Source organism: Clostridium sp. HGF2 (assembly GCF_964240115.1).
Taxonomy (GTDB): Bacteria; Bacillota_I; Bacilli_A; order Erysipelotrichales; family Erysipelotrichaceae; genus Clostridium_AQ; species Clostridium_AQ innocuum.
This window is the reverse complement of sequence record NZ_CAXSSO010000004.1, coordinates 57672-114878: the sequence shown is the minus strand read 5'-3', so window position 1 is coordinate 114878 and position 57207 is coordinate 57672. Positions and strand designations below refer to the sequence as shown.

Here is a 57207-nt window from a genome sequence, read left to right as displayed (position 1 = left end):
CAACGATTGTCTTTATATAATCATGATTCGCTGAAAATGCTTTAATCCGTTTTCTTGTTTAAAAAACTGTATTTTTTACTGCATGATAAATACCATTTGCCGAATCATGCCAGACTACTTCATAGATTTGTTTTATCATAAATGCAACATCTAGATTTGAATATGATAAATACAGGACATCAAATTCTTTAGCGGACAAGATTATTTTATGGTTGCATAGCTTTACTTGGTGTTTCCTAATATCTATAAAAAATCGGAAGCAAGCTGTTTTATTCCCCAGTATTTCTGTACGATCAAACAATCTTTTCTGATCTGCTCTATAAGAAAGGATAATTCGTCGGATTTTTGTGGAATCCGGATTTTGGAAAACAACTGTACTTTCATTTTGAGTCCGTATATTTCTTATAATAAATTCAAAATGTGTTTCAAAAGATATTTCTTGACTATCGTCAACTGTTGATCGCGCTCCTATATGCGTGATTCCATAGAGCGTTTTCTCTTTGAGAAAAACCTTTGATATATACACAGCCGGCTCCGGCAAATCCGTGTCCATTTCAACTTTCAGATTTGCCGTTGGCAAACCTATCAGTTTTCCAATTCTCCGCCCATGGACTACAATTCCACTCGTTTCGTAAAACGGAAATACCATTTTTAATTGGCAATAAAATGAGAATATTTCGGAAACAATTCGGAAATCTAACATAAAAACTGCTGGAATTGTTCGCTAGTTTCCTTTTCCAGCAGCATGACCTTTTCTATCTGCTCTGTAATCAACGCTGTCACATCATCAACGGTATGTAATTCCTGTTTCTGCTTCTGTACGGCGTTCTGGGTATTTTAAAACATGGTGTCAATGACAGTTTCCCCCGGCTGTTCGCCGCTGTCTATCTCTTTCTTAATGTCCCGTAGGATAGACATAAACACATTCTTGATTTCTCTCAAACTTCGCTTCATGCCCACCTCCGACTGTATGCCGAAATCAGATGGAATTGTTAAATTTTTTGATATAGTTGCGACACAACTATGGTGGCAACGTTGCCAGTATGAACTGTGCATGTATGTCCCTTCGAAAATGTTATATGACGGTATCCGAATGCCTTCGTCTTAGCATATATAGCAGTAAAATACGCTCCTCTGATACATCCGATGAGCTTGACCTAGATTTCAGGACAGATGACTCGGTAAAGATGAGTGCCTCTTTGGCATAGTCCTGAAACGGTGAAGCGGCTTTGCTGCGTGATCCAGCATCGTTGCTTATAGCTATATTTCTTATTGATGAAACCACTGTATCGCTGCAAGGATTAATCTGCCCTTATCCCCAACCGGCAGATCGTTTTCCTATTTTCATGAGACAACCGGTACCATCTGCAAAATTGCTTAGTAAGACCCCCTGATGCATCTTATAGTGTTAGGATGTCATGATATTTGTTCTAGGTTGATGATATAATCGTGCTGAGGCATTGGACGGATCCAGATATCTTCCTTCTTATTATCCCATGGGTACCAGTACATTTCATAGCTGCTCAAGGCAGAGCGTGTTGCACAGGGAGACAGACCCAGTAAAGTCCGAGATGCGAACGCTTTTCCAGCATCCGAAAGGCCTCTTCTATAATCAGTCGTTGCATTGTGCTGTGCTTCAAAGTCCTGATGAAAACTCCTATTATTTAATACTGGTCTCTAAAATCCAACAGGATATCAATAAAAGACCACTATCTTTTCTCCGGAAAAGGAGATATAGATATTTTCAAATTCCTGAAAGATAAAATGAAGACGTTCTAGCAACGCTTCATAGACATTTTTATCTAGATTGATCTTTTTCATGCTTCGTTCATTCACACCTTTCTGTCAGATTATGTTAATTTTATATAGTATAAGCTCCCAATGATCAGAGAGCACAAAACTATCTTTATATAGGGTGTGATTTTCGCATTTACACATCAGCTATCTTTTATGTTCAAGATAAAAAGACTCCCACCTTATGGCAGGAGTCAATAGTAGGATAATTCATTTACAAGTATTCTCATATTTTACTGATGAAATCGCAAATACACAGTTAAAAGCTAAATGAGGGTGAACGAATAGTTAATAATAAATTAGTTACCAATTAGATCCGCATCGAGCATTCCTCATGCAGCGTACAAATTGACGTGCGCAGCGATTTTCTCTACAGTCACGACGCATTGCAAAACGAGCTACTCGCTCCGCTTCATTCAATGCATTTCTGCCATAGTCATTATAGCAACTATAGCCTCTGTTCCAGTCGAATCTGTCGAAATCATAATCGCTAAAGCCATAAAAGTCATAATCATTACATTCACATCTGTTACACATATATATTTCCTCCTTACGTGTTATTGAGATACATCTGCGCATCTCAATATATGATATGGAGGAATTAGATGCCTATTTAGGCTTATTATAATACTTATTGATAAAAGATTAAACGTTTGATAACGGTTAATTAAAAGACCACCATTAAGGTGGTCAAGTGCCGCGAAATACTGCCTAGGTATCCCTTTCTTTTCAATGAGCGGCAACGTAATCATTATATAGCTTATATGAACATTTGTAAACATATTATGAACATTTTTGTGTCATAAGCAATAAAAAATCCGGTTTTACCCGGACTTTGCCAAATGGCTATGCATTGTACGATACCTAGGCAGTAGCATATCAATGCCTATGCTATTTTATCATATTAATAATATTTTGCAATCATTTTGAAACAACAAATAAAAAGCCGGAATATACCTACCTGACTCTCTGTAGGGATATATTCCGAAAGGAGTAGAGAACAAAAAAAAGTATATTACATATCCATATGTATATAAATTCTAGATTATTAAAAAATGCGTACGTTGTTTGATAGGATGACTACGAGATCATGATGAAGCCATCACTATTCTCTAACGATCCGTACCGTCCGTCAGACCCGACAGGATATCTGCTTCCAGATTTCTCCTATGACCTATCCTGCACCTTCAGATGAACTTCGTCTCGATTTGTAAATCACAATAGATAGGCTTTTGAACTCCCACCAGTGCGGCTCCACGATAAGCAGGCCGACGCCATAATGCTGAAGATCCTTTGTATAAGGGTCAATATCTTAGGAGAAATAAGAGCTATTTCAACATGATTGCTTTTTCCGGAACTGCTTCCGGGTTCTCATATATCTTCTGCAGGTCCTTATTCCAGTCAGAACCAAGGGATGGAAGATCATCGATGACATTCTGTATCCTATGAAATGGTCGGACGAATGCTTTGAACTCTTCCGCAGCAGCTCTGCCTGCTTTATCGTTATCCGATGCAAGTATGACAGTATCGATATTCTGATTCAAGACAGGTCGGGTAAGATAATTTACGCGGAACGTCTCATTCATGACATTACAGCTGTCGCATGCGAGCACATTGAAGTCTATCTTCTCACCGGCTTGCTTCTTGGCCGTGATATAAGACAACCCATCGATATAGGCTTCTGTCAGGACAAGCTTCGTAGCCTTTGGATCCATTTCGATGAAGAATCCGGTAAACTTATTTCCTCCACCGACATCTCCCCGAAAGCCTGAATAGGTCGAACGTACGAAGGCGGAATCTACCTTTCCTTTGTAGTTCTCACATGCGAAGACGCAATTTCCTTTTGCATCCAGATAGATCTTACCGTCATCGACGAATCGCTTGATGAGGTCACGGTCGATCTTTCGCTTGTCACATAGATACTCATAGATCTTCGAGATATTCTGTTGTGAATCCGGAAGCTTGAATTCTATCTGCTCATATTTCGGTGCGATATACTGCTTCTTGTCAGGCGCAAGTCCGTTATGATATTCGATCAGGATATTCATCGCCTCTGGAAACGTCTTGCCTTCTGCCTTTCTCAAATATTCCAATGCGGATCCATTGATATGCTCGGTGTTCCAGAACATAGCGTTGTTCCTCGTATCGATGACGAGAGAACTATGCTGATCACAGCGATAATAATGTTGTCCCTGTCTTTGGAAGCTGAAGCCTGCACGATCCTGTAGGAAATCCATCACGGATATGTTCTTCTTCAGATATTCTACTTCTTCATTCGTGAATCTCTTCCTGCTGTTGTCTTTGTATTCTCCATAGAAGCTTTTGTACAATTCCTTCGGCATGACTCTGATCTTCTCATAGACATCCTCTCCGTTCGGCGTCCGGTGATGCTGCGACAGCTGGATCTCTCGATCTGCATAAAAATGCAGGACGTTGTTGTCTATATTGTCGATATCCTCTTGTACGAAGTCCTCACTGATCAATAGTACATGATATTTATAAGCTCCTGCTTCCTTCGGAAGGATGACGCGATGGCTGTACTTCGTACCATTCGCCTGTTTGATCTTCTGTTTGAAGCGTGATTTTGGAATACTGATGTTGATGATCTCTTTCATGTGTCCTTACCTCCTAAAAAAATACCTGGCAACTTGCCAGGTATCATCAGTCAAAATTTAAAACGTATCCTTTATGGATTCCATTCTCGTCATCATAGACGGTACAGGATGCCGTATTTGCCTGGCCTGCGCTTACTGCTGCATTACCGGCTGCCATACATTCCTGATACGTCTGATCGAAGGTCTTGCCTTCTATGAAAGGAAACGATCTGCCCTGTGCCGTAACAGGTATATCTTTTTCTATTGGTGAATCCCCCTGCTCCTGTTGCTGTGGAGTGTCTGGTTGTGGTCCTTCTGTCTTTGGAACGCTCTCTGTCTCATTACTTTTTGGCTTTTCTATATGGATATCCAAGGTCTTCCGTGCTTCGTTCCCATGTGCGTCGCTCACTTTATAAACGATCTGGTCTTCTGTCATTTCGAACGTCGTCTTCCTGCGAAGATCGCCATCGACGATATCGATGACAGAATCTATATATTCCTCCGCCTTCAGCTCGGAACGATCAGACACAGTTATGCTGGATCTGTTCAAGCTGATCACCGGTGATTTGGTGTCCTTCACTTCCACGAGCAGCTTCATATCCTTTTCCTTCTTGCCGTTGCTGATATGGTAGACTGCCCAATAGGTGCCGGGCTTTTTCGTATCGATCTCATCACGATTCGGAAAGGTGATCACTGCTTCGGGATCATAAGAACGGATGTAGGAGGCTGGCTCGAACGGTTCTCCTGCCTCAAGTTGTACGGTCTCACGATCGAAGGACAGGTACAGTTCTTCAAAGTATTTCAGCCATTCATCCTTCGTGACATAGAGCAGAGAAACGATGATCGTGAGGACAGAGCCGATGAGAAGCATCCAGGTGATGTTCCGGAGCCACTTCCTCCTGACCTTTTCATAATGCTCATCATAGAGTCCCATCTCATTTGCTATCTTTTCCAATATCTGTTTGAGCTGTTCTTCCTTGATATCCGGATCTGTCAATCCGGATAAGTCGATACCGGATCTCCTTGCGTCTATGAGTAGCGTCAGCTGTTCGACGCTGAATCTTGGATCTGCGATATCCTTGACTTCGATATCTTCATCGATCGCCTTTTTTATGATGTACCATTGTTGGCTTGTGAAGGCAGTGTTCTGATAGCGTTGGTATCTGTCTTCCATCAGACGGCCGTATTTCCTTTCCTCGATAAGACGCTGCGATTGACAGAGATATTCATGGGGCCGGTCTGGTCCGTATTCACAGCGATGCCGGCATTTTCGAATAGCTGCAGGTTCTTCTGATCGATCTTGATGTCCTCCAGCTTTGCGCCATCGAAGGTATTCTGCGCAAGGATCGCATTCAAAAATATGGCACCGGTGAGATTACAGCCGGTGAAATCGACTCCGGTGAGGTTACAGGCTGTAAAGTCACAGTTCTTCATGAGGGAACCGGTGAAGTCGATACCGGACAGATTCCGGTTCTTCAGGTTCATCCTGCTGTAATTGCTCTTCGTCCAGTCGATGACAGGCATCTCCTCTGTCTTGCGGCAGATCTGATTCGCCCATGCTTCATGCACGTCGAGATCGTTCAATATCTCCGTTTCCTCACGTTCCCGGATTCCTTCTGATTCCATCGCCTTTCGCGTCATCTGTATATAGGCATTCAGGTCGTGAGCGATCGGATCGAGTGTCATCTGCGCATCACTGTCGAGATGGATCGCATCACGGAGCAGTTTCAGGGAACACTCCAGCATATCGAGGAAGATATCCATTCTGATCGGATCGCCGGTCTGCTTCCTCTCTTCTTCCGATACCTGCGGCTGCAGCAGAGTATCCTCTACTTTGCAGGTCTCATATGCGATATACAGCTTTGCATGATCGGCGAGGGAGAAATTCGCCATCCGGAAATCGCAGTCTCCTGCGCTCGTATCTACAAACCTGCAGCGGACGAATGAGGTATGCCTGAGATCACAGGCATTGAAATTACAGTCGATGAACGTACATGCATTCATAGATGCGATGTTTCTACAGTTCGTGAAGGTGCAGCCTTTGAAGATATTTCCCTCCAATATCCTTTGGTCATATCCGGCCGTATCCATTAGCTCCAGGTTCATGAATTCACAGTTCTCGAAATAAGAAGTGAATATCTTACAGGAGCTCTTTCCTTCCAGTTCGATGATCTGGCGCTGCGGAAAGATCAGACTGGTCTTTTGCATACTATATCCGGCTTCTCGCTGCTGTCTTTCCAAGCTTTTGTAAAAATCCATCAATGATATCTCACTATTCGTTTGTACGAATCTCTTTATCTGTTCTTCCTCCATTTTCTTCTCCTTTCCATTACCTGGCAAGTTGCCAGGTAATATCGTGTTCATGGTCATTACACACATGGCAGATCACCATGTTGTTAGAAAACATCTCCATAATTCGATAATAGAGCCTTCATATCGATCCATCTGACAGCCGGCTTTGGTGATCTCTCTTCGTTTGGATCCATATTCTTGCCTCTATAGAACTTACATCTGTCATAAGGGATCATCCTTGCGATGAAAGGGGATTTCCTCTGTCTGTGGATGACGACTTCACCAAGATTCAATTTTTGTAGACGATCGATGCTTATGACAGGACGCGTCTCATACCAGCTTTTCGATGGCAGCCATATCTGTCTGGAACCACACATCTCACTGAACCTTTTCAGTGTATCCATTTGAGAGCCTAAGATATACACGGTATTGGAGCAGTTGTTCTGGATCGTCGTCGCTACTTTGTCTCCATAGACTTCTCCTAGCTGAGAGAGATCCTGCACGACCAGTGAGAAACGTACACCGCGGGAACGGGATGCGGTCAGCATGCTCTGGATATCCTTTAATGGAGGACAGTTACCGAATTCATCCAATATGACATTCACAGGGATGGGGAGTCTTCCTTTATTCCCTCTGGCTTCGTTGATGATCACCTCATAGAGCTGCTTTAGGAAGATCGTGACGAGTGGATAGTAGGTCTTCTTCTCATCATGCACGATCAGATAGATCACCATCTTCTTCTGTCCGAGAGCCTTCATATCGAAATCAGAATAGGAGGTCATCCGCATGATCTGTTCGTTCATCGTCAGGATATCGATCTTCGTCGCAAGGACCTTCTTGATGCTCTGCCGCGTCTGTTCCGGCGCATTACAATAATCCATCAGATACATATGACTGGTATCGTCCAGCCTTCTTGATTTTTCCAACACTGCGCCCAGGATGTTGTCGGAGCGCACCTGCAGTGCCTTCTGTTGTTCCTTCGTGAGCTTCACATCTGCATAGTTCAATCCCAGCTTGATCGCTTTGAAGTTGATGATCCCATCTGTCATATCTCCGTTCCGGACGGCTTCCTCCATCAGGAAAGCAGCCATCCCGATGATGCAGTCCCTTGCGGAATCGTTCCAGAACGGATCCTTGACATTCGGATCATAGGTGAGACTGTTTGCAAGATCCTTGAGGAATTCGATCGCCTGAGAGTAGTCAGGCTCCGGTATCCTGGCCAGCCACTCTGCTTTCTCGGCAGGTGTGAAGGTAGTCTCTTCTGCTTTCCATTTCTTCAGTGCCTCCTGATGATCCATATAGGCCTTCTTCCATGTATCCCATGCCAGTTCTAAGGGAGCCCAGGCATCGGAAGCCTTCGCATTGACGAGATTCAGCTTGATGATCTCATACCCGGCCTCTTCGAATTGCTTTGCCGTATATTCGTAGAGCTCTCCTTTGGGATCGTTGATGACGGCACATTCACCGGACATACAGACGAGCTCGATCATCTGCAGGATGACAGAGAAGGTCTTACCGGAATTCGTCGTACCGATCAGAATAGAATGATTGTCGTTTGCATCGACGAAGATCGTCTGCTTCCGGAATCTCGGCATATAGATGGGGAGGCCGGCACGCTGTGTGACAGGCTTACCATCTATCTCCCAATGTCTTACGGTATTGAGCTTGTGCCAGTCATCGATCCGGAAGAATGTCAGGAGTGCATTATAAGGAAGCTTCGGATAGTTCAGGATACGATCGGCTTTCGTCAGAAAGGATGTTTCGTTCAATACCCATCGTATATCTTCTTTGGTTGACTTTCCTTTATCTGCTTCATGAAATTGCACTCTGGTCAGACTGCGCTTCGCTTCATGGATAGAGGAGAGATGTGTAAAATTCTTCTTGTCATCGTCCAGCTTCTTCTTGGTACTTTTCGAAAACATCCCCAGAAGGATGAAGACTGCGATGAGTACCGTCAGTATATCGATGACCGCCCTTGTCTGCGGGATCTGATCCAGTAGACTGAGATCGAAGGATGGCTCCAGTCTGTCGAATACGAGCATATTGGTCAGGTTGATGGCCGCAAGGATGAAGAGTATCCTTGCGAGAGCTATTCCGAGCAGAGAGATCATGAGTTTTCGTATCATATATATTCTTTTCCCCTTTCTTCACTCCGGATCTGTTGTTCTTCATATTCTCTTATGAATCTTTCCAGATCTCTTTCTTTTTCCTGCGCGTCCTGATGTAGGATCCGCTTGGAGCCTTTTTTCAGGACTGCACTCAGTTTTTGCTTATGGATCACTTTCGATTTCTTCCTCATCCCCATACGGGCAGGGGGACCTTCTGATCGAGCGTGCAAGGATTTTTGTGGATCAGGAGGTATCTCTTTTGGATCGTCCGTAAGAAGCGGCACAGCGGTCTCATCTGTCCCATCCATGAGCGATATACGGCTATCTTGACCTACAAAGATCTTAGGCTCACCTTCGGATAACGATATGTCCTTCGCATGCATATAGCGGAAGAGGGTGTCTCTATCGATCTGCAATGTATCTGTTTCAGAGATATCTTTCCAGGCATCGAGATTTTTTGCATACCGATGGAGCGTGTAGCTTTTGTCTTGTTCGATCTCGACATGATAAAAGCCCCGTTCATCCAGGAACAGGGCTGCATCGGATGGCAGGTCGATACAAGCAGCACGATCCTGGAGCTTGATACGATATATCTGTTCATCCTGATAACGGATATTCTGTTTTGAGAACCATAGCTCATGTTCTTGTCTATGCTCCGTCTCTTTATATTTCGCATGTCCCAGGATCATATTCCCGATCCTGGTATAGAGCTTGTCCAGCTCTGTTTTTTTGAAGTGGGAGATCTTCTCGTTCGCAAGCGTGTTCTGAAGATCATCCAGCATCTCGACCTTACCGAGCCACTCTTCGTACGCCGGTCGTATCTCTTCATCCTGCAGTAAGGAGCGGATGATCAGGTTGAGCTGTCTTCTGTATGGCTTCATGTTCTTGGAGTTATAGGAGAGTCTTCCTTTCTTCGGAAGCGTCGTGTAGAAGCTATGGAGCAGCTGGTCATGGAATCTCATGTCGATCCCGGAGATCAGCGTTTTACGTAAAGCATCCTTTTCCCTGAAGACATCCTTTGGAGCTCTTTCGTATCTCTTGGTGAATTCCTGACGGAGACCTAATTCCTTCAACCAGGTGCTTTTATATTTGTCCAGGTATTTCTGCGCCAGCTTACCACGCGTTCTGGTATGGACCTTTTCCATGAACACGATATGCATATGGGGATTCTTCTTATTGTTGTGATAGTTCATCCACCAGATCATGTTGTCCGGGTCGAGACCGATGCTATTGAAATATCCGGGCAGGGATTTGGAGACGATCGCAGCATAATCGTTGACATCATACATATTGCTTTGGAAGGAGTCCTGATAGTCCTTGAGAGAGATGACAGTATCCCAACAGATATCGCCGTCTTTATGGAATGCCTTGGCTATCTTCTTCTTGAATCCCGGCATCTTGTCTTTCGTCAGCCAGCCATCGCTGGAGAAGGTACGCGTCGTATCATCCTGGCTCGTATAGCCTAAGAGTCCACCTTCATGCATACTGTGTTCCTTCTTATCGTCCGCTGCTTTTTCTCTGCCGGTATACTCGTACCAATCCAATAGTGATGCAGTAGAGATCGTACCTTTGAATCGAGAGCCTTTCGGTGGAGCTTTCCCACATTCCAGGAAGCGGAATTTGCTGATGACGTGAGCCTTACTCATGTCGGATATCTCCTACCTGGCAAGTTGCCATGTGATCAAAGACCGATATCAGCATGTGAACGCAGCACCTCCAGCTTCTGTTGCATATAAGGCTCCAGAGTCATTGCCAGATCTTCACTTGTGACAGCGTATTCAAATATATGGTTCAAGGAATTGATGAGCTCAGGATCATCATATTCGACTCTGCTTCCTTTCCAGGATCCGTGTCTGTCGTTTATATCATTCACGAATTTGATCGCATATCCACCGGCATCTCTCCAGCATACAAGATTTTGGTTATAGTCATCTATGAGGAAATCATTCTCTTTGACTCTTAGCGGAACATGGTCTGTCTTGTTTTCTCCGTAAGGGACCAGGATCACGTTGTGTGGATCCAGAGAGGGGAAGAGTTCCTGCAATACCTCTCGCTTCTCACGTTCAGCGAAGGGAGAGTCGATATAGTGAGATAGGATATAGATCTGATCAGGGGCTTCTGTCAATAATTCCTGCAGGCAGTGGACAGCGAGACGATGAGGAGGAAGGTTCCTGAAGTAGCCTTCCTCATATAGTGGCTCAAGCGTAGTCAGAGTGTTATCGAACTTGAACAGGACGCCATCCATATCGAAAAAATATCGTTGCTTCGCAAATCGTTCCTCCATATAGGCTTCCATGAGATCATTCAAGAAGTCAGCACTGAATACCTGTTGGCCTTTTTTCTGACACTGTCGTTCGATACGTTCCAACAGGGTGTGATCGAAATGAACTTCGAGGCAATCCATATAAGCTCGTCTGGTGACGTCCAGAGAATTCTCGAGCATGTCATAATTGAAGCCGTTCGGATCGGAACCACGCATCCTTCGATAACAGGAGAATCCCTTTTCCAGCAGATCACTCAATCTATCAAAAGCATCAAGGAGAAGCATAGATCAATCGACCTCCTCGCCAAGCTCTTTCGCAACTTTTTCAAAGATGCTGTCTTCAAAGATACTGTCCAGATTTTGAACGAGATTCTTGGCATCTTCAAAATCCTTTGGACGTTCCTCATCGGAGAGCCTGAAATTTTTGAGCATGGTGACAGCAGCTTCATAAGACATCATGGCATAGCGGAGGATATGATTGAGGGTCATATCTCTTTGGTGGTTTTGTTGTTTCAGAGCATCCTGAATCATCAGATTCATTCTGGTGAGATAGTCTGTCCCGGTATCTTTATCCAGCTTCAAAACATAATACTCTGCAATCGCATCTTCAACTATTGCGGTAATCGATTTAGGCGTAATATTGAATTTTTCTGCTTGCTGTTTTTCTAATTCTTGTAAAGTATCCAGCTTTTGAAATGTATCCAAGCTAAAGCGGAATGATTTTCTTTCTTTCACTTTCTTACCTCCAATTTTATAACCTGGCAAGTTGCCAGGTATCTATTTGATGAAGAAAAAGATCTTATAAAAATGTGTAGGACGATTGTAGGACAACCCTATTTTATCGTAGGACGTATGTCCTACAGTTTTTTCCAAACTCCTTTATTTATCGTGTTTTTACATGTCGGACAATCGTCCTACAAAGTCCGACAAATGTCTGACAGATGTCCTACAATAATTTTACGATTTGAAAATACGAAAATAGCTGATAAATAAAGCATTTTCCCATCTTTTTTGTTTTTAGAAAACGGTCGTTGACCGTTTGTCCCGCCGGATTTTGTCGGACAAAATCCCTTATCCTGCTTCACTAAAAACAGCGTTTTTAGTGAAGTGGCGGCTCCCGGGAGGGAGCCAGCCATCTCTGATACTCCTTCAAGTGTTTTTTACCATGATCGAAGTCTTGATACATATTGTTCTTCCTCATCTTTTTACCCTCCTTATCATCATTTCGATTCCTGTATATCACTTCTTGAATCTATGACCTGGCAACTTGCCAGGTCATAGAGAAGTGTCTTTCTCTTTTTCCCGCCGGCGTAGATCAGACCGGCGCTGCTGCCGCTGGCACTGCCATCGGCAGCTATGGAATCATGAAGAAAGTAAAAAAGCCATCTTTCCGATGACTTCATTTCAAACATATCTTTTCTGTTTTCTTTCTCGCTCTATCATACTGCGATCGTTTTGAATTCTGCGAATTTGTAGAGGAATTCACACAGATGAGAGATGCTATGCACTCTATATGTGCAACTGGTATTCTCGTCCTGTTGCCTGATCTCCAGTGCTCCGCAGTGGTCTGGATCGAGCAAATACAGACCATCAAAAATTCTTGTCACCTCTGCTTTGCTTTGCATGAGTCCTTTCGCAGTCGCCATCCATTCCCGTGCTACCTCTTCAAAGATTCCATATTCATATTCGATAAATAGCATCGTGTTACCTCCCTGCAGGATCTCTCCGGTAATGTCATCTCTATCGATCTCTTCATATGCAGGGCGTAAGATCTTTTCTATTCGATGTCTATCGATATGAGGATTATGGATCGTGATTTTTGCGGCTGTGTCATATCGGGATGAACGGACAGAGACTTTTATATCTTTTTGTGTGTATCCTGCTTCTTTCAGCGATTTTCTTATCTTCATACTCAATTCTTTATTCGTCATGCTTTTATTCCTCCTCGTGGGGTCACCACTCACTTCATGTAAGGTAGCTGCCTTACACTTTCTTCACACCGCTGAAGGCGGAGCAGTCAAGGAGCCATAAGGCAGGGTGGAGATTTTCCGCTAGGAAAATACAACCCGGTCCTTGAGTGAGGAAGCAGAAGCGGTATTCCATACCTACATGGCAACTTGCCATGTAGCCTGCCGGCAGATATGCCGGCTTTGCTTTATGCAGAGAGAACTCATAACCCGGCAGCTTGCCGGGTTATATAGAATTCGATTTATCTTTCTCCTGTCGGTATGGATCACATGGGCGCTGCTGCCGCCGGCATTGCCATCGGCAGCTATGGAATAATGAAGAAAGTGAATATGTCAGGAGTCTAACTGATCATGCATACCAGCTCTCATATAATTCGCTTCCGTTATATTTATGGGCATATGCATACTCAGTCATTTTGATAGTTCCGTTTTTCGTGCTTTTCCGGTCTCCATGCAACTGGTCTTTGATGAATGTCGGCTTATGGATTGGCGCAAGCATTCCTCCGTCTGTCCTGAAGGAGACTGTCCGAGAACCCCACGCTGCATCACTTTCTTCTTTGATTTCTGGAGCGACTTCGATGAACCATGCATTATGTGCTGATATCTTCACGACTTGGAAGAAGCTAAGGTTCGTCTGTTCATATCCCCAGGAAGCAACGTATAGGTCTCCGACCTTCACACCGTCAAGATTTTCTTTTTCTGATCCTACATCCGTTGCTTTTGGCCCATCGTCTATTATTGTTCCAGAGGAACCTTCTTTCAGTTCGGCAATGACTTGTAGTGTCGTTTCTGATCTTTTCGCATACCATACTTTTTTGACCCGATGCCAGCGGAAGCCGGCATCCTTCAATGTGGTCAGGATCCTGGTATCCGGTTTCTGTGAGAATGTCAGTTCGACTCCATTCAATTCTTCGTTCATATTGATTTTGAAAGTTTCCATTTGAATTTCCTCCTATGCGGTCTTTCCGCTCTCTCGGTAAGCTCTGTTTACCTTACACTTTCTCCACACCGCAGGAGGTGGAGCAGTCAGGGAGCCGTAAGGCAGGGTGGAGATCTTCCGTCAAGAAGATACGACCCGGTCCTTGACTGAGGAGCCGGATGCGGTATTCTATAGCTACATGGCAACTTGCCATGTAGAAAGCCGGCTCATGTGCCGGCTGCTTTTTATAGAGGATCCGATCACCTGGCAACTTGCCAGGTGATTCGCTCTCTTTTGGAATCACAGTTCTACTGTGTCCATTTCAGATGTTTGATATGAACTCTCAGATTGGTTATCTTATCACTGATGATAGCGAAATCAAGGCTGGAGTATACCAATTCTGAATAGCCGTAACTGTCCGGTCGGCCTTTTAACTTTTTCGCCTCATCATCGCTCAGCCCTTCATATCCGATCATCGTTTTGTTTTTTATGTAATATGCATTTCTCTTCCTCATTTCTGCCTGCTCCTCCAGCAGACTTTCCAATTCGTCATTCAGCTTGTCGATCGTTATCGGCTCATCGCCCTTTGCTTGTCTCATCATTTCCTCATCGTTCCTATGATAGTTCATTCCGTCCTCCTTTGCGGGGTTACCACTTTCTTCTGTAAGCGCAGCTGTCATAGATCATCATGCAGTGCTATATCGTGATCGGATGCATGATATGGTAGGGATACAACGATTATGTTTCTAAAGCTGTTTGTGATCCCTATATCTCCACTTCCTGTAACAGATCGTTCAGTAGATCGACATAGCACTGTAATATGAATCTTCCGACTTCCATATCATGATCACGCTGTCTTTTTCTTTCCTCACAAACTGTCATTTTATATTCCTTGAAATCAAGGACATAAGTATCATCTTCATGTTCTAAGTAAGCAACTATAGAATCTTTTTTATCTAAATGATTATTGTTCATGGTATAGATGGTATAAACTAGGCAAAATGATGATTCACCATAAAGACGGGTGTTGACGATCCACATATCATAAGTACATACCATTTTTTTAAAATAAAGATCACACCGATTCATTAAAGAGTATACAAGATAAAGTAGATCACGTTCCTTACGTGTTTTTAAATAATCGTCTAACTGATTCTTTGAATGACCAGACCATAAGAATCCTTGTTTCATCGTTTCTGAACAGAAACCTTGTTTTAGCTCTTCGATCGAGATCACTTCTTGCTTTTCCATTTACATTTCCTCCTATGCGGTCCTTCCGCTCTCTTGGTAAGCTCTGTCTACCATACACTTTCTTCGCACCGCTGGAGGTGGAACAGTCAGGGAGCCGTAAGGCAGGGTGGAGATCTTCCGTCAGGAAGATACGACCCGATCCTTGACTGAGGAGCCGCAAGCGGTATTCCATAGCTACATGGCAACTTGCCATGTAGAAAGCCAGCCCGCATGCAGGCTGCTTGACGGCTTCAGGCGGATTCTAAAAGATACCTGGCAATCTGCCATGTTATAGAAGATATCCTCAGTGTGCTCTATATCGCATAAGAAAAGCAGAAGCTCGTGCCTCTGCTTTTATCGCTTGTATGCTATGCCTTTTTCAATATCTCTAAGACGTTTGCTCGCAGTTCTTCTTCTACCTTGAGGATATCCATCGCCTCTGTAGCTGTCATATCTGGGAATCTCTCTAACATGGCCTGGACATGCATGATCGTGCTTGTTAGCTTTTCTTCAGCACGTCCTTCGATTCTACCTTCTTCTTTGATACCTTGGCTCAGGTTACACATGATCTCGACCTCCTCTTCGATTTCCTTCGTCATGTTTATGCGGTAATCATTCTTTAATTTCTTCTTTTTCTCTTCTGCCGATAGCTTGGCTATGAACAACAGGTTCAACAATTCCAGGAATCCATGCTCATCATCGTCATAGTCATATTCTTTGGCAGGGTAGACCATGATGGCTTCCAATAGATCATAATCTTCCTTCGGTGCTCTATACTCGTTCATCATGCTGCTTTCCTGCATGCTGTATCGGTTGATCACGTTGTCCATGTCCTTTGGATGATGGAAACACAACCATATCGAGTATACTTTTTTCATATCTCCGAAATTAGAATGCTGGAATCCATCCGCTGCGTTCTTTTGTTTTCCTAAGATCCTGCTGCAGTAATAGATCGCTCTGCTCAATAACGGATATGACAGACGCGCTGTTTCATTCTGTGCCTCGAGATTTATGATGACACCGATCTCTTCTTTCTTCGTGTTTCCTGTATTTGGCAGTGTTGCCTCAAACAGGATGTCATACCGTATGACTGCAGAGGGGATAGACGCGTCTTCTACATTCTTTCCAACGATCCGATCATCCATCACTTCATCGATCCGTGGCTGTTTTTCTATGAAGCTTGGTATCTCATCTAAGGGGATATTTTGAAATTCTTTGATACAGTTCTTCAAGATATATGCTAATATCGACTTATTGCTCAACATATTCTTACAATAACTGTCGTATGCCTGCTGTTTGTTCTTTTCGTTTTGATCCAGCGTATTGGCAAGTGCTGTCTGCTCTTCCATTTCTTTACTCCTCTCTTTATTGTATACCATCTAAGAAAATTATACATTCGTAAGGCGTTTTCCGCAACCCTTTCAAAAGCACTCCTTCCTTTTTGATAACTACCTTACACTTTCTTCACACCGCACAAAGTGGAACAGTCAAGGAGCCATAGGCAGGGTGGAGATCTTCCGTCAGGAAGATACGACCCGCTCCTTGATTGAGTAACCATGTGCGGTATTCCATACCTACATGGCAACTTGCCATGTAGTCGTGTAACAGAAAGAGTGATCTTCCTGCTTGGAGTATCACCCTACAATATGGTGACCTAAACATATCAGGGAAGCTGCTGATAACATCATCATCGGCAGCTATCGATCAGCAAGGATCCTGATATCCGGTTTCTGTGAGTATGACAGCTCTACTCTATTCGCTCTTTCGGTCGTGTTGATTTTGGTAGTTTACATTTCTCTGCCTCCACATACTCCTGTAGATCATTTTCACAAGGCAGATATAGCTTTCCGTTTTCCATACAGCGGAACAGGTCACACTCCTTTTCCGGTGACACAGCATAGAAGTCCTCAGGAGAATAAGGATACTTGCTCTCATAACCATTGCCTGACTTACAAAAGCCGAGTTCTTTATCTCTCCGCTGCCTGCGTGAAATAACAAAGAAATCATCTTCTTCTCTGGTGAACTGCCTTTCCGGAATAAAATGATGACCGCCATATTCAAAAATCTCCTTATTCATCGTCACACCTCCAAGATTTGTTATGTTTGACATCTTGAACTATCACCTGTAGATGATATCCTTATATCCTTCTTTTTGATAGCTTTGCTTCTCTGTCACTGAATATCACTTCGATGTTCAATAGCTCATCATGCAATGCAAAGCAATAGTTGGCCGTGTGTCGTAGATATGCAAATTCAACGAGCATGCTTGCGTTGTATTTCCTACAGATATCTGCGTAATGATCATCTAACTCATAGAATGAGTATCCGGCTTCTCTCTTCATCTGTATCCTTGTTATACCGTACTGCACTTTATCGCAAAGGATCGCATATAGATCTCCGGCTTCATCGTTCAGAAACTCACGTAATGCCAAGGTCTGTAATCTCTTAGTCTGCATATTTGTCGTCTTACCTCGCTGGATGAGATCCTGTAAGAAATAATAGATATCTTCAGCATCGTTCAAAGGAACTGCCGAACAGATGTAGGATTCTTCACCTATTGAGAAGTGAGTCTTTTGTTGAAAATCTTCATCACTCACGATCAATCCTTCCGCAAAATATCTTGTATCTTGACCAAGCTGCTGATGATACGTCATGTAATATAATTTTTTCATTTTCCATCTCCTGTGGGGCTGCCACTTACCTTACACTTTCTTCACACCGCACGAGGTGGAGCAGTCAAGGAGCCGAAGGCAGGGTGGAGATCTTCCGTCAGGAAGATACGACCCGCTCCTTGACTGAGGAATCATGTGCGGTATTCCATACCTACATGGCAACTTGCCATGTAGTTGGCCGGCACCTGAGCCGGCAGAGCTATCCGGCATCTTTTTACTTGATCAACTGCTCGCCAGTATATAAAATACCCTAGAGGAGAGCTCCTCTAGGATATCATATCTTTGACCCTGGTCATGATTTCTCGAAAGACCTGGCTGTCTCTTTTCAGATGTCCTTTTACGTCTATGACCCTCGCGGTATTTATCCATTTGGAATCGTTTATGAATAAGACAGAACGTTTCTTCATCCTACCGACCTTTTCCAGGCGCATCAGATGTTTTTTGCCGTTTAGGGTATCCTTACTATAGGCTTGCGCATAAGCCCGTTCATTACCACTCATCGGCACGACATACGCTTTATTTTTACATAGGCTCAAAATGAGTCCGAAATGCTGGAAGCCTATCTCTTCGATGAATGCATTTCCGAAATCGATATAACAGATATCTCCTACACGGATATCGACACCTTTTTCCGTACAACTATGGTCATTGTGATGATTGTGATGGTTGAGCATTGATATATAGAGTGCTCGGAGATCATCACAGGCTTCAAGTTCTTTCTGCTGTAGTGTCAGTATATCGTCCATCAACTTTTTTCTATCTTCATTTATGGAGATCATATCCTATCTCTCACTTTCTTCAAGATGAAATCCTTGAATTCTTTTTCCGTTCCTACGAACAGCATCCATGACTCCGTATCACGGAAACGGTAACGGATATCACTTGTCCCTATGATCAGGACATAATCGACGACGCTATCTCCCTCAGGCGATAGTAAGAAGCCTGAGCCCTCTGTAGATTCGACCCAGTTCCAACCTTGTGAAAGGGTCTCGATATTCCTGATGTGGGATACCGTGCTGTTTCTGATTATAATGTTGTTGCTTCCGATGATCGTGTTCACTATATTTTTCATATTCTTCTCCTTGCGGGGTCACCGCTTACGATCGTAAGGATGGATACCTTACACTTTCTTCATACCGCTGGAGGTGGAGCAGTCAGGGAGCCGCAAGGCAGGGTGGAGATTTTCCGCTAGGAAAATACGATCCGCTCCTTGACTGAGGAGCCGGATGCGGTATTCCATAGCTACATGGCAAGTTGCCATGTAGAGGCGCAGCCAAAAGGGAAGCGCTGATATTGCAGGATCTGGAGCTATCTCATGGCATCGAGTTTTTTCGTCATTCTCCCTTAGTCGTGATGAGTCATCATACTTATTTTTTATCTTCCAGATGCTTGGTATTCAACCATTGTATCATTTCAATATACATGAGCCGCAGGTTTTTATATAATGTGATTTCCTTCTTGTACCGTTTGATACGCAATAATAAATAGATGATATACAGTATCTGTATCAGAATGAATAATTTCATATTATCTATATCCTTTCTCTCGACTATCTGGTACATGAGAAAACTACCTGGCAAGTTGCCAGGTAGTATAGGCTAATACCTCGTGATGTGATCTGCTATGAATTCATAGGACAGATGTACCTCACCGGATGCATCCTCACTCTCATGGGAGATGATCTGTCCTTTTGCCATCACGCTATCGCCAACCTCCAGAGGGCGGTTATCGAATACGTGCTCATAGGATATCGATATTTCATAGGACGCACCGTCACTGGAAGAGATATGCATATTGAGAAAGCTTCGCTGGGTTGCCGATATCCTTGTCCTGATATCCTTTATCCTTCCACTTATCATAAACAGTTTCATTTCGTGATCCCTCCTAAGTTTTCGATATTCCCACAGATATCGATAACGATATCTTTCGATGTATTTCTCAAATCTCTAAGCTTGGATATTTGTTTTTCAAATATGCTAAGGTCATCGACATGATATAAGATAGGGACTCTAAGGTGAAGCTCATGAAGCTCTAATAGATCACGATGACCTACCTTGATGATCTGATAATAATCGATTTTCAAAATATTTTTAATATAGTTATAGTTTTCAAAACGATCAGTAAGATCTAAGAAAAGATATAGATCCATCAAATTCATATGTTCACGGTAAGACCTTATATCATCGGAAGACATGGATCGTAATATATAGTCGATGATCGATCTTTCATAATCTTCTGTCCGATGACCATTGCAGGAAAAATATGCGATCCCCAGTTTTCTTGCAGCTTTCTCGTTTTCTTTAGAATATCGCATACTACATTCGATACATTCATGCAGTTCATCGTCCGTGATATGTTTGGTCCATGCATGTCCGTTCGTGCGTTCCTGCATTCTTATCAAATCAAAAAATACCTGTGTATCAGATGTATCTATTCCCAAAACTACGATGATATCCCCTGGAAATTCCTTAGCCACTTCCTGTACGGTCATTTCCATTCCTTCAATGATCAGGGTGATATCCGGATTGTTATGACGAAAAGATTTGATATAGCTTTTTATAAACTCTAAAAAAGCTGTGGAATATGTATCCTTCACCTCGGTCTTATTATCCTTTGCATATATATCCTGTATCCCACATGCATAAAACGCATGTCTTACTTCATCCATTGCTAAGATACTAAAAGCACCATATGACAATAATTTTTTAGCAATTGTACTCTTACCAGTCCTTGGCTGTCCTAATATGAATATGTTTTTTATTTTTTTGTTATGTATTCCTTTCAATACGATACTCTCATTCATGCTTGCCTCCCGTAAATGTATTTTTATCTATTATCTTCTTTTATTGCTTTTCCTTGCAGGGTCACCGCTTACGATCGTAAGGATATGTACCTTACACTTTCTTCACACCGCTGGAGGTGGAGCAGTCAAGGAGCCGTAAGGCAGGGTGGAGATTTTCCAAAGGAAAATACGACCCGGTCCTTGACTGAGGAACCGTAAGCGGTATTCCATAGCTACATGGCAACTTGCCATGTAGAGGCGCAGCCATAGTTAATATACTGATTCAAATGCCGGATATCAAAATGAGATAGAAAAATCGAGAGAGGTGTCTCTCCCGATTTCTTTGTTTAGACTAGGTCATCCAATGACAATCCATCATATGTATTTTCTTCCGCTTCTGCTTGAATAGGTGTATCTTTCTGTAAAGCATCATATTCATCCAGTAATGCTTTTACTTTCGGGTCTCTCTGATATTTTTTCAGTTTCTCCATATACTGTATCTCCTTGACTTTGAGTTCCACCTTTTTAAGGATGACATCTGCACTGATTTCCGCTTTCTTCTTTTTCAAATATCCCTCGATATCCATCTTCATGAGATAGGTACTGATTTCGAATGGCATGGAAATCGCCTCAAAATTCGTGAGTTTCCGAGAGATAGAAACAGTAATGAATCCGTGTTCCTTACTATCGATGACCAAAAGGTCAAATTCATTTAGGGCTTTTTCGGATGCTACATAGGCATCCTCATTATTCAAAACTACTAATTGTGACTGTACTTCATAATAATGCATATCTTTCCTCCTGTGCGGTTCTGCCGCTATCGACTGTAAGTGTAGCTACCTTACACTTTCTTCACACCGCTGGAGGTGGAGCAGTCAAGGAGCCATAGGCAGGGTGGAGATTTTCCGTAGGAAAATACGACCCGGTCATTGACTGATGGAGCCGTAAGCGGTATTCCATAGCTACATGGCAACTTGCCATGTAGAGGCGCAGTCAAAAAGGAAAGTGACAATGCTACAAAAAAGCTGCCCTGAGTATCATGCAGCTTGTTCTTTTATTCAGATGAAGGTATCTTCATATAGATATGCGTAATTGTATCCATCATATTTGATAGCCGGGATGTAGATGCCCTTCAATACCGTCAGTTTTTTCATCCCTTGGCTGTTGTTCTTTATGTAGCGAGATTTTTTTAAAGGCAACAGCCGTTTTCTACTATTATCGAGTTTGAATGATCTGGTAATCTCGTCGCGTTGTACGATATCGATGATTTCCGGATAGACTTCTTGCACGACGATATGCAAACTATCGCATACGGACATTACTTGTAAGCAGATAATGTCATCGTTGGATTTCGCAATGAATATATCTCCGATTTGGATACCATATCTACTTGTTACATCATTTTTATTTCTCTGCATACCATTCTCCTTGCGGGGCTACCGCTCTTACTATGTAAGTCAGTTACCTTACACTTTCTTCATACCGCCGTAGGTGGAGCAGTCAAGGAGCTGTAGGCAGGGTGGAGATTTTCCGTTAGGAAAATACGACCCGGTCCTTGACGGATGGAACCGTAGGAGGTATTCCATAGCTACCTGGCAACTTGCCAGGTAGGGGGCGCCATATTCTATCGAGACATGTCCTCTTCATCATCTGAAAGAGGACATATCCTGATGGAATGACTGAGGAGGCTGACAGCCTCCCTAATTATCAAGAAAAAAACTCATTTTTGAACTGTCTCCCATCATTCGATGATACTCAGCAAGCAGCTTTCCGAATTGTGCGACGGTCGGCTTCAAATCTTGTACGACCTTTTCATAGTCGATACCTATTTCTTTACAGAATTCTTCGGTTATCAGGATATTCCCTTGCCAGACCTTCCTTGAACCACTCGTTTCTGCATCGAGTGCGACGGCCAATAGTGGTGCGGTCATCCTTCCGATCTCACACAGCGTTTTATCGAATACCTCGATAAAGAGTGGCAACAGGATGTCCTAAAAGCAGAGCTTCCTCATAAGAGGGGGCGGATGTCTTGTCCTCATGCAAAAGCTTGATACGTTCGTCTAGATAGGATAGAAATTCATCGTGTGCTCTGACAAATGCCTTTTTGATGTCTCTTTCGTTAAAATGATACTAGTTTCCATTGTTTTCTCCTTTGCGGGGTCACCGCTCATCACATGTAAGGCGACTGACCTTACACTTCCTTCATACCGTGGAAGGCAGAGCGGTCAAGGAGCTGGAGGCAGGGTGGAGATTTTCCGCTAGGAAAATACGACCCGGTCCTTGATCGTGGAGCCGGAAACGGTATTCCATAGCTACCTGGCAATCTGCCAGGTAGGGGGATATCTCCTGTAGCTTTCGGCGTACGAAGTGCAAAACAGTGAGGGTCTCTCCTCACTGTTTCATCGAATCATGCCTGGAATCTTTTCTTATCTGCGTCTACGAAGGGTGCTTGCAGCTTTGAAGCATCGCCTAATCTTTTGTGGATACCATATAATGCATTGCCGAACGCTACTAATACATCGTTCATGTATTCTAGAAATCCCGTCATGTCTGTCCCCATCTTATCGAGAAATTCTTTTGATATCCCAAGGGATGGGTGCCAGACCTCTCCTCGTTCTTCCAATGCGATCGAGATGAGTGGATATATCTTATTTTCATAGTCTATCAATGCGCTTTTGAATGCATCCTCATATCGTGGCATCAGCTCCTTTATCCCTGTTACGGCAAGACAGACCGTCTCTTTCAATCGCTTTTGATGCGCATCCTCTTCCGGCATGAGATCGACGATATGCTCGATATTTCCTAAAAACCGAGTTCGTGCTTCCTTGCATACTTCTTTGATGCCTTCCTCTGTTAAGATAATTTCCTGCTTCATAGGTTCCTCCTGTGCGGTTCTGCCGCTATCGACTGTAAGTGTAGCTACCTTACACTTTCTTCACACCGCTATAGGTGGAGCAGTCAAGGAGCTGCAGGCAGGGTGGAGATCTTCCGTCAGGAAGATACGACCCGGTCCTTGACGGAGGAGCCGGAAGCGGTATTCCATAGCTGCCTGGCAACTTGCCATGTAGAAAGCCGTCACATGTGCCGCTGCACTTTTTATAGAAGATCGCTCACATGGCAACTTGCCATGTAGGGGCGCAGCCGGAGAGGAAAGAGAAAAAGCTGCCATTCCAGCAGCCTGTCTTCGTATGTCGTACCTCGTGTGTATCCGGCCATACCTCTTCGTTACATCGCGTCCGTTCTTATGTATACAGTTGAAGTGATATCCCCATCAAGCCTGATATCTACCATCGGGGATGTCAGAAGCCACAGCGTCCGCCTGGGGATCGTTTCCCATCATACTGTAATATTCTGTAAGTACCTTTTCAAATTCTAAGATTGTCGCTTCCATGTCCTGTGAGACCTTCTTATGTTCGACGCCGGCTCTCCTGCACAGCTCTTCGGCTATCATGAGGCCGATCCCCCAGGTCGTATCCACGCCGTCCATTTCTTCATAGAGTTCGACAGCTAATAATGGCGTTCTCGTCTTTACGTGCTCATGCAGTGCTGCCCGGAACATATCGAGGAATATCGGTAACAGGATGACCATGCCCTCTCTTCCTGCGATCATGTCCTCTTTATACTGCCCTGTGAGCTCCTGCTCATCCTCCAGCCGCTCGATGCTCTTGTCCAGATACGATAGAAAATCACTGCTTGCGGCTTCGAATGACTTCTCGATCTCATCTTCTTTCAATACAATATCAGCTTCCATTCTTTCTCCTTTCGCGGGGTCACCGCTCATCCTTCCTGTTTCTTCCGCTTGATCTCTTTATGATAGAGCTTCTTCAGTTTATAGAAGGTCGATCTCCCTATGTTGAGCTGCGCTGCCGCATCCACTGCCGTGATCGCATGTTGGGATTGCAGGACAGCCAGCTTCAGGAACTTATCACTGCAGGGGATCCCAGGACGCCCTATGCGGACGCCGTTCTTTTGTGCCTCTTTTATCCCCTTCATCATTTTTTTCTTATGATCGGCCTCATGTCGGATGATCGCTTCACACTCTTTCATCAACTGCCAAAACGGTTCCAGCATTTCTTTTTCTACTCCCATATCAGCGAGCTGTGTGCAATTATCCCTGGCCTTCTCCAATGCCTTCGATAATCCTTCCGTTTTCACTCATACCACCTCTTTTACATCACAAGGATAGCTTGGGCTTTTTCATATCCGCTACATATATCTTACACCAAAAGTCCCGTCGCATTCAATAGATATGGTACGGGCATCGTCTTGAATATATGAAGGGGATGGAACAGTGAGGGGCTGTCTCACTATTCCGGTATATCCATCCCTATCTCATCGAGGAATTTGCGATATCTCACGTGATGATATCTATACATCTTCGCTCTCTTCCAATGTATCGACGGTAGGCGTAGCTGCCTGGCAGCTTGCCAGGTAAGCTTCCTCATCTATGGAACGTATTGACCACCAGATCGTTATCGCTGTAATCCTGATAGCTCTTCCTGCGATTCACGAAGGTCGCCTTCGCATCCTGTCCATCGGTATCCAGCGTCACCTTACTGCCACTTACTTTGCCGGATATGACATCCGTGATACTATCCAGACGATATCTCGATACCGGGATCTCGCTGATCTCATATTCACCGGCAGGGATATCCTTCCGGACGATCGTTTTCTCTATGCCTCCGGACGCTTTCTTGTCAGACGCTGTGAATCGGATGACCTCCGTATATTCCTGTCTCTCTCCGGTGAAGTCTGTGCCTTCGATATGGAAGAGGAAGGTCGGATCTCCCGACGCCGGATACATTTCTTCCCCATAGATCCGCTTCGTGATCCGCAGTTCCGGTATCGGCAGGAATTCTGCCTTTATGACATGGTCTGAAGAGATATCATGGAAGGTATACGAGGTAGGGTATCGCTTCACGTCTACTTCCTTTCCGTCTACACGCAGTCTGCGCAGATAGTACCCCTTATCCGCTGTATACGTGATCGTTCTATCTTCTCCCTTGTCGATGCCGGTCACCTTGGGTGTGATCGTCCCACCGCTCGCACCGATCTCGATCTTGTAGACACGTTTATATTTCACACTTACCGTATGGTCCTCCTTTATCCCGCTGAAGGTATAGCTCTTCGGATATTTCTTGATATCGACTGCCTTCCCATCGACGGTGACGCTCTCCAATACATGGTTGCTATCCACGGGACTGTAGCTGATCGTCCTGCTCGTATTCGGCAGCTGGGAGGCTGTGCTCGCCGTGATCGTCCCGTTCATCACAGATGTCGTTATCTTGAAATAGAAGCCCACAGTTACTGCATTCGATGTCTTCGTCCCTCGATCTGTCGTTATCGACGCTGTATTGCGGACAGATCCGGAACCGGATGTGCTGAACCAGGCGGATAGGTCATGACCGCTTTTCTTTTTACACTTCAGCGTGACAGTATAGCTTTTTCCATAGAACGAAGCGTCACCGACATTACGAAGGCTCAGCTGTATGGACTGAGCGCTGATGGTACGATCGAATTTCGATGTCACATCGTTACCGGCTGAATCTCGGATGGTGATGCTGCTTGTTCCATTGGCCAGCTGCAGACAGCTTGCCAGGGTATCATTGAGCTTGAAGCTCGTGTAATACGTTGTCGCATCCTCCGGCGGTACTGCAAAGTCTACCGTATAGTTAAAAGCAGTATCATTGTAAATAGATACCGAAGTGCTGCCATTGATGCGTTTCGTCGGGACCGGTGTATCGAACTTCACGAGGGAATCGTTGGACCATTTCCAGTGATAGAACGTTCGATAATCACTTCCTTTGTCCCATGTCTCGACATCGATATCCAGTCTTCTCGTATACCCCAGCCGGAAGCTCGAGGCCACTCCTATCAATGTAGCCCAGTTCTGTCGGTCATCATCTCCACTCAATTCAGACGGTGCATACACCTGAGAACTGTTATAGCTCAGATTACCGCCACTGCCTCTGCTCATCACATAGACGCCATCGATCCCGCTATAGCCATGACCTAAGATCTCCGTGTTATCGATATCTTTGAAATTCGCATGGAAGGGTACTGATATCGGTGTGTTCGTTCCTCTCCTATAGAAGGTGAACTGCCAAACGAAATTCCTGCTCTGATAGGATTGCTGGTAGATGTCGATACTGTTATCCATGAAGGCGACGCTCGGCATGTTAATATCCGGATGCGTCGTCGTAGTCGCCGTGCGGATCTCTCCGTCCACCAGCATGATCTTTAGATCTACTGCCGATCCGTTATAGTGACCGATGTTATTGTATCGCACGCCGATCGTGCCACTTCTCACGAGCGCATTGCTCGATAACAGGGCGAGGTGACTGTTCGTTGGCAGTCGTCCACTGGATGCTCCCTCATTGCGGAACAGTGCGCCGTCGTCATAGCTCCTGCAGCCATAGAATTCCGCCCAGGATACCCCAGGCGTGAACTTCGGTGCGAAGCTGTAATAGGAATCGATGATGGTGCTGCTTCCGGATACCTCATGGATGGTCGCTGCTGTGATATGGCCATCCTGGGGAAGGATGATCAGCAGGAACAGCAACAGGATCGATATGAGTAGTCTACCGTGCTTCTTCATGATCTTTTCGCCTCCTTCTTACGATGATGATCAGGAAGGAGATGGATGCCAGCGTGCTGGATATGAGCAGTGTCCGCTGTGTCTGATCTCCTGTAGCTACGCTTTCCTGTATCGTCAGTGCAGTGAGCTCGACATCGACAGCAGCTTCCCTGATCGAATATGCATTGTCTGTCTCTTTCGGAAGACGCAGTGTGATCCGGATCGTCGTCATCTCCTGTGGTGCATAGCGCCCCATCTCTATACCGCTTTGCGTGTCCTGCATAGTTCCTTCATAGAGGCGGTGGCCATCCTGCATCACTTGCAGCTCCAGTATCTCGGTAAGCTGTCCTTCTCCTGCGCAAAGCTTGAGATAGAGCTCCTGTTCCTCCTTGCTTCGGTTATCCACCCTTAGGGTATAGGTCTGTTCATCTCCCGGAAGCATCCGTGACAGCACGATATCATCTGCCGATGTCTTCTGTATCCCTGCTTCCGTGATCCGGATGTGGATGTCGTCCCTGTCTGATCCTTCTGCCTGTATCCTTACAGGGAGGAAGGGCAACAGCAGTATCGTCAGTAACAGCAGTTTTCTACGCATCGGATCTCACCTCATTCCTTGAACGGAGCGTTTGTCGGATCTCGGTATCTCCCCAGCCATCCGAAGAGACCTCAAGATGCTCACTCTGTACGGCCTGGATCGTCGTCTCCAGTACCAGCGTCTGATCTTCTTTCGTGATGATGTCACTGCTCGCGATGACAGCGTCATACAGCTCCAGTATGCCATCCTCTTCCAGAATGCCTGTATGGTAGAGATATCCGTCTTTCTTCCGTTCCCAGCCATCCGCCAGCTCCAGCTCCGCCTCTGTAAGCTCACGGAGCAGTTCTCCACCGGTATAGACGCAGACCTTGAAACGTACCTGACAGGCAGCTCCCAGGTTCTGCACATCCATATCCAGGGGGATCCTGCTTCCCGGTACGATCGGTTCACTACGCTGTAGGTCATCGATCAATGTCACCTCCACGGTATCCGTCTGTGCGATGAAACGCTGCTGGAAGGAACGTACTAGGGAAGAGAGGGAATCCCCCATGATCAGTCCGCAGATGAGCAGGGATACGACAAGAGATAAGATGAGTGATCTTCTTTTCTTCATGCTATTCCATACCTCCTTCATCGTATACCGGCGAAGGCATCCCGTATATCGCGATAGCCCTCCGCCTGTACAGATTCCGCATAGATGATGATGTCGAATATCTTCCGCTGCTCTATTTCGATGTCCTCGATCGTCACCTTCGTGAACAGACTGGAGGTGACAGCTCCCGGCTCCACGATGCTGTTATGATACCAGTAGCCGTCATTGGCCTGCGTCCAGTCCTTCGTATCGAAGTCCATATGCGCAGGGACGGCCGTATCGGAAAGCGCTGCGTAGACGCGGATATAACAGGGGACACTGCCGGTATTGCGGACCTTCACGTCCTTTTCGTACGTCGTATCCGGCTGCCACTGCTTGGGAGGTGTGAAATCCTCTTCTATCATGACATCGTTCTGTCCAATCGTTATCCGGTTCTCTCTCGTTTCCACATGCGTCAGATAGGCGATACTGAAGGGGACCATTATAAGGATGATCCCTGCCAACAGGAAGACGAGGAACCATTTCTTCCTGTGCTTCATTCATCGTGGCCTCCATCATCGACAGCAGCTTCTCTGTTTTCCGGCATCTGTGGTGCTGTGGTATCCTTTCGGACATGTTCCTGATTGATGAAGCTTCCATAAGCTTCCTCCATCGTTCCGGTCTCCTCCTGCTGGATAGCTATGCTCTTGACCGTGATCGTCTGTTCGCTGTCCTCCAGTCCCTGCTCTTCGATGGCATTACAGAAGGTTACAGATGAGAATAGCTCTGTCGTCGTCTGTCCCGGATCCAATACAGCCTCATAACCAAAGACATAGACCGCTGTTTTCTTGCCATCGGTATCCTCTTCGACGATTTTACTCAGCTGTCGCCAGTGATCCAGATCCGGCGCGAAGAGGAAGAGCTCTGTATCAGCTTTCGGATTCCGTGAGCCATCCTCTTGCGCGGTGATGATATTTACGATCGGTACTCTGACCTCCAGATAGACCCAGGCAGGGTTCTTGCCGGTATTCTCGATCGTCGGATCTTTTGGGATCGTTTTATTCGGTATGATATCTTCTGCCATATCGGGGATACCGTTATGGTCGGTATCTGCGAGATCGTCCCATCTGTCCTCATGCAGGATGGTCCTCACAGAGCCTACGGTAAAGAGATTGTCCTTCGTATCCGTCGAAGTGAAATATGCGACAGAGGATCCAATGATTGTGATCCCTGCCAATGCAGCTATTGAGAGGATGCCTACTTTTTTCTTGTTTCTGATTTCCATAAATTTCTTATCTCCTTTTCCTTTTTCGTATGATCTGCCATGCCAAAAAGGCCGCGCACAGCAGCCAGAGATATCGTCTGATGAATAGGACGATATAGCCGATGTAAGGGATGACCAGGATGACCTTACCGATGATCTGCGTCTTATAGAGCGGTGTAGGATCATCGCTGTCATTGGCGTCTCCCTTTGTGATGAATCTCTGATCATCAATCTGTCTCACGATCCTATGTGTGATGATGGAATCCTGCTTTTGAAAGGTAACGATATCCTCCGTATACAGTACAACATCGGTATCGACCAGTATGAGACTGCCGGTGGATATCGTGGGCTCCATCGAACCACTCAGGATACAATAGATCCGGAAATGACCGCATAAACATAAGGATACCAAAACCAATAGAATGGTCAACGCTATGCTACCTATTCGTTTCGTTCGTATCAGCTCCTTTTTTTGGGGGGGGATAAAAAGGTCAACGATTTGATTTTATAAGACCCTTTAAATAAAATACTGTCAGCGCTGTCATGCATATCGTACAGCCGGATACGGTGACGCTTACTGCATAGTCCAGTATTAAGATATCAAAGATTCGTTGTTTGATCCTAAGAAACAGCATTGGAATAGTAACTAGGTTTATGATCAAGCCAGCAACTATTATCACATTTGTCCTATACCGATTTTTCTTTCTTCTTTCCCTTTCCATCTGGATCAAACACTTTTTTTCTTCTTCATCTGCGGCATGTTTGATCTGTTCGATCGCATCGAATGCAGATAAATGAGCGATACCTTTCAGCCATCTTGCCATGTATGTTTCTTCCTTTCTTTTCGCATGAGCTATTGCAGATATCTTCTTACCTCATCCATGATCATTTTTTCTTTCGTCCGTCGATATTGCTTGATGAACGCATGTATCAGGCAGATGAGCCACGGCAGGAGGATCATCGCAGGTACACTGACAGATATGAGCAGGATCGTGCTTCGATATTCCTGATCAGCTATCGTGGGAAGGACAGCAAGCAGCTTCTTCACATAGAAAGACAAAGATATCGTCATCATCAGCCAGATCATCGAAGAAAAGAAGAGTATCCATTTCTTACATATACATCTCGCACTGATCTCTATATAGCTCAGTAGGAATTCATCCTCATTCATGGAGAGGTATCGCAGTTTCTTTTCTTTGAAGCTCGATAACGCCTTTTCATGACGATATCGATAGCTTATTCTTTCGATTGCTTTATGAAGCAGCTTATGTTCTGTATGCTTTTCCATATCAGATTCTCCTTTCCATATCGAAAGCCTTCGATCGACGAGCAAAAAAACGGGAAATCTCCCGCATATTTTGAAAATGTCATATATCATCGATCAAGGTATAGCCTTTCTTCATTCCAATTTTATAAGTTACCTGGCAACTTGCCAGGTAATGCTTTCTAAGATAGGGATACCTCGTTCGTAGATCACCTGCCATCTGCATCCTTTCAATAGAATGACTATGAAATAGATTGGCCTTATCGACTTCAGGCTAAATTTGCCTTTGGCTTATAACGACCGATATCTAGGACCCTTGACATGCCGATATCGGATAGATACACTAGATCCAAATGTATCGAAGCATGTAAATGGTCTTTGAACTGTAATAATCGTTCTTCCAATAGCATCATTTGCTGCTCATAGATCAAAGTGTCTGTTATATCTATATTTTGATAAAAGCCGACTTTCCCGTCGAACTTATAAACGATTTTTAGACCCGGATCTTCTGCCAGTATGAAGTCATGACTTTCTTCTCCCATGTGCCATATCTTGTATCGGCTATTTTCGTTTACGAAGGCTTTTACAAGCGCTGTGTGGAGCTCTTCGAATAGATCTATTTCTTCATCCTTACAAGATACCTGATATTCGATGGCATACGGTACGATGACAGGATCTTTTCTATCTCCGTTGTTATCCGGAAGTATGGATTGCGCCTTTAGACAATATGCTGAATATTGGGGAATATAGAGGTCTGTGAACCAATCATTCACTTTTCTGAACTCACGTGTTTTGAATATGAATTCATCTTTTGGATCACATACACATATATCTTCGATGGAACAGATCATCTCGACCTGTTTTTCTGAATATTTTCTATATTCCTGTTTTCTCATTACTACTGGGATGAACCTGTTCTTATCTGTGATCTGAAATCTCTCCGCACTGTTTTCTAGCTCATATTCAAAACGCCCTTCCTGTTGCGGATAGAGAAATGCAACTGCATATTCTTCCGATTGAAGGTTCCTTACGACCGGCGAACAGGATACCACATGTACTTCATCATGTTTACGATCATATGTGATCATTTTAGGAACGAATGTATCAGGTTCACATATGGGCGCAAAACAGCTCAGATATCCTTTGACTCTGATCCGATCACCTGGTCCTATGACCTTATTTCTGATCTGTTGCTTTATTTCTGAAAGAGGATATTCTTTCACAGTAACTATGCGGATCACATGGAAGATATGTTTGAATAAGTCCATGACCTTACCTCCCATCATTGTCCTATCTTTTGTGAAAAGCTACCTGGCAAGTTGCCAGGTACTGTCTTTTCCTGATGGATCTATCACGCTCGTGGACTACCTGTCATGAAAATTGATGTTTGAATGATAGGGAATAGATCCATGTGCCTGGTCTTCAATTCCTTGGTCATGCCATCTCCTTCAACTCGTTCTCTGTCGCAAGGACATGCAATGGGATATGACGGTCTCCACAGACGAACAATGCATCACCCATACGCAGCTGCTCGATCAGTCCTTTCTCATTCTCATTGACGGTGATGAACTTGCTCAGATCGTTGGTCCCGTCGCGCTCCAGATGCATGATCATCTTATAGACGCTGTTGTTGAAGATCGCTTTTCCATGTACGAGGATGTCTTTTCCCGCAAAGTCCTTCGGCTCCTGCGTCGCGATCGTACAGACATTGTGATACTTTCTGGATCTTCGCGTGTACTGTGCTACTCTTTCCGCACTCATCGGCGTCAGTATCTGCGTATGCGCCTCATCCAGAACGAAAGCAGACTCTACGGACTCATCCAGACACAACGACCAGGCAAATTGGTACATGATGTGATTCAGCGCATTGATCAATGTCAGCGGCTTCTCCAGCAGCATCTTCGTACCGAACGCGATGATTTCCTTCGATAAGTCCTCCTGACCCAGCGATGTATGTCCATTGAAGTAGATCGACCATTCTTTGAGCAGTGGCTTTATCTTCAGCCGCAGATCCCGCAGCAGCTCCAGCTCCTTCGTATCGGCATGCGGCTGCTTCTGACACTCCTCTATGCTCTTCTGCAGATGTACGTCGAGATCGGAGAAGGTCGGATATGCAGAAGCCGGAAGTCCACGGAAATCCGTTTCCGGCGTCAATCCATGATCGGCATACAGCATGACCATCTGATCTCCTACGATGGATAGGGTGTCATCACTGATAGAGGGTACGAGATAGCGCAGGATGATCTTGACATCATCGATACAGTTGTATATGGCAAGCTCTGTATCCCATTTGACGCTGGCGTCCTCATCCTCTTCCACGGAGATCGGCTTCAGATCGAAGACATTGATGATATGGCCTCGCCGCCCCCAGTTGATGAACGTACCTCCATAACGCTTCGTCAGGGAGTTGTTCTTGTTCTCCGGGTCTATCCAGATGATCTTTTTGTGTGTACGGATGTAGAAACGGATCAACAGCTTCATCAGTGTAGACTTACCGAATCCGGTACCTCCGACGATGACGAGATTCCCACTCAGGCGATTCAGTGCCCGGGCACTCATCGGGTCATCGAGCCATTGGAATTGATCGAATAGGATCGCTCCTTTATTCATCAGCTCATGTCCCAGCAGGAAGCCGTCACGATCCTTCAGTGTTTCGAATACGAACGGATAGAGACCGGCCAGACCTAGTGAAGGGAGCGGGATACCGATATTCTTTTCCACTTCAGCAGGGAGGAGACTGTCGACGAACAATGGGGAAGCGACCCGCATCAGATTCTCCTGCATGACGGGAGCACTGGTCAGCTTGAAGCCCTCTGCCCGTAAGCGGAGATTGAGATCCTGACATCGTTTGTTCACCTCCTTTTCTGTGTCAGCATAGACGCTGAAGACGATGGTGATGTTCCAGGTCACATCGTGATTATCGATGATCTCCTTGATGTAGGTATTCAATGAGATCAGCTCATTCTCCAGGATCTCTCTCCTCGTCGGGTCGTTCCCGCTCTTCTGATATTCTCTGCTCTTATCATTGTATTCCTTCTTCAGCATACCGGCACAGTCCAGATCCAACGGCTCCGTACGCATGAAGACCTTGATCTCCGGATTCGATACGTAGGAACTCAAGAGGCCGAGATCGAATTGCCGGGGGAGCTCAGTGACGAGCAGAGATTTGATATAACGGTCTCCCAGGATATAGTGGCCTCTTTGGATCTTCAGCCCAATCGGCTGGAACGTACTTTTTTTCTTCAACAGGTCATTGTTCCACATGTTCTCCCTCCTTCCGGAGTCTGTAATAATCATCATAATCGAAATCCGGTTCATGATAGTTGTCTTCCGATGGGAAGATATCCTCACTCTCCTCTGCCAGACAGCTGAAGATACCTCGTGAGAAATAATAATCATTGATCAGCGGATTCTCATACATATAAGCGACATAGTCGTAGAGATCGTGCATGCACAGGTCCTTCGTCCGAAAACCGGCATACTGAAGCTCTGCGACCAGTTCGTCATAGTTCTTCATCAGAGTCGTTTCATCCTCATCGCGCAGCATCAGAAAGAATTCCAGCTCACGATGCGTGTCCTGGAACCAAGTGACCTTTTCAAAATCATTTTGGATCATCGCACGGATGCGCGGATCCTCTTCCTGCGTCTCTTCCCGCAACAGCATCGAGATATGATCGTCGATCTGTACCGGTACGAATACGTAGCCCCAATAGATGGGGAAACGGATCTTATTGAAGATGATGCGCAGGTTGTTCACGATACGGGCCTGTACATAGCTCGTATCGATGAAGATGTTCCTGGGGGTGACCTTCAGACCGATGATACGCTCCCGTGTGCTGCCGTCTCTTATATGGATCGCATCTCCGTCGATCATCTCGATATCTGACCATTCCAATGCCGTGCTGCAATGTTTCTTTTGTTTCTCTGCCTGCTTCATGACCTTCTTTTCTGCTCTTCTTTCTTTATTCTTCTTTTTCTTCATATTTTACGATACCTCCCCATATATATTCCTTCTGTCGTCTGATATACAGATACTGTAGGTAGAAGAACACCAGGAAGTTGTGATAGATGGGAGGGAATGGCTGGATGAGCACGATTACGATCCCATAGAGCAGTAAGGTCAACATGAGGAGCGGGACGTTGACCGTATCTCCTGTCATATTGAAAAGGAATGCCGGGATGAAGAGCAGGGTCGCTATGGCGAACAGCGCGATGTCGATCCATCGGAACATCCCTCCCAGATGTCTTCCTTTCTTAAAATTCTTCGGTGAGTAGAATCTCATGGTCGTTCAAAGTCCTCCATTTCTCTCATATCCTGCATATCTCTTTTTTCTGCATGCGTGGAAGACAGCTCATCGGTGCGTTTCGGATGGATCAGATCCTGGAAACCGGCATGCATGTTCGAAAGATTCTGTGCGCGCGTATTCTTCGTTACATAGCGTCCTCCGCGGACGATGCTCTTCTGTCCCATCAGTCGATTACCTGCGGCCAGATAAGCCGATCTTCCTACTTTGGAGATGGTTCTCGCATGGAAGGTGGAGGAATCACCGACACGCCTTGCGGTCGTACCCTCACGACTCAGACGGATGCCTCCTTCATCCTGTGAAGCACCACCTGAGCTGACGTCATTTCCTTCGGCAGGAGTTCCGATATCAATCCCTTCACCATTATCTATGCGTTCACTGGATGCGCCTATATCTGTGCCATCTTCCATCGCACTATCATACCCTCCATCTGTAGAGACCGATGTCGGCGTATTTCCGAAGCCATAGGTTGGATTGCTCTTATCGATCGTGCCAGATGCGCCACCACCTGCCGGATTCGAACCTCTCCAGTAGCTCTTATCCATGCCTGCTTTTTCCAAAGCCAGGGAAGCGTCTCCTTTACTCATATCACTGATGTCGATTCCATACTTCCTCGCTGCCTGCGCTTGTTTCTCTGTATGTGGTTCGGAAAAAGCTCTTGGCGGGATGTTTCCTGCACCTCCGGATCCTGAACCATTTCCGGGACCGTTTCCCGGATCATATGCTCCTGTCATAGGATTGTTGGAGCCGATACCACCTCCATCCGGATAGTTACCGAGCGAGTTCAGGCCCAGCATCCTGCCGGCTCCATAAGTCCCCAGAGCTGCCGCTCCAGTGGCCATCCCGATTCCTTTTTGTCCGATCGCCTGTGTGACGCCCTTCAATGCGCTCATCGCCTGGAAGCCCTGCATCGTCATGAAGAGTCCCATACCATCCCCGCCGATGAGCTGAGCGACTTGACCGGGACCGACCAAGACAGCCAGCATGCCCCCCAGGAAGAAGATCCCCTGGCCGACGATGCCGAAGTTTTGTACCGTTTTAGAAGATGTGACAGCCATGACGAGCAACAGGATGATATACTGCAGGACATTCGAGATCAGATCAGCACTGATCAGTTTGACCCATAAACCAAAACTGCGATCATCCGGATTTATGATACCGGAAATCGGGTAGGGAGATATCAGGATCTTGACCGCGATGGAGATCATCCTCTGTGATATCTGTATCGCCATAAGCAGAAACATATAAGCTCCACATACCCCTTCTACGATCAGAAAGATCAGCATGGTGGTATCCGGAAAATAGATATAATCACCATCAGCTCCAATCAATGCAGAGGTGATATTGAAGAAGCCTCCTACAATCGGTACGCCGTCGAACCAATGATCCATACCGCCTTCCGTGGCGTTGATATCGATCAGCTGGTAGGGAGGATATTGACCATTGCTTGCGGAACTGATAAAGATCTGGGAAGGCATCCCTTCATATTCCTTGTACAGTTTGTCAACAATCTCCTGTTGAAGCTTGTTGTCTGTTTTTGGCTTCGTAGTCGCGAAATTGTTCTCTACTACGAAGGAATCCGGAACACTATCCATAACGACGCTCGTAAAAGCGGTGAATTCTTTGATCACCAGTGGAGTCATGGCAACGAAGAAAACGATTGCGATGATACGGAAGATCATCCGTAATCCGCTCAGCTTCCATACATATTCTTCATCGATAGTCGCTTTCAATAACATCGTGAAGGCTCTGAGCAGGGTGAACATCAGGAGGAACATCATCAGGATGTTCCACCATTGCCACACCGTTGAATTTGAGCCGATATCGAAGGAAAGGATCGGTCGTATGATGTTATATACACTATCGATGAGGAACATACTTCCTTTGACGAGTATCCACAAGACCCAGCGGACACCATCGATTACTAGATCCATACGATACCTCCTTTTTACATATTGTATATTTTATAGATCGTCGGGATCAGCTCGAGGACGACTGCGATTCCCCAGATGATCTTGAGCATCTTTAAGACAGGCTTTTGTTTCTTCTCATCTTCGTCCTTGACCATCCACGATAGACCATGAGCAGCACTTGCAATGACAGCAACGAGAGGTATCGCCCATAGGCAGATATCCGTAAAGGAATCCAACCAAGGCTTTGCCTCATTTTTCACTCCTGCAGTATTCGGTTTTGGCTTCGCCAATATAGGGGTCATCGTCGAATAGAAGGCGATGAGGATACCTGCAGTCGCAGGAGTCGGTTTTAATCTTTTCTTGAACATAGGGTATATCGTTTCCTTTCTTTCTTAATACTAAAAAAGACACATGATGTGTCTTCTTTCGGATATAGAGCCGCTGTATAAACACTCATACAGTGCAAAAAGCTTATACTACATCTTGACTGTTACTTGAGAGTAACAGTTCGTAGGATAAAAAAATCTTCTATTTTATATGTATCGCCTCCTTTCCCGTGATAAAATCTCTCTTATAAAGAAATGAGGAGTTATTTATGGAAGATTTTTTTAAATTTATAGATTCAAGTTTTATTATTGCTGTCCTCTCTGTTTTCTCAGTAGGTCAGATTTTAAATACTTTCATTAAATATCTATTGGACAGAAGACCGATGGTTTCAGAAATAGATAAGAAGATGTTTATGATATATAGTGAAATATACTATGCAGATATTGAAAATCCAATTTCCAAGGTGAAAAATAAGAATTGTATAGAAATATTTTTAAAGTTAAAATGAAACAATAGAAAATAATTACCATTTAGTAAATTATTTTGATAATATAACTCTTAAACTCTTACAAGCTTTGAAAGATTCTAAGAACCCCTCTGAAGCAGAGAAAAGAGCTACAACACTATTTTATAGAATCCAAAAACTATATGTTAAATATCAAAAAAGAATGGGGTATAGATTTCCTTTATTAAGAGAAATGATAATCGTTACATTGTATCGTATATGCTTTTTGTTATTTTTAACAATGTCTCTTATCGCTTTACTATACATAATATATTTGTTTTATGATTTAGGCATTTATAATGCTATCACAGATAGTCAATATGCTTTGATTCCTGCAATATTTGTTTATTCTTTTGGACTCACACTTTTTTTTTGCTTGGAAACTACAATAAAACAGCTAAAATAGTTCTTAAACAATTAGAGAATTTCCAACTTAATACACCGCAAAGCACAATATTAAATAGATCACCAAAAAAGAGGACTTCATCAAAATACACTTCATACAAATAATCTATCTTCTCAAGACATAAGGGAATGCGTTGATGTTTTTTCAGCTTTTCCCTTAGCCACAGCAGCCAATTTGGGATATTTCGTTTTATATATTCAACAATATATGTGAATCCAAGAATAAATACTAATGATCCCAAATAAGATATGCCACTTATTATAGCTTTATTTGCTAATTTAGAGGAAGTAATTGCTATATATAGATTACCAAAAACAAGCATTCCATATACTAATGAAGCGGGGATACCTATAACTTTTATCAAACTTAGATTCTGTGCTTTCTTATCTCTATTCATATTTATCATTTTTTACTCACTTTCTTTATGAGGTAAACAAGGGGTAAATCACGCTATATAGGTTTTATAGACTGGTAAGCGGAATCGTGTGTTGGATGTCAATAGTTCGGTTGACTTGATAATAGAAAAAGGGAAGTACTGTTGTTTTGCACTTCCCATACAATTCTCCTACTAACTAATGATATTCTACTGACATCATTTTACTGATCAAATAGCATCTATGATGTCCATTGCCCCGAGCATCATAAATTTTAATTATGACATCCTCTTGTCCGATATATTTTTCCACAAAATCTTTATCATAGCCAGAATCATCAGAAAAGTTCTTTTTGTAAATTTCAAGATACTCTTTATTTTTGATAATGACTTCTCCATTGATTACAACGCAGTTCCAATATATCTTTGTTTCTCTCAGATGTTTTCTGAATATCAATATTATATCACATAACAGAAATATCAAAATGTAAAATATTATCAATTTGACTATGATGATACCTAAAATCTGCATATTTCTCTTCCTTTCCATATACCTTAGACAGGGGATAAGAAGTATGTATCACATCCTTCATGTAAATCTTATTTTGTGGTGAAATTACTATCTGTTAGAATCCAATATTCGGGGATCTTCATAAGCATTCTGATAGGAAATAGCTAGTAGGAAGGATTCCCGGAGCTTTTTTGTAAAAGCCGTCAAGTATGTCTTCGACCATTTCAATACTCCTTCTGACCTTCATATCGATAAGGATCGCTCCATGATGATGTACCTCTTCTTCAAATGAAAGAGGGAAATGCAGGTATCTGCATCTCCCTTGAGAAAAGGCAGACTACTGTTCTGATTTCTTCGTTTTTCTGCGTTTATGAGACACGAAGATGAGTGCTGCACCTGACAGTGTTACGACACTGAGCAGGATCCCAGTCGCTGTCGTATCCCCTGTAACGACCCCACCGGATAACGGTTTATCTGCATAGATGATTGTGCGCAGCTTGTCATCACCATTGACCCATTCGTCATCGATCGTGACCTTCACGACTTCATCGGATAACTGATAACCGGCCGGTGCTTTCGTCTCTTTGATGAAATACGTACCGTAGATCAGATCATCGAACAGTGCGATTCCGCTCTTCGTATCCGTCTTTACACTGCGGATTTTCTTCGTGCATGCTGCGTCACTATACAGCGTAAACTCTGCGGCCTTCAGGATGTCCTTATGATCATAATAATCGACCTTATTGACTTTGATATAGGAGCGGATCATTTTATCTTTCATCGTGACCTTCTGGCCGTCTCCTGCGGTAAAGGTGATCTCTTCTGCGATCTCATATCCATATGGTGCAGAGATTTCTTTCATTACATAGGTTTGACCCTCGCTCAGTCCTGTGATCGTGTGCTGCTCTTCTGTGGATACCCACTGATCTATGATATTGCCATCTTTGTCAATGATCTGCAGTTTAGCACCGGGTAATTCTTTTTCGCCGGTCTCATCGACTTTAGAAAAGTGCATCTCTGTTTGTCTGTTGCTCATGTCGATCGTCTGTACATCGTTCGTATCACGTACGATGAAGATGATATCCTCAGCTTTTGTATAACCGGCAGCTGCTTCCAGTTCCCGCAACGTATATTCCTGTCCGACAACCAGCTTGGTGATATCATGAGGCTTTTCATCTGTGATCCACTCATCAACGGTCTTTCCGTCTTTGTCAATGATGGCCAGTCTGTTGCCTGGTAACTGCTTACCTTCTTCATCCGTCTTGATGATCTGTAACTTCGTTATATCATCCTTCATGACGACCTTCTGGATCTCACCAGTATCTTTGATCGTGAACGGTACATCGGTAGCTGTCGTATAACCTGATGCCGGGATCTTTTCAGATAGTACATAGTCTCCAACAGGCAGCATCTCGATGAGATGTGGTTTATCTGTGGATATCCATTCCTCTATGATCTTTCCGGCCTCGCTCTTTATCTGCAGCGTAGCGCCCGGAAGTTCTTCCTCGTTCGTGATATCCACTTTAGAGATCTCGACCTTTGTCGTTTCATTCTGATACTCTGCTGTGAATTTCAAGACTGCATTGTTTTGATTCGTATACTTTGTATCAAAATAATAACGCACTTCCTGACCACTCGCATAACCTGCAGGAGCTTTCGTTTCCGTTGCATAGAATAGGCTATTGGTGTCACCGATGAGTCTTACATCCTCAATGACTGTTTGACTGAATCCTGGATCTATATCTTCATCTTCGATTTTCTCAATCGGCATTACACCATATTCTGGAGTAAGATCATTAGGCAGGTCTGCAGTAAATGTGGCTCTACCATCTTCGCCGGTTACCACCGTTTCAATTTTTTCACCGGCTTTTACGATCACATCGCCGTCATAGTTGTACACGTCTCTGTTTGCATATAGCGTGATTTCAGCGCCGACTAGCAGCTGTTGGTCATCTGCGTCCTTTTTGACAGCCTGTACTTCAACTTTCTGACGTTCATTTTCATAAGTACCGGCATCTCCGAATACGATCGCTGTATTCTGATCCTCATAGACGAGCTCGACTTCTCTGATATCATCGGAATGCGTGAATCCGTTTGGAGCAGTTTTTTCCGAAACTTGATATTTACCCAAAGGGAGCAGCTTGGTCTGTGCTTCACCTGCAGCATCGGTCGTTATCGTATCTACCAGATCGCCTTTGTGATATAGGATATCGCCCTGATTATCTGGAGATGAGATATCTTCCGCTGCCTTGACTTCGAACACAGCACCCTTCAATTTCCGCATTTCATATTTGAACTTCGTATTGCCATGATCATCAGTTTCTGCAGAAGTAAGGACCTCTCCCTGTTTTACGACTGCGATACGTCCTTTTACTGAAGTATCCTGTTTAGTGACAGTGATGACCGGTGTAGCACCGTCTGGAAGTGTCTCATATGCTGTATTGCTTGATACTTTAAATTTAACTGGAGCGATATTCAAAACATAACCATTTGGGGCAGTGATTTCTTCTAATTGATAATCACCTGGATCCAATTCTTTTCCAGTCATTACAGTACCGGATCCATCCGTCGTCCAGGTATTGACCTTATGAGGTATAGGGGTCCAATCCCAATATTCTACATACTCGTTTTTATCCAAGTTTTTAATCTTGAAAGTTGTTCCGGCAAGTGTAATTGTTTTACCAGTTTCTTGATCAACCTTTACAGCTTTAACCACAGCACGAAATTTTGCATCATTAAAGATACGCCAAGGCTGAGGATCACGGCTATCTTCAGAAATAGTTACTGTAAAATCAGGAACTTTATAGTGATCATCCGGGACCTTAGTTTCACGCACAACATACGTAGCATAAGGAAGCTCATCAGATACCGCCTGTCCATTTTTATCAGTCACAAGGACTTTTGCTGTCTGTCCCTTTGCATTTTTAGCAATAGGAGCTTTTTCCCAACTTCCGTATGCATCTATATCCTTTTTGGATTTAACGGTAAATTCGACACCGGCCAGCTTATCAGCTTCACCGGCACCATTGTCTGATATCTTGATAATGGAGAATGCCTGAGCCTTGACACGTTCCTTGACCGTTTGTTTCTTTGTAACGATTTCCACACTTTGTCCTGCATAATCGATAGATACATCATACTTTGTAGGATCTAACGTATATCCAGTACTTGGCGTCTTTTCCTGAAGGGTATATTTACCTAAGTAAAGATTACTTACAGACGCTTTTGCATTGGCATCCGTCGTCAGTGAAGTGACTAATGCACCTTTCGCATATTTGACAGATCCGTCGGCAGGATCTAGGATATTTTCTTTTGCCTTCAGCTCATATACCGCACCTTTTAAGGTAGCTTCTCCTTGTGCGGCAGAACCGGTGACGTTGTCTTCTTTTGTGAGCTCTAAGCGGCCGGTCTGTCGTTCATCTTCACCAGTCACTGTGATCTTTTGTTCGTTGCTAGTGATCGTAACAGGGTAGGAAGTCTTGTTTAAGATATATCCTGATGGAGCGATGACCTCACGCACGGTGTATTGCCCGAATCTTAGATAACCCGATTCTACATAGCCTGTGGCAGTTGTCACGAGTCTTTCTAACTCCTGGCCTTTATCATTGTAGATGGCATAGGTAGCACCTGCGACCTGTTTTCCAGATTTAGGGTCGATCTTACGCAGCTGCACCTTACCTTTGACCCAGTTATTACGTGCAGTATAGGTTGTCGTCTGATTAGCTTCGACAGTTACTTCACGGATGGTAGTGTCGAGTACCAGGTGACTAGGGACTGCAGTTTCCTGCACATAATATTTCTGTGGTAACAGGTTATTGACAGTTACAGTACCATCGCCCCCTGTTTTGTAAGTTCCGATAGGAGAGGACATGTCTGCATTTTTAGACACTTTGAAGGAAGTATTCGGAACTACCGCTCCATCTTCGTCCTGCTTTGTGATTTTCAGTGATCCGTACTTATTAACTTTGACATCAATAAAAGTAGACAATGGGTCCTTTACAAAAAACTTAACCATATCCTGAGACCCTGCCTTCTGATATACAAGGCTGGTCCCTACACATTCATCTGGAACTTTATTGTATTTTACTTTAGAATTATCTTTGGATTCTTCCGTCGCAGTAATGGTGAGTTTATTACCATCTTTTTTTACCTTCAATCCATCAGAAGCTATAAAATTAAATTCATTAAATACGCCATTTGTGTCAGTGAGTGTAATACTTTCCCCGACATTTAAAGTGATTTCTTCCCTGTGAAAAGAAGGTCGAATGGAATGACTATCAACAGCTTTCTGAATTTTAGATTTATACCCACTATAGTCGAAACCGGAAGCAGTAACACTCCACCCCATCTTTTCCCAAATCATTAAATTCGTTGTAAATTTATAGTATGTGACATCTGATTTGTTTCTGTTTTTATAATAGCCTTCATATGCTATAACAGAAAGCTCATGTCTAAGGGAGGCATTAAATTCACTTTCAGCATATCCTCCACCTGCGATCACTTCTGCCTGTGGATCTATACAGAAAACCACATCTCCATCCATCTTTAATGTGAAACCCTGTCCCCAAGCTGATTGAGAGCCTTTAGTAACCTGATAGGAAATACCATCTATAAATGTCTTAGTGGCCGTGTGATCTGCGGCATAGATTGGTAACTGCATATTTGTTAATACAGTCAAAACAGTTAAGATACCTATAGCTGCATCTCTTATTCTATTTTTTATTTTTCGTATCATTTGCTTTCCTCACTTTCTGTAAACACGAAAAAAGGCCAGTGACTGGCCTTTTACTATCTTATATTCGTATAGGGCCTTACGGCCCTGAATCTACCAACCTTATAGTAACTCATCTTTTCTCCTTTCTACGCATACTTATAGTAACTCATCTTTTCTCCTTTCTACGCATAAAGGACAGATTTCTAATCTGTCCTTTTCATTTCTCTATTAAATTTTCAAAATAGTGACTATTTTGGTATTTTTGTGTATAATATAGATGAGATATCTTATCTCAGTGAAGATAGAGATAGTTTGAAAGTAATCGCCCCTTGACTTTTGACCGAGCTCGGGGCGATTACTTTTTTAGTATCTTGATCGTTTCCTTTATTGTTAGCACAATAAGAAGAATGATATACAAGTCTAAATTCATGTAATCACCTCCAGTATTGGAACCGAAAGGGTCTACTTCCAATAAATTGAGGTCTATCACTATCTTCGCTTTCAATTATACTATAGTTAATATTTAAAATAAATTTCTTTTTAATAAAAGTCTACTGTCCAAACATCATTACGTTCACCACAATTATCATAAACTGTCCATGCATGATATCCGTCATATCCTTTTTTTCCCCATGGTCCTTCACCATAATTCAATTGTTCATTTGCGTATGCATCTGCTGCAGCTTCAGAATAAAACACTTGTCCGCTATTTCCTATAGCACCAAACTTTCCGTCAGAAACACATGCATTAGGCTGTTCTGCTGGTGTGGAGGTTCCAGAATTTCCTGAAGATGATCCTCCTGATGTTGTACCACTTTGTCCACTGGATCCTGAACTCTGATTGGATTGTGCAAGAGAGGAAGGGGAAACTGCCTGCGTCTGTTGGCCAGTGCTGCTGTTCTGAGAAGTTGCGGCCTCAGAATTTTGTTCTGTCGTTGCTTTCTTCTCAACTTTATTCTTCACAGTGACCTTGAATGTTTTATCTGTAGTATTTCCATTTGCATCGAACGCTTTGACAACTACTTCATAGGTACCTGCTTTCTTCGTATCCAGCTTGCCCTTGTCAATATAGTATCCGGATTTCTTGATTTCCTTGTCACTGTACTTCAAGCTGCCATCGACGGGATCCTTTACAGATTTTACATTGTCCTTCAATGTCAGCTTATCTCCGGCTGTGATCGTGATCTTATCCTTCTTCAGTACGATTTTTGGTTTTTTGGTATCTTTGACAGTTATCTTGATTTCCTTTTCTGTAGATTTATCACCATCTGTAAATGTGACTTTCAGCGTCTGGTCTCCGACTTTCTTTGCATCATATCCGGAAACCTTGTCGACTTTGACATTCTCGTCTGACTCCTTTGCGTCATATAGTTTATCGTTATCCAGCTTATCACCGTACTCTACAGTCAGCTTCTCTGGCGTTTTGACCTGTAGGTCTTTGACACAGCCCGTCAATATCAATGCTGCCACTGCTATCATACTTAATAACTTTTTCATTTTCTAAATCCTCCTCATCACCCATTTAGACTTTTTTATCGATTTATTTTTTCTTTCGTTTTGCAAAATATTTTTTTATGAATTTCTGTTCGAATTTTTCTTCTTTTTCATATGCCTGTTGGAAAGCAGATAGCCTTCTGCTTTTTCCTCCAAGCATTTCTTCAACATGGCAAGTTGCCATGTTGTTTGAAACATCGTCCGTCAAGCCTCTTTCCAAAGCATCTCTACATCTTTACCACTGTGTGTTAATGCGATATGGATGATCTGTCCGCTCAATGTGATATCATAACGATTCATTTCGATCTGTCGTAAAGCTTCCTCACATTTTTCTTTCAACAGTTTCGGATGCTTGTCATATTCTTCTTTCTTTAAATACTTTAATTCGATGATATAGGAAGGAAACTTACTCGTCTTGCTTTGTAGGACGATATCGTATCTGCCTTTTCCAGCCTCCTGATTACTCTTTACCTCATAATCTGCATATAGGCAGGCACACATCCCTAATAGAAGAGTATGGTAACTGTTTTCACTGATCAGATCATGATAACTTGTAGAATTCAATAGGAAGTCTCGGTAGTTTTCTATGAACACATTAGGTTCTTTATCGTATAAGCCTCTCATCATCATAGTGAAAATATCATAGTCTTTATTCAAATAATTTAGAGTAAGTCTCTGAAACTCCTCTGCGACCTCATTGTTTGGAATCTCCAATAAATACGTGCTCGATTTTTCTTGTTTTATTGTCAGATATCCTGCATTCACGAAAAGACCCCATAGACTTACAGCATCTGATTCTTCATAAAAACATTTTTGAAGATCCATTACGGTCTCTACCTGTTTTTTTTCTATCAATTCTTCATACTTGGTTTCGAATCCGGATTTATGTTCACCGTGTGTTTCTGGTTTTTTCCTTATTTCCTCCATTGCTTTTTTTATAAGCTGATTAGAGCTTACGTTCACCCAATAGGGAATCAGCTTATGATTCTTCGCATAATTGAGGATAGACCAGGGATTATAGATTTCTGTTCCACCGATATTATAGCCATCATACATTGCCTTCACTTCATCAGAGCATTCTAAGCCATAATACTTCAATAGGATATCCACTTCTTTCTTCACGAATCCAAAGTGTTGGGAATAGGCTTTATCACTTACAGTCCGTACCTCCGGGTTGTTCAATCCGGAAAAGATATTTTCCTTTGCGACCCGCTGTATCCCGGTAAGCATAGCATTTTGCAAATTCGGATTATCTTTCAGTGCACTGCTGAGCAATCCTGCAAGTGCGGAGTGTATCTCGCTATAAACATTTCCGACATGCGCTTCTATAAACGGTGTGTCATATTCGTCTATGATGAGCATCACTTTCTTTCCGTAATATTGATGACACTTCTCCATGAGATATGCTATCGCCTGGTCGATCGTTTCTAAGCTTCCATCATCTAAGCTTGATAATCCTTTCATGATCAAGTCGAACTTTGGTTTATCGAACATATCCGGATCTTTCAATAGGTGGGCGTTACATCTGTAGGCTGTCAATAGCTGTTCCTTTATACATTTTACGATTCTCATCTGACTGCCTTTCGCATCCGCAAAGCTCAGAAAGATCGTAGGATATTGGTTCATCTCACGAATATATTCCGTATCCATGATCGCAGTATCCTTGAAGATATCCTTTGAATCCTTTGTGATGTCGAAGAATTCTGCCATCATACTCATGTTCAATGTTTTCCCAAAGCGTCGAGGACGGGTCACCAGTGTTACTTCTGCGCCACTATCCAAAAATTCTTTTATCAATAAGGATTTATCGACGATATAATAATCTCCTGTTTTCAATTTTCGATAATCTGAGATACCGATTGGTATCCGTTTCAAACCTGTCGGTCCATGTTCGACTATTTTTTTGTTTTCGTTCATATTTTTTCTCCATGCGGTCTCTCCGCTGTCTACTCCTACATGGCAACTTGCCAGGTAGCTGATCTTGCTTGTTTTTTTACTTTATATCAGGTCACTTTAAAGTGATTCCTGTTTTTTCTTCTACTGATTCCACATACGTATCTACGTCGATATAACCTTTTGAAAGATCCTCTGCTTTGCCCATGACTTGAGAAAGCACATACTCGATATCTTCCTTTGGTACGCCTGCCTCAAATAATACCTCTGCCACGGTTGATGCATAGATCCTGCTGGTCGTTTCTACCAGCTGCTGTTCCCGCATCTGTTGCAGTTGCACATCTCTTCTACTCATCGCATCTTCCTTCTTTCTGGCTACCGCTGTGCTCTTCTATACCCGGCTGCCTGTGCCTCTTCTTCACTGTTGAATATGATCAGATTTTTTGAGTCCTCCATATCATCATAGGATCGTTGGCCGGGACAGTGATAGATCTTCGAATCCTTGTTTCCGCGTATCTCCACATCGGTATCGTTTTGCTCTTTTTCTACTCCTTTTTCCAAATGACTCTCTCCGGTGATATAGTCGATCGTAATACCGGGCTGTACATTGTATACGAAGACATTGAACCGGATACCTTCTCCATGGTCTTCCACCGACTGCGCTTCCATCTGTACACCGGATGCTACGAGGTCATCACCTTCAAATATCGGAGTGACCCGATACAGTACGTGGTTATTCGTTTCCTGGATATGATCAGCAACCATATCTTCAAATGGCAGCATACCTTCCATGTTCATATACCGAGTACCGGTTATCAGATTCTTCTCGTTGGCATTTTCACCGGTCAGCTGGAATCCGATCAGATGGCACCGGTTATAGAGATATTTCCCATCTATCAGGTCATCATACCTGACGGTATGCCAGCCGGAAGGCTTTATCATTCCGATGGAGCCTCGTTCTTCTGTAGGCATCAGATCTTTTCCGATGTTTGCCATCGCAGCTCCGCACCGGCCTAGCTCATCCAGCTCACTGTAGTTCTCATACGATTTCGTAGACAGCTCATCTTCCATGAAAGCCGGTATATTGCCGTCGATTTCCACATACGGTGTACCGGAGTAAGCTGGAATTTCGGAGATATCGATGTATGATATATCTTGTTCGTTCTTCGTGCTATGCGGTGAACAGCCTGTCGATGAAAGGACGAGCAAGGAAGACAATAGTAATTTGATGATCGTTTTCATGATCTTTTCCCTCATTTCTGTACCTGGCAACTTGCCAGGTCAGGTTCAGACACTCTTTTCCAACTAAATTCTACTATAGTAGAAGTTCAAAGACAAGTGTTTACCCGCTCTGCCTATCTACGATTTCTTTCATTTTCTTTCTTTGTTTTGCTTTTCTCATCCTTCGATATAGCAGGAACGTTATGGCAAGGACGATGATCAGTAGGAGGGATAGAGTCGCAAGTCGTATACTATCGTACAGGAACTGCAGTGTGATAATCGTGAGAAGGATGAGTACGATGACACCCACGGTTATCCATAAGAGATGACATAATACTTTTTTTGTATACGACGCTCCGTGAAAGCCGGAGATTCGTGCATGGTCCTTCCTCATGAACTTCTCTAGTCTATCAGGATCCATAGGATAACACCTTCTCTTTCTCCAGTTCTGTAATGAGCATCTGCTCTAGCTGTATGTCCGCTTCCTCCTGCATCCATCGCATGTCCTCCGTGTTCAAAGCAGGGCGGAAAGGGAGAGTAGGGTCCAGTGCTGCTCGTTTGTCCCATAGCTCCAGTGTTAGATCGTCTTTATCGATGATTCCCTCCAAACTGTTTTCATCCAGGTCTTGTGAAGCTAACCACTCATCACAGCGATCCTTCAGTATCTCGCTGATCTGTCCTTTTTGGACATATTCGTGATAGCGGGATAGGACAGGTTCCATATCTTCCTTCGTGTATACGTTCAGATCAGAAACTGTGACACCTTCGATTCCTATCATCTTCAAGAGCTCAGTGCCGCTTCCTTTTGCTATCGGAAGACCATCATATAAGAGGACCTGAAGATGGGTGCCATCTTCCTGGATCTCTTCTGTCAGCGTGTAACCTTTATGTGCACGTACGTACGCTTCCAATAGTCCTTCCTGTACTTTCTTTGGCATCTCCTTATGCTGGAGAATGTTGACCAGATCCGTTGCGATCTTTCGTGCCTGCGCAAGGGAATAGACAAGTCCCGGCAGCAACTTATGCCCGAGCAGTTGAAGTGCGTCGTCCTTTTCGTCATAGAGATCCATAGCTTCGTCCTGAAGCCGGACTGTTATGCTTTTCATTTCCTTTGGATCCTGTATTCTATATTCGACCAGATTCTTATGCCAACCCTTACGCTGTATATCCGGTTCATCATCGATCAACAGCATCACTTTTAGCCCTTCACTCTTAGTGAGATCATATGCTACTCTGAGATCTGATAAAGATAGAAAGCAAACACCATCTAAAGATTCTTTTCGCAGTCTGTCTATGACCTCGTCACTGACGCAGCGTAGATAATAGTCTTTGACTCCCGGATACTTACGTTCACAGTTCGTATTGATATATCCTTTTCTGCTTTTTAAGTCATTCATTGCTTTCAAGCACCTCCTTTTCTATCTACCTGGCAATTTGCCAGGTAGATACAAGATCCTTTGTCATTCTAAAGATTTATGGTCATCTTCATACGTCATCTCATGATCTCTGCTCATGGTTTTATATCCGAACATTCTGTCAGCTTCATCACTCGCTCTGCAAAGAGCATAGGACAATATGATGAAGAGGGAAACGATCATCCCTATAAAAAGTATCGATATCATGCTTCTCCCTCCTGTGTTACATAGCAGTTTGCTAAGTAATTCATTGTTATTGAGACTTTATGACAATCTTTGATGAACACTTTTCTCATAGTCGTCCAGCAGTTCTTCTGTTGACTTTAGAATATCTGATTGCCATGCAGCTAAATTTATCAGACGATTTTTCTGAAGCTTTCTGCCATAAAGTCATACAGTCCAATTTCATCAAGGTCTATCGTTTGCATGTCGGATGCATGGACATTGCTTATGACTGTTAATATTTCGTCATATATATCTGGAGCAGCTGTCTTATCAAGGTAGGGAATCAAAATCTCCTGTAGTTTATTTTCTACATCGAGCAGATATTTCAAATCACAGTACATTGCAGTTCTCCATGTTTCCAGATAAAAATAGAATTTCATTTTTCGTGCAGAGTTTTTGAATACAAAGGGCAGATGCGACATTATTTTGCAGATCGTATCAGGTTCATACATTTTCATATAAGCCAGAAATTTATTCGTCAGAACAGAATATTCCTGATGTATAGAGGAGAGATTTGTAAAATCAATATGCACATGTTCGCTGGCCTCTTTTTCCTCGCGCATATCTGCTGCAATTTTGCCTAATTCATTGAAATAGGTTGCAATAAGCTTTTTTGATGCATACATTTCATCACGTATCGATTGAAATAATGTCCATCTCATTTCAATCGTAGATTGTTTTTTGTAGAGCACTGTGGATGTAATCCAGGTAAGTACTGCTCCCAAAAGCGCCGAAACCATGATCGTTATAATTTCCATGGAAGATACCTCTTTTCTTTTTGAAAGAAGTATATCACAAATGATTATCCATGTGATCAGTAGTTGTATATTTACAAAAGTGAATTTTTTCATACTTTTTTTTGAATGACTCCATGTTTTTTTCACACCTTCTGTTCTTCCTTATGGTTTGGATCGATCATCTGGCAACTTGCCAGGTGATGTCTTACTTTATCACGATCTGCCATTTTGCATGATACAGCGCTTGGATATGCCTAGGCAGACCATAGAACCAAGTCTTGTCGACGGTTACGATATTCCCGTTCTCCTTGTTTCTCAGTACCAGATATTTCTTTTTCTTCATTCGATTTCCAAGATCACAGTGGAGCGTCAGAGTTCTTATAGTGCCGGCTTCGCATTTCTTCCACACTCAACAGAGCATTACGTTTCACTGTGACCCTGACCTCCTTTCCGATCGTCTTCATGGTCCATCCCGTCTTTCTTCCCGTATGTCTGCCAGAGTAGTTCCAGCTCCTGTCGTTCAAGTTTCTTCTCTTTGAGCAGTCTCTGTGCGATCAGGGCTACCAGATCCCAGTGCGCATACAGGACCTGTGTACAGTGCTTCCGGCAGTCTTCATACAGCGTATAGCGCTCCTGTCGCGGCATCTGCTGCAGGAGTTCGAAACACCGGTTATGGTCGTCAACTGAGGATAGCTCGGAATAGACCATCTTCTGTGCAAGCATCCCATATCTTCTCGCTGCGATATCTCCAGCGAGTAACTTGCACAGTATCATGCACAGAGGCAATTCTTGTTTCTCATAGCGGCAATATCCTCCCACCGGACCATCCTTCCCCTGCAGGAGGACGATCTCCATCGGTATCACGCCATCGTTCATCGACATGATGGCATGTCCGGCTTCATGGATGGCGATGATATCGATATCTTCCTCTGTTAGGATCGCGACTGTTTTGCGGTATGTCTGCATCCTTCCCTCATCGCAAACGCAAAAGAGTGCATGTAGTATGAGAAACACCAGATACAGCAGGGAACGTAGGATATCCGCGCCCTGATAGAGGAGGTCGGAAAAGATGGTCACATTCATATAGAAGAGGAGGAACGGGAAGCTCACCTCTTTCTGAAACAAGTAGCGTACCAGCACGATGAACAACAGGACCATCCGACACGGCAACAGGATCTCCTTCTCATCAGGGAGCGCTTTGCGTAAGCCGCAAAGCGTATAGACGCATGCGAATGTCAGGGACATCGTCAATACCACTTCGGTCAGTATGGAAAAGGAGGTCTTCAGGATACAGACCAGATGATGCGGCGTCATATGCCGGATATAGGTCCCCGCCTCATTCTTCCATAGAAGGAATCCGATGAGGAGGAAGTACGTGATCGTGACGACCACGTACGTCATTCGCTGATGACCTCCAGGATCACTGTTCTCGATCTGGAAGGCTTCGAGCGATTTTGACTGATCGACCCATCTTCATTGATAGGATCATCATCCTTTACGATGACCCTGACCTCTTTTCCGATCTTCTCCCTGCAATAGTCTGCGATCGCTTTTTTCCCGAAACGCACATATGCCGCATAAGCGATGATGGTATTGTTGTAATTCTGTAAAGTAAGTAATTGTATCTGTGGTAAGTAATCTTCTAAGGTCATGTTTTATCGCTCCCTTGCGTTTTGTCCCATCTTGTATGCGCAGACACCTAAAGAGAAGCCGGCTGCGATGAGGCAGGGGATACTGATGTAGTTCAGCTCTCCCTGCAGCATGACGATCAGTAACAGCTCCGATATACCGGCAACATAGATCCAGAAAGTGTTGTACAGACAGTCCTCTTCCGTATCTGCAGTCAGTTTCGCTTTTAAATATTTATTCTTCTTCATGTCCATCTTCTCTCTTTCTCCGATTTTCTTTTCCCAGCAGATAACAGAGGAATGCCGAGATGTTGATGATCAGGAATACGATCAGCTTCCTTATATCTTCCATCCCTCGTCCTCCTGATATCTCCTTTTCGTTCTGCATGAAATGGCAACTCCTATATCCATTCTCGTCGCTTCCATTGCTGTCACCATTTTTTTATCATGCAGATACGTCAGCTTCAGAAAGTCTTCCCTGCAGGGGGTGACTGGTCGCCCTATGATCCCGTCTCTTCGTGCTTTCCGTACCTCTCGTAACTGACGATCTCTGCGTATCTGTTCCTCTTGAAGGACAGCTTCACATGCTCGTATCAGGCATGCGAATGGTTCCGGCGTCTGTTGATCGATTCCTTCCTCCGGCAGCTGCACGTATCTCGTCTTTAGCGCCTGCAATGCTTCTGATAATCCTGTATATGTTTCATTCTTCATATGATCCCTCCTCACGATGGTCTTATCTGAAAAAACGGATATATGTATGACTTCATCCGATGATACCTTGGAGCGCTCGACAAGCTTCATGCATGACAGCTGCTTTCCAGGATCTCACGCAGCATCGCCTCCAGACGATAGATATCGCTTGCCATCTTTATCCGTACGTAGTCGCTGCCTTCCCCTTGTCTTGGTAATCGCTGAAAACATTCTTTCAAGTGATACTGTAACTCCTGTTGATGCTCTTTTGAATAACTGCGCAGGCGAGCTTCCACCTCATCCCATGTGATCTTATCGGACTCATGAACGAGCTTCAGATCATCACAGCTGTTTCCATATGTATCATCGAAGTCGATATCGCCATCTTCATCGATAGAAAAGTATACACGTTTATGGTCCTGATCTTCCATGATCACTCCATCATCTTTCATCGTTGCTTTTATCCAGTCGAAGTAAAGGGGAGTATACCGGAATGCCTCCTGTATACAGTGCTTCTGTATATCTGTCTCTGCCAGCTTCAGAGATTCGCTCTCTGTCAACGGGGTCGCATGATGCGGATAGAGTGCTTCATTGCGCCGCTGATACCACTGATGGGCCAATTCTGTCTCATCATCACCTCCGCGATGCTCATCAGATGCGACTAGATCATATACAAAGGATTCCAGCAGCTCGGAAACCTTCTGATCGTGCTGTGCTGCAGCCTTTACGAGCTGCTCTGCTTCTGTTTCTGTAAGTCTTAGCTTGATTTCATATTCTTCCATTTCTATATCCTCCTTCATCCTCTTTCCCTATGTATCGATATGTCCCTTATATCCAGCCGGAAGAATCATCTACGACCTCAGACCATACGAAGCTATAGCCGGTCGCATTCCTTCTCGTCTTTCCATTACAGCTGTCCAGGATTGTCTGGTAGCTGCAGTATTCCTTTGCCGCTGCTTCTCTGGAGCTTTTATAAAATGCGAGAATGTTCCTGTTCTCTGGATCTACCTTATAGATTCCTCTTCGTCGGCTGCGGCTTGCGAACATGCTTCCTGCCTCCTGTTTCGACAAAAGAGTCAGATTCATCAGCCTGTCATCTGTCTTCAGGCCCGTGTGGATCAAACTGTAGCGCTTCGTATCATAATTCCCATGAAAAGCTCTCCATACGAGCTGCGCGACCTTGACTTCTTTCTTGTTTATCTTGATGAAGTAGGGAGGGACGCCTTTACGCAGATACGGCTTCAGCATCCGCTCTCTTTTGTTTTTATAGATACGCTTGACTCTTCCCATATTGGAGATATAAAGATTTTTCGTCGTATCGACCAGTTCCCACACCTCCACATCGATCTCTTTCTGCGTGATCATCCGTATCGTTTCCTTCATTAAAATGGCAGATCGTCATCGGAGATATCCAATGCTGCAGTGCTTGTGAACTCACTGGAGAAGGACGGAGTGCTGTTGCTCATAGTGGTGATGCTCTGTGTGCTTTCCTGTCCGGGTACGTAAGCATGATCCGTACCTCCTGCTTTCCGGCTGTCCAGAAAGCGCACATTATCCGCGACCACCTCTGTTACATATACACGCTTGCAATCCTTGTCATCATAGCTGCGTGTCTGGATACGGCCCTCTACACCTACCAGAGAGCCCTTGTGCGTATACTTCGCTACACTGTCTGCGGTCTTGTTCCAGACGACAGTGTTGATGAAGTCAGCTTCCGGCTGTCCCTCCTGTTTGAAAAGCCGGTTGCATGCGACCGTAAAAGACACGACCGATGCGCCATTCGTCGTCTTCCGTAATACAGGGTCCTTCGTCAATCTTCCCACTAATACAACTCTATTGATCATGATAGTTCCTCCCGTCTACACATTCATATGGTATATATCCCAAGTATTCTCCTATGCTTTTATCTCCGGCCGTCACCGGTCTGAGGGCGTTCAGATCCGCCTTGCAGATATGGCATCGTATTTCGCGACTGGATAGTCTTTTATCTTCTTCGATCATACCTGGTATGTTTCTTCTCCGCAATAAACTCTTGGACCGGCATCGTCCAGGTCTCTTCGAAGTGTTCCTCTATGAAATCGAAGACCTCGGTAAGTCTTTTGTTATGGATCCATCTCATCATTTGGACGTGCTGCCGGAGACCATCACATCCACGGAACAGGTATCTCAGCATGATGACGTTTTTGTATATATTCCACTTATGATATCTCTTCATTTTGACATTCCTTTTTTGTGAATACGAGCCAATGGGTATCACCACGTCTGTTTCCGAATAAAGGCGTCGTATCCATGAGCTTCAAGACCTCATTGACTCTGATCTGACATTCGTTCCATTTGAAAATCAAGAAGCCTCCTGATTTCAACACTCTCATACATTCTTTGAACCCTTGAGCGATATCCTGCGACCATGTCTCACTGAGCTGACCATACTGAGCCTTCATGATAGAATTCGGCCCGGCCCAGCGAAGATGTGGAGGACCGAATACGACCATATCGAATCGTCCATCATCATATGGGATATTTCGAAAGTCTCCGATCACATCAGGATCGACATGGACATGCTTTCCATGGATATCTCCATGTTCTTGCCTGATATCCATATAAACGACATCGGGATGGTGTTTTTGAAACCAAAATAATTTTGATCCACAACAAACATCAAGTATTCTCTTTGCCAAGTTCATCACCGCCTAGATAGGATCTCATGTTCTCCAGCCATGCTTGGTATGCTTCTTCTCCGTAATAAGCTTTTGGATCGACTTTGAATCGCATACATTCGCTGACATAAGGATCATAGACCGCTGTATCGCCGGTATCCAGAAAGATCGTTTCCTCCCGATAATGACCGGTCTCATTGTAATACGCTTCCCATATACGGATCTGTTTTTTGATTCGTTTCAGTAGTGTGTCATCGTTATATATTTTCTTCATATCATTCAGCTCCCTTCGTTTAGCGGATATCTGCCCTCGATCTGACGTTTGTAGAAGACTTGAAGCCCATGTAAGTAAAACGCAACGATTGGGTTCAGGCGCATCCCGCATTCTGTCCGCAGCCATCGCTCCTCCCGGTCATAACGGTAGGGCAGTTCCTCATCCAGCTCGATCCTCAGGAGGAATTCTTCATGGCATGAGGACTCTTGTGCATACTGCAGATATCGCTCATATTCTATCAGGGAGATCGGTCCCTCCTTATCTGCCTTCCGGTATCGCTGTCGGTAACGTTCTATGATGTCATCATATGCAGCACTTCCAAGCCATATATGACTTTTGAAATCCCCAATAGATAGGGCATCAGCAAACTGAGAAGTCTCCATCTTGGTCCAAACATCCTTCCAGCTCACTCTCTGAGGGAAGGTGAAGACGGCATTCCCCAATGCACTGCATACGAAGATCTGATGCCTCCAAAAGAGGTATTCTGCTTTCTTTTTCGGGATCTCCGAATCTATCCAGACCAACCGCCACATATCCGTGCTGAGCTCTGTAAGAGTGAAACCTTTTCCCGATATAGGGACACTTTTCTGATATCTCCTCCAGACACTGCGGATCACATCGTGGAGTCTTCCGGCAATCTCCCCATGTCGATGTGCTACTTCCTCATCCGTGATACAACGCTTTCCATTTTCTAATACACATTCAAATTCTGCTTCAAAGTTATAGAACAGGGTATCTTCCTCGACCGGAAGCCCCATGTCTGCCGATCTATTAAAATATTCCATCATGATCTTCTGCAGGGACCCATCTGCGATCTGCTCATAAAACTCTTCCTTGTTTTTGAAATGAACCGTCAACATAGTTTCTGTCCTCCTTATATTTTCCTTCTATCGTGAAGCTACGTACCTTACACTTTCTACGAACCGCGATGAACCGGAGCAGTCAAGGAACGGAACGTAGGGTGGAGATTTTCCGATAGGAAAATACGACCCGGTCATTGACGGTGTAGGCGCATGCGGTATTCCATAGCTACATGGCAAGTTGCCATGTAGCCGCCGGCGCTCATGCCGGCAGAGTCTTTTGATTCA

66 protein-coding genes and 1 pseudogene are annotated in these 57207 nt (G+C 44.0%); 2 read left to right on the top strand and 65 right to left on the bottom strand.

The annotated features are described in order from the left end of the window. Positions 1-243: 243 nt before the first annotated feature. From ACESPQ_RS08790 to ACESPQ_RS08735, 12 genes and pseudogenes are all read right to left on the bottom strand, one after another. Positions 244-384: a hypothetical protein gene (locus ACESPQ_RS08790; RefSeq protein ID WP_373144305.1), complete on the bottom strand. Its 141-nt coding sequence runs from the start codon at positions 382-384 to the stop codon at positions 244-246. Between the two features lie 43 nt (positions 385-427). Next, a pseudogene (locus tag ACESPQ_RS08785) lies at positions 428-649 on the bottom strand (riboflavin kinase); the annotation flags it as partial. 343 nt (positions 650-992) lie between these two features. Further along, on the bottom strand, positions 993-1115 hold the full coding sequence (locus ACESPQ_RS08780; RefSeq protein ID WP_233107250.1) for a hypothetical protein: 123 nt from the start codon (positions 1113-1115) through the stop codon (positions 993-995). Between the two features lie 982 nt (positions 1116-2097). Beyond that, positions 2098-2331, bottom strand: coding sequence for a hypothetical protein (locus tag ACESPQ_RS08775; RefSeq protein WP_002610702.1), 234 nt, complete (start codon positions 2329-2331; stop codon positions 2098-2100). Positions 2332-3122: 791 nt separating this feature from the next. After that, on the bottom strand, positions 3123-4409 hold the full coding sequence (locus ACESPQ_RS08770) for a DUF3991 and TOPRIM domain-containing protein (RefSeq protein ID WP_008728848.1): 1287 nt from the start codon (positions 4407-4409) through the stop codon (positions 3123-3125). A 46-nt stretch (positions 4410-4455) separates the two neighbouring features. Beyond that, complete coding sequence (locus ACESPQ_RS08765; RefSeq protein ID WP_002610705.1) at positions 4456-5562, bottom strand: hypothetical protein; 1107 nt, start codon at positions 5560-5562, stop codon at positions 4456-4458. After that, positions 5562-6701 (bottom strand): pentapeptide repeat-containing protein, encoded by a 1140-nt coding sequence (locus ACESPQ_RS08760; protein ID WP_109771602.1) that lies wholly within the window; start codon positions 6699-6701, stop codon positions 5562-5564. Before ACESPQ_RS08760 ends, ACESPQ_RS08765 begins: the two co-directional genes overlap by 1 nt. A gap of 83 nt (positions 6702-6784) precedes the next feature. Then, on the bottom strand, positions 6785-8806 hold the full coding sequence (locus ACESPQ_RS08755; RefSeq protein ID WP_002610709.1) for a type IV secretory system conjugative DNA transfer family protein: 2022 nt from the start codon (positions 8804-8806) through the stop codon (positions 6785-6787). Further along, positions 8803-10434: a MobP3 family relaxase gene (gene mobP3 / locus ACESPQ_RS08750; RefSeq protein ID WP_257338155.1), complete on the bottom strand. Its 1632-nt coding sequence runs from the start codon at positions 10432-10434 to the stop codon at positions 8803-8805. Before mobP3 ends, ACESPQ_RS08755 begins: the two co-directional genes overlap by 4 nt. Before the next feature lie 35 nt (positions 10435-10469). Further along, a complete protein-coding gene (locus tag ACESPQ_RS08745; protein WP_002610713.1) occupies positions 10470-11336 on the bottom strand; it encodes a hypothetical protein in 867 nt (288 codons plus the stop codon). A gap of 3 nt (positions 11337-11339) precedes the next feature. After that, positions 11340-11786 carry a hypothetical protein gene (locus ACESPQ_RS08740; RefSeq protein WP_002610715.1) on the bottom strand — a complete coding sequence of 149 codons (447 nt, stop codon included), beginning with the start codon at positions 11784-11786 and terminating at the stop codon, positions 11340-11342. A 704-nt stretch (positions 11787-12490) separates the two neighbouring features. Continuing rightward, on the bottom strand, positions 12491-12982 hold the full coding sequence (locus ACESPQ_RS08735) for a hypothetical protein (protein WP_002610719.1): 492 nt from the start codon (positions 12980-12982) through the stop codon (positions 12491-12493). A 142-nt stretch (positions 12983-13124) separates the two neighbouring features. Between ACESPQ_RS08735 and ACESPQ_RS08730 the strand changes: the two genes are divergently transcribed. After that, positions 13125-13334 carry a hypothetical protein gene (locus ACESPQ_RS08730; RefSeq protein ID WP_257311041.1) on the top strand — a complete coding sequence of 70 codons (210 nt, stop codon included), beginning with the start codon at positions 13125-13127 and terminating at the stop codon, positions 13332-13334. 33 nt (positions 13335-13367) lie between these two features. Here the strand turns inward: ACESPQ_RS08730 and ACESPQ_RS08725 are convergent, their stop codons facing one another. From ACESPQ_RS08725 to ACESPQ_RS08575, 31 genes are all read right to left on the bottom strand, one after another. Further along, complete coding sequence (locus ACESPQ_RS08725) at positions 13368-13958, bottom strand: hypothetical protein (protein ID WP_002610720.1); 591 nt, start codon at positions 13956-13958, stop codon at positions 13368-13370. 287 nt (positions 13959-14245) lie between these two features. Then, positions 14246-14566: a hypothetical protein gene (locus tag ACESPQ_RS08720; RefSeq protein ID WP_002610722.1), complete on the bottom strand. Its 321-nt coding sequence runs from the start codon at positions 14564-14566 to the stop codon at positions 14246-14248. A gap of 136 nt (positions 14567-14702) precedes the next feature. After that, positions 14703-15188, bottom strand: coding sequence for a hypothetical protein (locus ACESPQ_RS08715; RefSeq protein WP_109771600.1), 486 nt, complete (start codon positions 15186-15188; stop codon positions 14703-14705). Positions 15189-15535: 347 nt separating this feature from the next. Further along, positions 15536-16516, bottom strand: a complete 981-nt coding sequence (locus ACESPQ_RS08710) for a hypothetical protein (RefSeq protein ID WP_002610725.1) — start codon at positions 16514-16516, stop codon at positions 15536-15538. Positions 16517-16914: 398 nt separating this feature from the next. Next, positions 16915-17244 (bottom strand): hypothetical protein, encoded by a 330-nt coding sequence (locus ACESPQ_RS08705; RefSeq protein WP_002610728.1) that lies wholly within the window; start codon positions 17242-17244, stop codon positions 16915-16917. Between the two features lie 61 nt (positions 17245-17305). After that, positions 17306-17839 (bottom strand): hypothetical protein, encoded by a 534-nt coding sequence (locus ACESPQ_RS08700; RefSeq protein WP_257338150.1) that lies wholly within the window; start codon positions 17837-17839, stop codon positions 17306-17308. A gap of 266 nt (positions 17840-18105) precedes the next feature. Next, positions 18106-18618, bottom strand: a complete 513-nt coding sequence (locus tag ACESPQ_RS08695; RefSeq protein ID WP_002610732.1) for a hypothetical protein — start codon at positions 18616-18618, stop codon at positions 18106-18108. Then, positions 18615-18911 (bottom strand): hypothetical protein, encoded by a 297-nt coding sequence (locus ACESPQ_RS08690; protein WP_002610734.1) that lies wholly within the window; start codon positions 18909-18911, stop codon positions 18615-18617. The genes ACESPQ_RS08695 and ACESPQ_RS08690 overlap by 4 nt, the downstream gene beginning before the upstream one ends. A gap of 295 nt (positions 18912-19206) precedes the next feature. After that, the gene (locus ACESPQ_RS08685; RefSeq protein ID WP_002610735.1) at positions 19207-19365 is read right to left on the bottom strand and encodes a hypothetical protein; all 159 of its coding nucleotides are present in this window, start codon (positions 19363-19365) and stop codon (positions 19207-19209) included. A 72-nt stretch (positions 19366-19437) separates the two neighbouring features. Beyond that, on the bottom strand, positions 19438-19710 hold the full coding sequence (locus ACESPQ_RS08680; protein ID WP_002610737.1) for a hypothetical protein: 273 nt from the start codon (positions 19708-19710) through the stop codon (positions 19438-19440). Beyond that, the gene (locus ACESPQ_RS08675; RefSeq protein ID WP_002610739.1) at positions 19707-20642 is read right to left on the bottom strand and encodes a hypothetical protein; all 936 of its coding nucleotides are present in this window, start codon (positions 20640-20642) and stop codon (positions 19707-19709) included. The genes ACESPQ_RS08680 and ACESPQ_RS08675 overlap by 4 nt, the downstream gene beginning before the upstream one ends. Before the next feature lie 326 nt (positions 20643-20968). Then, positions 20969-21412 carry a hypothetical protein gene (locus ACESPQ_RS08670; protein ID WP_002610740.1) on the bottom strand — a complete coding sequence of 148 codons (444 nt, stop codon included), beginning with the start codon at positions 21410-21412 and terminating at the stop codon, positions 20969-20971. A gap of 267 nt (positions 21413-21679) precedes the next feature. Continuing rightward, positions 21680-22039 (bottom strand): hypothetical protein, encoded by a 360-nt coding sequence (locus ACESPQ_RS08665; protein ID WP_002610743.1) that lies wholly within the window; start codon positions 22037-22039, stop codon positions 21680-21682. Positions 22040-22321: 282 nt separating this feature from the next. After that, the gene (locus ACESPQ_RS08660) at positions 22322-22552 is read right to left on the bottom strand and encodes a hypothetical protein (RefSeq protein WP_002610745.1); all 231 of its coding nucleotides are present in this window, start codon (positions 22550-22552) and stop codon (positions 22322-22324) included. Between the two features lie 476 nt (positions 22553-23028). Continuing rightward, positions 23029-23496 carry a hypothetical protein gene (locus ACESPQ_RS08655; protein ID WP_002610747.1) on the bottom strand — a complete coding sequence of 156 codons (468 nt, stop codon included), beginning with the start codon at positions 23494-23496 and terminating at the stop codon, positions 23029-23031. Between the two features lie 396 nt (positions 23497-23892). Further along, positions 23893-24372 carry a hypothetical protein gene (locus tag ACESPQ_RS08650; protein WP_008728860.1) on the bottom strand — a complete coding sequence of 160 codons (480 nt, stop codon included), beginning with the start codon at positions 24370-24372 and terminating at the stop codon, positions 23893-23895. A gap of 26 nt (positions 24373-24398) precedes the next feature. After that, positions 24399-24776: a hypothetical protein gene (locus ACESPQ_RS08645; protein ID WP_002610751.1), complete on the bottom strand. Its 378-nt coding sequence runs from the start codon at positions 24774-24776 to the stop codon at positions 24399-24401. 286 nt (positions 24777-25062) lie between these two features. Continuing rightward, on the bottom strand, positions 25063-27219 hold the full coding sequence (locus ACESPQ_RS08640) for an isopeptide-forming domain-containing fimbrial protein (RefSeq protein ID WP_257337775.1): 2157 nt from the start codon (positions 27217-27219) through the stop codon (positions 25063-25065). Then, entirely contained in the window at positions 27203-27793 is a 591-nt protein-coding gene (locus tag ACESPQ_RS08635) for a hypothetical protein (protein WP_257337773.1), read from the bottom strand. Before ACESPQ_RS08635 ends, ACESPQ_RS08640 begins: the two co-directional genes overlap by 17 nt. Then, a complete protein-coding gene (locus ACESPQ_RS08630) occupies positions 27786-28346 on the bottom strand; it encodes a hypothetical protein (RefSeq protein ID WP_002610755.1) in 561 nt (186 codons plus the stop codon). The genes ACESPQ_RS08635 and ACESPQ_RS08630 overlap by 8 nt, the downstream gene beginning before the upstream one ends. A gap of 17 nt (positions 28347-28363) precedes the next feature. Further along, positions 28364-28864 (bottom strand): hypothetical protein, encoded by a 501-nt coding sequence (locus ACESPQ_RS08625; protein WP_373144263.1) that lies wholly within the window; start codon positions 28862-28864, stop codon positions 28364-28366. Beyond that, entirely contained in the window at positions 28861-29589 is a 729-nt protein-coding gene (locus tag ACESPQ_RS08620) for a SipW-dependent-type signal peptide-containing protein (RefSeq protein WP_373144262.1), read from the bottom strand. The genes ACESPQ_RS08625 and ACESPQ_RS08620 overlap by 4 nt, the downstream gene beginning before the upstream one ends. A gap of 7 nt (positions 29590-29596) precedes the next feature. After that, entirely contained in the window at positions 29597-29980 is a 384-nt protein-coding gene (locus ACESPQ_RS08615; RefSeq protein WP_233448451.1) for a signal peptidase I, read from the bottom strand. Positions 29981-30059: 79 nt separating this feature from the next. After that, entirely contained in the window at positions 30060-30392 is a 333-nt protein-coding gene (locus tag ACESPQ_RS08610; RefSeq protein WP_008729091.1) for a hypothetical protein, read from the bottom strand. A 29-nt stretch (positions 30393-30421) separates the two neighbouring features. Next, positions 30422-30856 (bottom strand): hypothetical protein, encoded by a 435-nt coding sequence (locus ACESPQ_RS08605; RefSeq protein WP_008729092.1) that lies wholly within the window; start codon positions 30854-30856, stop codon positions 30422-30424. Positions 30857-31101: 245 nt separating this feature from the next. Continuing rightward, entirely contained in the window at positions 31102-32100 is a 999-nt protein-coding gene (locus ACESPQ_RS08600; RefSeq protein WP_257337767.1) for a hypothetical protein, read from the bottom strand. 166 nt (positions 32101-32266) lie between these two features. Beyond that, complete coding sequence (locus ACESPQ_RS08595; RefSeq protein ID WP_109771591.1) at positions 32267-34096, bottom strand: VirB4 family type IV secretion system protein; 1830 nt, start codon at positions 34094-34096, stop codon at positions 32267-32269. Next, positions 34083-34814 (bottom strand): hypothetical protein, encoded by a 732-nt coding sequence (locus ACESPQ_RS08590; protein WP_257337764.1) that lies wholly within the window; start codon positions 34812-34814, stop codon positions 34083-34085. The genes ACESPQ_RS08595 and ACESPQ_RS08590 overlap by 14 nt, the downstream gene beginning before the upstream one ends. Next, positions 34795-35115 carry a hypothetical protein gene (locus ACESPQ_RS08585; protein WP_109771589.1) on the bottom strand — a complete coding sequence of 107 codons (321 nt, stop codon included), beginning with the start codon at positions 35113-35115 and terminating at the stop codon, positions 34795-34797. The genes ACESPQ_RS08590 and ACESPQ_RS08585 overlap by 20 nt, the downstream gene beginning before the upstream one ends. Further along, positions 35112-37070, bottom strand: coding sequence for a hypothetical protein (locus tag ACESPQ_RS08580; RefSeq protein WP_373144260.1), 1959 nt, complete (start codon positions 37068-37070; stop codon positions 35112-35114). The genes ACESPQ_RS08585 and ACESPQ_RS08580 overlap by 4 nt, the downstream gene beginning before the upstream one ends. 14 nt (positions 37071-37084) lie before the next feature. After that, positions 37085-37417, bottom strand: a complete 333-nt coding sequence (locus ACESPQ_RS08575) for a hypothetical protein (protein WP_002610766.1) — start codon at positions 37415-37417, stop codon at positions 37085-37087. 227 nt (positions 37418-37644) lie between these two features. Between ACESPQ_RS08575 and ACESPQ_RS08570 the strand changes: the two genes are divergently transcribed. Further along, on the top strand, positions 37645-37884 hold the full coding sequence (locus ACESPQ_RS08570; protein ID WP_373144259.1) for a hypothetical protein: 240 nt from the start codon (positions 37645-37647) through the stop codon (positions 37882-37884). A gap of 380 nt (positions 37885-38264) precedes the next feature. Here the strand turns inward: ACESPQ_RS08570 and ACESPQ_RS08565 are convergent, their stop codons facing one another. The 22 genes from ACESPQ_RS08565 to ACESPQ_RS08460 form a co-directional block, all read right to left on the bottom strand. Continuing rightward, positions 38265-38693, bottom strand: coding sequence for a hypothetical protein (locus ACESPQ_RS08565; RefSeq protein WP_002610768.1), 429 nt, complete (start codon positions 38691-38693; stop codon positions 38265-38267). A gap of 166 nt (positions 38694-38859) precedes the next feature. Further along, positions 38860-39192: a hypothetical protein gene (locus ACESPQ_RS08560; protein ID WP_002610772.1), complete on the bottom strand. Its 333-nt coding sequence runs from the start codon at positions 39190-39192 to the stop codon at positions 38860-38862. A 316-nt stretch (positions 39193-39508) separates the two neighbouring features. After that, a complete protein-coding gene (locus ACESPQ_RS08555) occupies positions 39509-43906 on the bottom strand; it encodes a SpaA isopeptide-forming pilin-related protein (RefSeq protein WP_117444936.1) in 4398 nt (1465 codons plus the stop codon). A 519-nt stretch (positions 43907-44425) separates the two neighbouring features. Beyond that, positions 44426-45382, bottom strand: a complete 957-nt coding sequence (locus ACESPQ_RS08550; protein WP_373144257.1) for a flagellar biosynthesis protein FlgM — start codon at positions 45380-45382, stop codon at positions 44426-44428. Between the two features lie 201 nt (positions 45383-45583). Next, complete coding sequence (locus ACESPQ_RS08545) at positions 45584-47296, bottom strand: AAA family ATPase (RefSeq protein ID WP_002611214.1); 1713 nt, start codon at positions 47294-47296, stop codon at positions 45584-45586. A gap of 91 nt (positions 47297-47387) precedes the next feature. After that, positions 47388-47627 (bottom strand): hypothetical protein, encoded by a 240-nt coding sequence (locus ACESPQ_RS08540; protein ID WP_002611217.1) that lies wholly within the window; start codon positions 47625-47627, stop codon positions 47388-47390. Positions 47628-47647: 20 nt separating this feature from the next. After that, the gene (locus tag ACESPQ_RS08535) at positions 47648-48514 is read right to left on the bottom strand and encodes a DNA/RNA non-specific endonuclease (RefSeq protein ID WP_002611219.1); all 867 of its coding nucleotides are present in this window, start codon (positions 48512-48514) and stop codon (positions 47648-47650) included. Between the two features lie 100 nt (positions 48515-48614). Then, positions 48615-48914 (bottom strand): hypothetical protein, encoded by a 300-nt coding sequence (locus ACESPQ_RS08530; RefSeq protein WP_109771466.1) that lies wholly within the window; start codon positions 48912-48914, stop codon positions 48615-48617. After that, the gene (locus ACESPQ_RS08525) at positions 48904-49890 is read right to left on the bottom strand and encodes a hypothetical protein (protein WP_257337758.1); all 987 of its coding nucleotides are present in this window, start codon (positions 49888-49890) and stop codon (positions 48904-48906) included. Before ACESPQ_RS08525 ends, ACESPQ_RS08530 begins: the two co-directional genes overlap by 11 nt. A 63-nt stretch (positions 49891-49953) precedes the next feature. Then, entirely contained in the window at positions 49954-50115 is a 162-nt protein-coding gene (locus ACESPQ_RS08520) for a hypothetical protein (protein ID WP_002611225.1), read from the bottom strand. Between the two features lie 149 nt (positions 50116-50264). Next, on the bottom strand, positions 50265-50891 hold the full coding sequence (locus tag ACESPQ_RS08515; protein ID WP_002611226.1) for a hypothetical protein: 627 nt from the start codon (positions 50889-50891) through the stop codon (positions 50265-50267). A gap of 184 nt (positions 50892-51075) precedes the next feature. Further along, a complete protein-coding gene (locus ACESPQ_RS08510; RefSeq protein WP_002611501.1) occupies positions 51076-51213 on the bottom strand; it encodes a hypothetical protein in 138 nt (45 codons plus the stop codon). A 77-nt stretch (positions 51214-51290) separates the two neighbouring features. Beyond that, the gene (locus tag ACESPQ_RS08505; RefSeq protein WP_257337755.1) at positions 51291-52271 is read right to left on the bottom strand and encodes a hypothetical protein; all 981 of its coding nucleotides are present in this window, start codon (positions 52269-52271) and stop codon (positions 51291-51293) included. Further along, positions 52268-52522: a hypothetical protein gene (locus tag ACESPQ_RS08500; protein WP_002611232.1), complete on the bottom strand. Its 255-nt coding sequence runs from the start codon at positions 52520-52522 to the stop codon at positions 52268-52270. The genes ACESPQ_RS08505 and ACESPQ_RS08500 overlap by 4 nt, the downstream gene beginning before the upstream one ends. Before the next feature lie 3 nt (positions 52523-52525). Next, entirely contained in the window at positions 52526-52747 is a 222-nt protein-coding gene (locus tag ACESPQ_RS08495) for a hypothetical protein (protein WP_373144255.1), read from the bottom strand. 90 nt (positions 52748-52837) lie between these two features. After that, positions 52838-53209 (bottom strand): hypothetical protein, encoded by a 372-nt coding sequence (locus ACESPQ_RS08490; RefSeq protein ID WP_002611238.1) that lies wholly within the window; start codon positions 53207-53209, stop codon positions 52838-52840. A gap of 86 nt (positions 53210-53295) precedes the next feature. Continuing rightward, positions 53296-53970, bottom strand: coding sequence for a hypothetical protein (locus ACESPQ_RS08485; protein WP_008729102.1), 675 nt, complete (start codon positions 53968-53970; stop codon positions 53296-53298). A gap of 46 nt (positions 53971-54016) precedes the next feature. Then, a complete protein-coding gene (locus tag ACESPQ_RS08480) occupies positions 54017-54553 on the bottom strand; it encodes an NUMOD4 domain-containing protein (RefSeq protein ID WP_038274772.1) in 537 nt (178 codons plus the stop codon). 17 nt (positions 54554-54570) lie between these two features. After that, positions 54571-55032 carry a single-stranded DNA-binding protein gene (ssb, locus tag ACESPQ_RS08475; RefSeq protein WP_109771459.1) on the bottom strand — a complete coding sequence of 154 codons (462 nt, stop codon included), beginning with the start codon at positions 55030-55032 and terminating at the stop codon, positions 54571-54573. A gap of 354 nt (positions 55033-55386) precedes the next feature. Further along, positions 55387-55788: an SAM-dependent methyltransferase gene (locus tag ACESPQ_RS08470; protein WP_347285935.1), complete on the bottom strand. Its 402-nt coding sequence runs from the start codon at positions 55786-55788 to the stop codon at positions 55387-55389. Positions 55789-55846: 58 nt separating this feature from the next. Beyond that, positions 55847-56119, bottom strand: a complete 273-nt coding sequence (locus tag ACESPQ_RS08465; RefSeq protein WP_002611900.1) for a hypothetical protein — start codon at positions 56117-56119, stop codon at positions 55847-55849. 5 nt (positions 56120-56124) lie between these two features. Next, the gene (locus tag ACESPQ_RS08460) at positions 56125-56979 is read right to left on the bottom strand and encodes a hypothetical protein (protein ID WP_109771457.1); all 855 of its coding nucleotides are present in this window, start codon (positions 56977-56979) and stop codon (positions 56125-56127) included. Positions 56980-57207 lie beyond the last annotated feature (228 nt).

Bases quoted from the DNA above. Each gene is read 5' to 3' on its own strand.
- ACESPQ_RS08570 (WP_373144259.1), top strand. From the start codon at position 37,645: ATGGAAGATTTTTTTAAATTTATAGATTCAAGTTTTATTATTGCTGTC.
- ACESPQ_RS08465 (WP_002611900.1), bottom strand. From the start codon at position 56,119: ATGAAGAAAATATATAACGATGACACACTACTGAAACGAATCAAAAAA.
- ACESPQ_RS08550 (WP_373144257.1), bottom strand. From the start codon at position 45,382: ATGAAAAAGTTATTAAGTATGATAGCAGTGGCAGCATTGATATTGACG.
- ACESPQ_RS08655 (WP_002610747.1), bottom strand. From the start codon at position 23,496: ATGAAGCAGGAAATTATCTTAACAGAGGAAGGCATCAAAGAAGTATGC.
- ACESPQ_RS08685 (WP_002610735.1), bottom strand. From the start codon at position 19,365: ATGAAATTATTCATTCTGATACAGATACTGTATATCATCTATTTATTA.
- ACESPQ_RS08695 (WP_002610732.1), bottom strand. From the start codon at position 18,618: ATGATCTCCATAAATGAAGATAGAAAAAAGTTGATGGACGATATACTG.
- ACESPQ_RS08545 (WP_002611214.1), bottom strand. From the start codon at position 47,296: ATGAACGAAAACAAAAAAATAGTCGAACATGGACCGACAGGTTTGAAA.
- ACESPQ_RS08605 (WP_008729092.1), bottom strand. From the start codon at position 30,856: ATGGAAAAGCATACAGAACATAAGCTGCTTCATAAAGCAATCGAAAGA.
- mobP3 (WP_257338155.1), bottom strand. From the start codon at position 10,434: ATGAGTAAGGCTCACGTCATCAGCAAATTCCGCTTCCTGGAATGTGGG.
- ACESPQ_RS08705 (WP_002610728.1), bottom strand. From the start codon at position 17,244: ATGAATAAGGAGATTTTTGAATATGGCGGTCATCATTTTATTCCGGAA.
- ACESPQ_RS08480 (WP_038274772.1), bottom strand. From the start codon at position 54,553: ATGATCACGCAGAAAGAGATCGATGTGGAGGTGTGGGAACTGGTCGAT.
- ACESPQ_RS08505 (WP_257337755.1), bottom strand. From the start codon at position 52,271: ATGACGTACGTGGTCGTCACGATCACGTACTTCCTCCTCATCGGATTC.
- ACESPQ_RS08770 (WP_008728848.1), bottom strand. From the start codon at position 4,409: ATGAAAGAGATCATCAACATCAGTATTCCAAAATCACGCTTCAAACAG.
- ACESPQ_RS08710 (WP_002610725.1), bottom strand. From the start codon at position 16,516: ATGGAAGAGCAGACAGCACTTGCCAATACGCTGGATCAAAACGAAAAG.
- ACESPQ_RS08635 (WP_257337773.1), bottom strand. From the start codon at position 27,793: ATGCGTAGAAAACTGCTGTTACTGACGATACTGCTGTTGCCCTTCCTC.
- ACESPQ_RS08660 (WP_002610745.1), bottom strand. From the start codon at position 22,552: ATGACCGCACCACTATTGGCCGTCGCACTCGATGCAGAAACGAGTGGT.
- ACESPQ_RS08520 (WP_002611225.1), bottom strand. From the start codon at position 50,115: ATGATATCGATACTTTTTATAGGGATGATCGTTTCCCTCTTCATCATA.
- ACESPQ_RS08515 (WP_002611226.1), bottom strand. From the start codon at position 50,891: ATGGAAATTATAACGATCATGGTTTCGGCGCTTTTGGGAGCAGTACTT.
- ACESPQ_RS08530 (WP_109771466.1), bottom strand. From the start codon at position 48,914: ATGGATCCTGATAGACTAGAGAAGTTCATGAGGAAGGACCATGCACGA.
- ACESPQ_RS08525 (WP_257337758.1), bottom strand. From the start codon at position 49,890: ATGAATGACTTAAAAAGCAGAAAAGGATATATCAATACGAACTGTGAA.
- ACESPQ_RS08510 (WP_002611501.1), bottom strand. From the start codon at position 51,213: ATGAAGAAAAAGAAATATCTGGTACTGAGAAACAAGGAGAACGGGAAT.
- ACESPQ_RS08485 (WP_008729102.1), bottom strand. From the start codon at position 53,970: ATGGAAGAATATGAAATCAAGCTAAGACTTACAGAAACAGAAGCAGAG.
- ACESPQ_RS08675 (WP_002610739.1), bottom strand. From the start codon at position 20,642: ATGAATGAGAGTATCGTATTGAAAGGAATACATAACAAAAAAATAAAA.
- ACESPQ_RS08565 (WP_002610768.1), bottom strand. From the start codon at position 38,693: ATGATAAATATGAATAGAGATAAGAAAGCACAGAATCTAAGTTTGATA.
- ACESPQ_RS08595 (WP_109771591.1), bottom strand. From the start codon at position 34,096: ATGTGGAACAATGACCTGTTGAAGAAAAAAAGTACGTTCCAGCCGATT.
- ACESPQ_RS08775 (WP_002610702.1), bottom strand. From the start codon at position 2,331: ATGTGTAACAGATGTGAATGTAATGATTATGACTTTTATGGCTTTAGC.
- ACESPQ_RS08555 (WP_117444936.1), bottom strand. From the start codon at position 43,906: ATGATACGAAAAATAAAAAATAGAATAAGAGATGCAGCTATAGGTATC.
- ACESPQ_RS08755 (WP_002610709.1), bottom strand. From the start codon at position 8,806: ATGATACGAAAACTCATGATCTCTCTGCTCGGAATAGCTCTCGCAAGG.
- ACESPQ_RS08560 (WP_002610772.1), bottom strand. From the start codon at position 39,192: ATGCAGATTTTAGGTATCATCATAGTCAAATTGATAATATTTTACATT.
- ACESPQ_RS08630 (WP_002610755.1), bottom strand. From the start codon at position 28,346: ATGAAGAAAAGAAGATCACTCATCTTATCTCTTGTCGTATCCCTGCTC.
- ACESPQ_RS08760 (WP_109771602.1), bottom strand. From the start codon at position 6,701: ATGGAGGAAGAACAGATAAAGAGATTCGTACAAACGAATAGTGAGATA.
- ACESPQ_RS08590 (WP_257337764.1), bottom strand. From the start codon at position 34,814: ATGAAGAAAAAGAAGAATAAAGAAAGAAGAGCAGAAAAGAAGGTCATG.
- ACESPQ_RS08670 (WP_002610740.1), bottom strand. From the start codon at position 21,412: ATGCATTATTATGAAGTACAGTCACAATTAGTAGTTTTGAATAATGAG.
- ACESPQ_RS08725 (WP_002610720.1), bottom strand. From the start codon at position 13,958: ATGGAAACTTTCAAAATCAATATGAACGAAGAATTGAATGGAGTCGAA.
- ACESPQ_RS08700 (WP_257338150.1), bottom strand. From the start codon at position 17,839: ATGAAAAAATTATATTACATGACGTATCATCAGCAGCTTGGTCAAGAT.
- ACESPQ_RS08575 (WP_002610766.1), bottom strand. From the start codon at position 37,417: ATGTTCAAGAAAAGATTAAAACCGACTCCTGCGACTGCAGGTATCCTC.
- ACESPQ_RS08680 (WP_002610737.1), bottom strand. From the start codon at position 19,710: ATGAAACTGTTTATGATAAGTGGAAGGATAAAGGATATCAGGACAAGG.
- ACESPQ_RS08650 (WP_008728860.1), bottom strand. From the start codon at position 24,372: ATGGAAGCTGATATTGTATTGAAAGAAGATGAGATCGAGAAGTCATTC.
- ACESPQ_RS08715 (WP_109771600.1), bottom strand. From the start codon at position 15,188: ATGGAAAAGCAAGAAGTGATCTCGATCGAAGAGCTAAAACAAGGTTTC.
- ACESPQ_RS08610 (WP_008729091.1), bottom strand. From the start codon at position 30,392: ATGGCAAGATGGCTGAAAGGTATCGCTCATTTATCTGCATTCGATGCG.
- ACESPQ_RS08540 (WP_002611217.1), bottom strand. From the start codon at position 47,627: ATGAGTAGAAGAGATGTGCAACTGCAACAGATGCGGGAACAGCAGCTG.
- ACESPQ_RS08745 (WP_002610713.1), bottom strand. From the start codon at position 11,336: ATGCTTCTCCTTGATGCTTTTGATAGATTGAGTGATCTGCTGGAAAAG.
- ACESPQ_RS08665 (WP_002610743.1), bottom strand. From the start codon at position 22,039: ATGCAGAGAAATAAAAATGATGTAACAAGTAGATATGGTATCCAAATC.
- ACESPQ_RS08495 (WP_373144255.1), bottom strand. From the start codon at position 52,747: ATGAAGAAGAATAAATATTTAAAAGCGAAACTGACTGCAGATACGGAA.
- ACESPQ_RS08625 (WP_373144263.1), bottom strand. From the start codon at position 28,864: ATGAAGCACAGGAAGAAATGGTTCCTCGTCTTCCTGTTGGCAGGGATC.
- ACESPQ_RS08735 (WP_002610719.1), bottom strand. From the start codon at position 12,982: ATGACGAATAAAGAATTGAGTATGAAGATAAGAAAATCGCTGAAAGAA.
- ACESPQ_RS08580 (WP_373144260.1), bottom strand. From the start codon at position 37,070: ATGGATCTAGTAATCGATGGTGTCCGCTGGGTCTTGTGGATACTCGTC.
- ACESPQ_RS08490 (WP_002611238.1), bottom strand. From the start codon at position 53,209: ATGAAGAATGAAACATATACAGGATTATCAGAAGCATTGCAGGCGCTA.
- ACESPQ_RS08690 (WP_002610734.1), bottom strand. From the start codon at position 18,911: ATGAAAAATATAGTGAACACGATCATCGGAAGCAACAACATTATAATC.
- ACESPQ_RS08600 (WP_257337767.1), bottom strand. From the start codon at position 32,100: ATGGACTTATTCAAACATATCTTCCATGTGATCCGCATAGTTACTGTG.
- ACESPQ_RS08470 (WP_347285935.1), bottom strand. From the start codon at position 55,788: ATGGATATCAGGCAAGAACATGGAGATATCCATGGAAAGCATGTCCAT.
- ACESPQ_RS08535 (WP_002611219.1), bottom strand. From the start codon at position 48,514: ATGAAAACGATCATCAAATTACTATTGTCTTCCTTGCTCGTCCTTTCA.
- ACESPQ_RS08460 (WP_109771457.1), bottom strand. From the start codon at position 56,979: ATGTTGACGGTTCATTTCAAAAACAAGGAAGAGTTTTATGAGCAGATC.
- ACESPQ_RS08790 (WP_373144305.1), bottom strand. From the start codon at position 384: ATGAAAGTACAGTTGTTTTCCAAAATCCGGATTCCACAAAAATCCGAC.
- ACESPQ_RS08620 (WP_373144262.1), bottom strand. From the start codon at position 29,589: ATGGAAATCAGAAACAAGAAAAAAGTAGGCATCCTCTCAATAGCTGCA.
- ACESPQ_RS08765 (WP_002610705.1), bottom strand. From the start codon at position 5,562: ATGGAAGACAGATACCAACGCTATCAGAACACTGCCTTCACAAGCCAA.
- ACESPQ_RS08500 (WP_002611232.1), bottom strand. From the start codon at position 52,522: ATGACCTTAGAAGATTACTTACCACAGATACAATTACTTACTTTACAG.
- ACESPQ_RS08585 (WP_109771589.1), bottom strand. From the start codon at position 35,115: ATGAGATTCTACTCACCGAAGAATTTTAAGAAAGGAAGACATCTGGGA.
- ACESPQ_RS08720 (WP_002610722.1), bottom strand. From the start codon at position 14,566: ATGAACTATCATAGGAACGATGAGGAAATGATGAGACAAGCAAAGGGC.
- ACESPQ_RS08640 (WP_257337775.1), bottom strand. From the start codon at position 27,219: ATGAAGAAGCACGGTAGACTACTCATATCGATCCTGTTGCTGTTCCTG.
- ssb (WP_109771459.1), bottom strand. From the start codon at position 55,032: ATGATCAATAGAGTTGTATTAGTGGGAAGATTGACGAAGGACCCTGTA.